The organism is Roseitalea sp. MMSF_3546 (genome assembly GCF_030732865.1).
Classification (GTDB): Bacteria; Pseudomonadota; Alphaproteobacteria; order Rhizobiales; family Rhizobiaceae; genus Roseitalea.
The window spans coordinates 56,475-113,264 of sequence record NZ_JASHKB010000009.1; the positions used below are offsets into that span (position 1 = coordinate 56,475).

The 56,790-nt window shown below is 65.1% G+C and carries 55 protein-coding genes and 1 tRNA gene (2 of these 56 running past the window's edge); 40 read left to right on the top strand and 16 right to left on the bottom strand.

Annotated features, from left to right (window positions below; translation table 11 throughout):
- From RBB34_RS09290 to RBB34_RS09320, 7 genes are all read left to right on the top strand, one after another.
- A protein-coding gene (locus RBB34_RS09290) for a methyltransferase domain-containing protein (protein WP_306118936.1) crosses the window boundary here: on the top strand, positions 1 to 1,356 show its 3' portion. 327 nt of this gene lie to the left of the window's left edge; 1,356 of the gene's 1,683 nt are visible here — the last part of the coding sequence; its start codon lies beyond the left edge, outside the window; it ends in the stop codon at positions 1,354 to 1,356.
- Positions 1,357 to 1,793: 437 nt separating this feature from the next.
- A complete protein-coding gene (locus RBB34_RS09295; RefSeq protein WP_306118937.1) occupies positions 1,794 to 2,270 on the top strand; it encodes a DUF3830 family protein in 477 nt (158 codons plus the stop codon).
- 66 nt (positions 2,271 to 2,336) lie between these two features.
- Positions 2,337 to 3,401: an ABC transporter substrate-binding protein gene (locus RBB34_RS09300; RefSeq protein WP_306118938.1), complete on the top strand. Its 1,065-nt coding sequence runs from the start codon at positions 2,337 to 2,339 to the stop codon at positions 3,399 to 3,401.
- 101 nt (positions 3,402 to 3,502) lie between these two features.
- Positions 3,503 to 4,324 (top strand): ABC transporter permease, encoded by an 822-nt coding sequence (locus RBB34_RS09305; protein WP_306118939.1) that lies wholly within the window; start codon positions 3,503 to 3,505, stop codon positions 4,322 to 4,324.
- Positions 4,317 to 5,120, top strand: coding sequence for an ABC transporter permease (locus RBB34_RS09310; protein ID WP_306118940.1), 804 nt, complete (start codon positions 4,317 to 4,319; stop codon positions 5,118 to 5,120). The genes RBB34_RS09305 and RBB34_RS09310 overlap by 8 nt, the downstream gene beginning before the upstream one ends.
- 2 nt (positions 5,121 to 5,122) lie before the next feature.
- A complete protein-coding gene (locus tag RBB34_RS09315) occupies positions 5,123 to 6,178 on the top strand; it encodes an ABC transporter ATP-binding protein (RefSeq protein ID WP_306118941.1) in 1,056 nt (351 codons plus the stop codon).
- Between the two features lie 67 nt (positions 6,179 to 6,245).
- The gene (locus RBB34_RS09320) at positions 6,246 to 7,166 is read left to right on the top strand and encodes a LysR family transcriptional regulator (protein WP_306118942.1); all 921 of its coding nucleotides are present in this window, start codon (positions 6,246 to 6,248) and stop codon (positions 7,164 to 7,166) included.
- Between the two features lie 86 nt (positions 7,167 to 7,252).
- On the opposite strand, the gene RBB34_RS09325 is transcribed toward RBB34_RS09320, so the two are convergent.
- Positions 7,253 to 8,032 carry an SDR family oxidoreductase gene (locus tag RBB34_RS09325; RefSeq protein ID WP_306118943.1) on the bottom strand — a complete coding sequence of 260 codons (780 nt, stop codon included), beginning with the start codon at positions 8,030 to 8,032 and terminating at the stop codon, positions 7,253 to 7,255.
- The gene (locus RBB34_RS09330; RefSeq protein WP_306118944.1) at positions 8,022 to 9,098 is read right to left on the bottom strand and encodes a mannonate dehydratase; all 1,077 of its coding nucleotides are present in this window, start codon (positions 9,096 to 9,098) and stop codon (positions 8,022 to 8,024) included. Before RBB34_RS09330 ends, RBB34_RS09325 begins: the two co-directional genes overlap by 11 nt.
- A gap of 209 nt (positions 9,099 to 9,307) precedes the next feature.
- On the opposite strand from RBB34_RS09330, the gene RBB34_RS09335 reads away from it, so the two are divergent.
- From RBB34_RS09335 to RBB34_RS09350, 4 genes are all read left to right on the top strand, one after another.
- A complete protein-coding gene (locus RBB34_RS09335) occupies positions 9,308 to 10,126 on the top strand; it encodes an FCD domain-containing protein (protein WP_306118945.1) in 819 nt (272 codons plus the stop codon).
- Entirely contained in the window at positions 10,123 to 11,091 is a 969-nt protein-coding gene (locus RBB34_RS09340; protein ID WP_306118946.1) for a substrate-binding domain-containing protein, read from the top strand. Before RBB34_RS09335 ends, RBB34_RS09340 begins: the two co-directional genes overlap by 4 nt.
- Positions 11,092 to 11,175: 84 nt before the next feature.
- A complete protein-coding gene (locus RBB34_RS09345; protein ID WP_306118947.1) occupies positions 11,176 to 12,678 on the top strand; it encodes a sugar ABC transporter ATP-binding protein in 1,503 nt (500 codons plus the stop codon).
- Complete coding sequence (locus RBB34_RS09350) at positions 12,678 to 13,637, top strand: ABC transporter permease (protein WP_306118948.1); 960 nt, start codon at positions 12,678 to 12,680, stop codon at positions 13,635 to 13,637. The genes RBB34_RS09345 and RBB34_RS09350 overlap by 1 nt, the downstream gene beginning before the upstream one ends.
- A gap of 199 nt (positions 13,638 to 13,836) precedes the next feature.
- Here the strand turns inward: RBB34_RS09350 and glpD are convergent, their stop codons facing one another.
- Positions 13,837 to 15,441, bottom strand: a complete 1,605-nt coding sequence (gene glpD, locus RBB34_RS09355) for a glycerol-3-phosphate dehydrogenase (RefSeq protein WP_306118949.1) — start codon at positions 15,439 to 15,441, stop codon at positions 13,837 to 13,839.
- On the opposite strand from glpD, the gene RBB34_RS09360 reads away from it, so the two are divergent.
- Together RBB34_RS09360 and RBB34_RS09365 are read left to right on the top strand one after the other, a co-directional pair.
- Positions 15,442 to 15,642, top strand: a complete 201-nt coding sequence (locus RBB34_RS09360) for a hypothetical protein (RefSeq protein ID WP_306118950.1) — start codon at positions 15,442 to 15,444, stop codon at positions 15,640 to 15,642.
- Positions 15,639 to 16,433 carry a DeoR/GlpR family DNA-binding transcription regulator gene (locus RBB34_RS09365; protein ID WP_306118951.1) on the top strand — a complete coding sequence of 265 codons (795 nt, stop codon included), beginning with the start codon at positions 15,639 to 15,641 and terminating at the stop codon, positions 16,431 to 16,433. Before RBB34_RS09360 ends, RBB34_RS09365 begins: the two co-directional genes overlap by 4 nt.
- A 281-nt stretch (positions 16,434 to 16,714) precedes the next feature.
- Here RBB34_RS09365 and RBB34_RS09370 read toward each other — a convergent pair whose 3' ends face one another.
- Positions 16,715 to 17,779, bottom strand: a complete 1,065-nt coding sequence (locus tag RBB34_RS09370) for a malate/lactate/ureidoglycolate dehydrogenase (RefSeq protein ID WP_306118952.1) — start codon at positions 17,777 to 17,779, stop codon at positions 16,715 to 16,717.
- 122 nt (positions 17,780 to 17,901) lie between these two features.
- Here RBB34_RS09370 and RBB34_RS09375 point away from each other — a divergent pair, with 122 nt between their 5' ends.
- Positions 17,902 to 19,398, top strand: a complete 1,497-nt coding sequence (locus RBB34_RS09375; RefSeq protein WP_306118953.1) for a M81 family metallopeptidase — start codon at positions 17,902 to 17,904, stop codon at positions 19,396 to 19,398.
- Positions 19,399 to 19,478: 80 nt separating this feature from the next.
- The gene (locus RBB34_RS09380) at positions 19,479 to 21,749 is read left to right on the top strand and encodes an MFS transporter (protein WP_306118954.1); all 2,271 of its coding nucleotides are present in this window, start codon (positions 19,479 to 19,481) and stop codon (positions 21,747 to 21,749) included.
- A 23-nt stretch (positions 21,750 to 21,772) separates the two neighbouring features.
- Here RBB34_RS09380 and RBB34_RS09385 read toward each other — a convergent pair whose 3' ends face one another.
- The 3 genes from RBB34_RS09385 to RBB34_RS09395 are packed head-to-tail and all read right to left on the bottom strand — an operon-like array spanning position 21,773 to position 23,867.
- Positions 21,773 to 22,261 carry a hypothetical protein gene (locus RBB34_RS09385; protein ID WP_306118955.1) on the bottom strand — a complete coding sequence of 163 codons (489 nt, stop codon included), beginning with the start codon at positions 22,259 to 22,261 and terminating at the stop codon, positions 21,773 to 21,775.
- Positions 22,258 to 22,719 (bottom strand): hypothetical protein, encoded by a 462-nt coding sequence (locus tag RBB34_RS09390; protein ID WP_306118956.1) that lies wholly within the window; start codon positions 22,717 to 22,719, stop codon positions 22,258 to 22,260. Before RBB34_RS09390 ends, RBB34_RS09385 begins: the two co-directional genes overlap by 4 nt.
- Positions 22,716 to 23,867 carry an amidohydrolase family protein gene (locus RBB34_RS09395; protein WP_306118957.1) on the bottom strand — a complete coding sequence of 384 codons (1,152 nt, stop codon included), beginning with the start codon at positions 23,865 to 23,867 and terminating at the stop codon, positions 22,716 to 22,718. The genes RBB34_RS09390 and RBB34_RS09395 overlap by 4 nt, the downstream gene beginning before the upstream one ends.
- Positions 23,868 to 23,892: 25 nt before the next feature.
- On the opposite strand from RBB34_RS09395, the gene RBB34_RS09400 reads away from it, so the two are divergent.
- From RBB34_RS09400 to RBB34_RS09410, 3 genes are all read left to right on the top strand, one after another.
- A complete protein-coding gene (locus tag RBB34_RS09400; protein ID WP_306118958.1) occupies positions 23,893 to 24,720 on the top strand; it encodes a glucose 1-dehydrogenase in 828 nt (275 codons plus the stop codon).
- Positions 24,717 to 25,709 (top strand): hypothetical protein, encoded by a 993-nt coding sequence (locus tag RBB34_RS09405; protein WP_306118959.1) that lies wholly within the window; start codon positions 24,717 to 24,719, stop codon positions 25,707 to 25,709. The genes RBB34_RS09400 and RBB34_RS09405 overlap by 4 nt, the downstream gene beginning before the upstream one ends.
- Before the next feature lie 69 nt (positions 25,710 to 25,778).
- Complete coding sequence (locus RBB34_RS09410) at positions 25,779 to 26,177, top strand: RidA family protein (RefSeq protein ID WP_306118960.1); 399 nt, start codon at positions 25,779 to 25,781, stop codon at positions 26,175 to 26,177.
- Positions 26,178 to 26,328: 151 nt separating this feature from the next.
- Here the strand turns inward: RBB34_RS09410 and RBB34_RS09415 are convergent, their stop codons facing one another.
- Genes RBB34_RS09415 through RBB34_RS09440 form a run of 6 tightly spaced genes read right to left on the bottom strand, consistent with a single transcriptional unit; the run spans position 26,329 to position 31,988 of the window.
- Positions 26,329 to 27,612: an amino acid deaminase gene (locus RBB34_RS09415; protein WP_306118961.1), complete on the bottom strand. Its 1,284-nt coding sequence runs from the start codon at positions 27,610 to 27,612 to the stop codon at positions 26,329 to 26,331.
- 1 nt (position 27,613) lies between these two features.
- Positions 27,614 to 28,423: an aldolase/citrate lyase family protein gene (locus tag RBB34_RS09420; protein ID WP_306118962.1), complete on the bottom strand. Its 810-nt coding sequence runs from the start codon at positions 28,421 to 28,423 to the stop codon at positions 27,614 to 27,616.
- 17 nt (positions 28,424 to 28,440) lie between these two features.
- Positions 28,441 to 29,241, bottom strand: a complete 801-nt coding sequence (locus RBB34_RS09425; protein ID WP_306118963.1) for an SDR family oxidoreductase — start codon at positions 29,239 to 29,241, stop codon at positions 28,441 to 28,443.
- Positions 29,226 to 30,191, bottom strand: coding sequence for a Gfo/Idh/MocA family oxidoreductase (locus tag RBB34_RS09430; protein WP_306118964.1), 966 nt, complete (start codon positions 30,189 to 30,191; stop codon positions 29,226 to 29,228). The genes RBB34_RS09425 and RBB34_RS09430 overlap by 16 nt, the downstream gene beginning before the upstream one ends.
- 10 nt (positions 30,192 to 30,201) lie before the next feature.
- On the bottom strand, positions 30,202 to 30,975 hold the full coding sequence (locus RBB34_RS09435; RefSeq protein ID WP_306118965.1) for an SDR family oxidoreductase: 774 nt from the start codon (positions 30,973 to 30,975) through the stop codon (positions 30,202 to 30,204).
- Entirely contained in the window at positions 30,972 to 31,988 is a 1,017-nt protein-coding gene (locus RBB34_RS09440; RefSeq protein ID WP_306118966.1) for a Gfo/Idh/MocA family oxidoreductase, read from the bottom strand. Before RBB34_RS09440 ends, RBB34_RS09435 begins: the two co-directional genes overlap by 4 nt.
- A gap of 387 nt (positions 31,989 to 32,375) precedes the next feature.
- Between RBB34_RS09440 and RBB34_RS09445 the strand changes: the two genes are divergently transcribed.
- From RBB34_RS09445 to RBB34_RS09480, 8 genes are all read left to right on the top strand, one after another.
- The gene (locus tag RBB34_RS09445; RefSeq protein ID WP_306118967.1) at positions 32,376 to 33,995 is read left to right on the top strand and encodes an ABC transporter substrate-binding protein; all 1,620 of its coding nucleotides are present in this window, start codon (positions 32,376 to 32,378) and stop codon (positions 33,993 to 33,995) included.
- Between the two features lie 105 nt (positions 33,996 to 34,100).
- A complete protein-coding gene (locus RBB34_RS09450) occupies positions 34,101 to 35,063 on the top strand; it encodes an ABC transporter permease (protein ID WP_306118968.1) in 963 nt (320 codons plus the stop codon).
- Positions 35,064 to 35,067: 4 nt separating this feature from the next.
- Positions 35,068 to 36,024, top strand: coding sequence for an ABC transporter permease (locus RBB34_RS09455; RefSeq protein ID WP_306118969.1), 957 nt, complete (start codon positions 35,068 to 35,070; stop codon positions 36,022 to 36,024).
- A complete protein-coding gene (locus RBB34_RS09460) occupies positions 36,021 to 37,052 on the top strand; it encodes an ABC transporter ATP-binding protein (protein WP_306118970.1) in 1,032 nt (343 codons plus the stop codon). Before RBB34_RS09455 ends, RBB34_RS09460 begins: the two co-directional genes overlap by 4 nt.
- Positions 37,039 to 38,121 carry an ABC transporter ATP-binding protein gene (locus tag RBB34_RS09465; RefSeq protein ID WP_306118971.1) on the top strand — a complete coding sequence of 361 codons (1,083 nt, stop codon included), beginning with the start codon at positions 37,039 to 37,041 and terminating at the stop codon, positions 38,119 to 38,121. The genes RBB34_RS09460 and RBB34_RS09465 overlap by 14 nt, the downstream gene beginning before the upstream one ends.
- A gap of 27 nt (positions 38,122 to 38,148) precedes the next feature.
- Positions 38,149 to 39,078 (top strand): dihydrodipicolinate synthase family protein, encoded by a 930-nt coding sequence (locus RBB34_RS09470; RefSeq protein WP_306118972.1) that lies wholly within the window; start codon positions 38,149 to 38,151, stop codon positions 39,076 to 39,078.
- An 11-nt stretch (positions 39,079 to 39,089) separates the two neighbouring features.
- Positions 39,090 to 39,863, top strand: coding sequence for a phytanoyl-CoA dioxygenase family protein (locus tag RBB34_RS09475; protein ID WP_306118973.1), 774 nt, complete (start codon positions 39,090 to 39,092; stop codon positions 39,861 to 39,863).
- On the top strand, positions 39,863 to 40,792 hold the full coding sequence (locus RBB34_RS09480; RefSeq protein WP_306118974.1) for a dihydrodipicolinate synthase family protein: 930 nt from the start codon (positions 39,863 to 39,865) through the stop codon (positions 40,790 to 40,792). Before RBB34_RS09475 ends, RBB34_RS09480 begins: the two co-directional genes overlap by 1 nt.
- A gap of 7 nt (positions 40,793 to 40,799) precedes the next feature.
- Here RBB34_RS09480 and RBB34_RS09485 read toward each other — a convergent pair whose 3' ends face one another.
- Positions 40,800 to 42,329 carry a M81 family metallopeptidase gene (locus RBB34_RS09485; protein WP_306118975.1) on the bottom strand — a complete coding sequence of 510 codons (1,530 nt, stop codon included), beginning with the start codon at positions 42,327 to 42,329 and terminating at the stop codon, positions 40,800 to 40,802.
- 302 nt (positions 42,330 to 42,631) lie between these two features.
- Here RBB34_RS09485 and RBB34_RS09490 point away from each other — a divergent pair, with 302 nt between their 5' ends.
- The 8 genes from RBB34_RS09490 (at position 42,632) to RBB34_RS09525 (ending at position 50,861) form a co-directional block, all read left to right on the top strand.
- Positions 42,632 to 43,432, top strand: a complete 801-nt coding sequence (locus tag RBB34_RS09490) for an IclR family transcriptional regulator (RefSeq protein ID WP_306118976.1) — start codon at positions 42,632 to 42,634, stop codon at positions 43,430 to 43,432.
- Positions 43,433 to 43,479: 47 nt separating this feature from the next.
- Positions 43,480 to 44,829: an aspartate aminotransferase family protein gene (locus RBB34_RS09495; protein ID WP_306118977.1), complete on the top strand. Its 1,350-nt coding sequence runs from the start codon at positions 43,480 to 43,482 to the stop codon at positions 44,827 to 44,829.
- A gap of 44 nt (positions 44,830 to 44,873) precedes the next feature.
- On the top strand, positions 44,874 to 46,424 hold the full coding sequence (locus RBB34_RS09500; RefSeq protein WP_306118978.1) for an ABC transporter substrate-binding protein: 1,551 nt from the start codon (positions 44,874 to 44,876) through the stop codon (positions 46,422 to 46,424).
- A gap of 90 nt (positions 46,425 to 46,514) precedes the next feature.
- Entirely contained in the window at positions 46,515 to 47,465 is a 951-nt protein-coding gene (locus RBB34_RS09505) for an ABC transporter permease (RefSeq protein WP_306118979.1), read from the top strand.
- Between the two features lie 109 nt (positions 47,466 to 47,574).
- Positions 47,575 to 48,372 (top strand): ABC transporter permease, encoded by a 798-nt coding sequence (locus RBB34_RS09510; RefSeq protein WP_306119025.1) that lies wholly within the window; start codon positions 47,575 to 47,577, stop codon positions 48,370 to 48,372.
- Positions 48,369 to 49,358 carry an ABC transporter ATP-binding protein gene (locus tag RBB34_RS09515; protein ID WP_306118980.1) on the top strand — a complete coding sequence of 330 codons (990 nt, stop codon included), beginning with the start codon at positions 48,369 to 48,371 and terminating at the stop codon, positions 49,356 to 49,358. The genes RBB34_RS09510 and RBB34_RS09515 overlap by 4 nt, the downstream gene beginning before the upstream one ends.
- Positions 49,355 to 50,191, top strand: a complete 837-nt coding sequence (locus RBB34_RS09520) for a dipeptide/oligopeptide/nickel ABC transporter ATP-binding protein (protein WP_306118981.1) — start codon at positions 49,355 to 49,357, stop codon at positions 50,189 to 50,191. Before RBB34_RS09515 ends, RBB34_RS09520 begins: the two co-directional genes overlap by 4 nt.
- Positions 50,192 to 50,411: 220 nt before the next feature.
- Complete coding sequence (locus tag RBB34_RS09525; protein WP_306118982.1) at positions 50,412 to 50,861, top strand: hypothetical protein; 450 nt, start codon at positions 50,412 to 50,414, stop codon at positions 50,859 to 50,861.
- 120 nt (positions 50,862 to 50,981) lie between these two features.
- On the opposite strand, the gene RBB34_RS09530 is transcribed toward RBB34_RS09525, so the two are convergent.
- A tRNA-Gly gene (locus RBB34_RS09530) sits at positions 50,982 to 51,056 on the bottom strand.
- Positions 51,057 to 51,323: 267 nt separating this feature from the next.
- Between RBB34_RS09530 and RBB34_RS09535 the strand changes: the two genes are divergently transcribed.
- The 5 genes from RBB34_RS09535 (at position 51,324) to RBB34_RS09555 (ending at position 54,650) form a co-directional block, all read left to right on the top strand.
- Positions 51,324 to 51,875, top strand: a complete 552-nt coding sequence (locus RBB34_RS09535; protein ID WP_306118983.1) for a prolyl-tRNA synthetase associated domain-containing protein — start codon at positions 51,324 to 51,326, stop codon at positions 51,873 to 51,875.
- 54 nt (positions 51,876 to 51,929) lie between these two features.
- Entirely contained in the window at positions 51,930 to 52,940 is a 1,011-nt protein-coding gene (trxA, locus tag RBB34_RS09540) for a thioredoxin (RefSeq protein WP_306118984.1), read from the top strand.
- A gap of 107 nt (positions 52,941 to 53,047) precedes the next feature.
- Positions 53,048 to 53,719, top strand: a complete 672-nt coding sequence (locus tag RBB34_RS09545; RefSeq protein ID WP_306118985.1) for an LON peptidase substrate-binding domain-containing protein — start codon at positions 53,048 to 53,050, stop codon at positions 53,717 to 53,719.
- Positions 53,720 to 53,865: 146 nt separating this feature from the next.
- Positions 53,866 to 54,042, top strand: a complete 177-nt coding sequence (locus RBB34_RS09550) for a Trm112 family protein (protein WP_306119026.1) — start codon at positions 53,866 to 53,868, stop codon at positions 54,040 to 54,042.
- Positions 54,039 to 54,650, top strand: coding sequence for a TetR/AcrR family transcriptional regulator (locus RBB34_RS09555; protein WP_306118986.1), 612 nt, complete (start codon positions 54,039 to 54,041; stop codon positions 54,648 to 54,650). The genes RBB34_RS09550 and RBB34_RS09555 overlap by 4 nt, the downstream gene beginning before the upstream one ends.
- Before the next feature lie 203 nt (positions 54,651 to 54,853).
- Here RBB34_RS09555 and RBB34_RS09560 read toward each other — a convergent pair whose 3' ends face one another.
- Positions 54,854 to 56,086 carry a ubiquinone biosynthesis hydroxylase gene (locus RBB34_RS09560; protein WP_306119027.1) on the bottom strand — a complete coding sequence of 411 codons (1,233 nt, stop codon included), beginning with the start codon at positions 56,084 to 56,086 and terminating at the stop codon, positions 54,854 to 54,856.
- A gap of 186 nt (positions 56,087 to 56,272) precedes the next feature.
- Here RBB34_RS09560 and RBB34_RS09565 point away from each other — a divergent pair, with 186 nt between their 5' ends.
- Positions 56,273 to 56,790: the 5' portion of an acyl-CoA thioesterase II gene (locus tag RBB34_RS09565; RefSeq protein WP_306118987.1), read on the top strand. Its footprint extends 343 nt past the window's final position; the window shows 518 of its 861 coding nt (coding positions 1-518); its start codon is at positions 56,273 to 56,275; its stop codon lies beyond the right edge, outside the window.

The window sequence follows — 56,790 nt, forward strand, 5'->3', positions numbered from 1 at the left end:
CAGAAGCGCGGGCTGATCCTGAAGACCGCGCAGGCCGACTGGCGCTGGCTCAACCGCGACATCGCCGGCAAGTATGACGCGATCATCTGCCTGGGCAACTCCTTCACCCACCTTTACGAAGAGTCCGACCGCCGCCGCGCGCTTGCCGAATTCTACGCCGCGCTCAAGCATGACGGCCTGCTGATCCTCGATCAGCGCAATTACGATACCATGCTCGACCACGGCTTTTCGACCAAGCACAAATACTACTATTGCGGCGAGCAGGTCACCGCCGAACCCGACCACATCGACGACGGGCTGGTGCGCATGCGCTACAGCTTCCCCGACGGCTCGGAATACACGCTCAACATGTGCCCGATCCGCAAGAACTACACCCGCCGCCTGCTCAAGGAGGCCGGTTTCGAGCGCGTGCGCACCTATGGCGACTTCCAGGAGACCTATGGCGAGGACGAGCCTGACTTCTTCATCCACGTGGCCGAGAAATCGGCGGTGCACCTGGTGCGCTGGGGCGGGGTCAGCGAGACCGGCGGCGAGGACATTCGCGACATCACCGAGGATTACTACGACAGCGACGACGCCGACACGTTCTACTCGACGATATGGGGCGGCGAGGACCTGCATGTGGGTCGCTACGCCGAAACCGACGATATCCGCACCGCCAGCGACCGGTCCATCGAGGCCATGCTGGCACGGCTGGGCACGCTCGGCGCCGAAACCCGGGTGCTCGACATGGGCGCGGGCTATGGCGGCGCCATGCGCACGCTCGTCAGGAAGACCGGCTGCCAGGCGGTGTGCCTGAACATCTCCGAGACGCAGAACGAGTACAATCTGGGCAAGGTCCGCGCCGCGCGCCTGGCCGACCGCATCGCCATCCGCCATGGCGTGTTCGAGGACGTGCCCGAGCGGGACGAGAGCTTCGACGTGGTGTGGAGCCAGGATTCGTTCCTGCATTCGGACCAGCGCCAGAAGGTCCTGGCCGAGGCCTGGCGGGTGCTCAAGCCTGGTGGCCATTTCATCTTCACCGACCCGATGCAGGCCGACGACGTGCCCGAAGGGGTTCTGCAGCCCGTCTATGACCGGCTGCAGCTGACCTCGCTGGGCTGCCCGCGCTTTTACCGCGAGGCGGCCGAGGCGCTCGGTTTCGAAACGCTCGAGCAGGAAGACGCCCTGTCCGACCTGCGCACGCATTATGCCCGCGTGCGCGAGGAACTGCTGACGCACTATGACAGGCTGGTCGAGAACGGCGCGTCGCGCGACTATCTCGACAAGATGGCCGTGGGCCTCGAGAACTGGGTCAAGGCCGCCGATGCGGGCCACCTGGCCTTCGGCATCCAGCATTTCCGCAAGCCCGGCTGATCGCGATCGGTCCGTCGTGACCGGCCGGGGACGGCCCCGCCGGTCCTTTCGGCCCGTCCGGCCGGGCCGATGAACATGCGTTTCGTCCCGACCCGGCGCGTTCCGCCGCCTGGGCGAAGCGGCTACCGATCTTCCCCTGGCAAGCGCCATTGTGCCGGCCAAGGCCCGCTCGAAACGGCCCTGTCAGGGACCGGTCGCCCCATGGAGCGCAATATCGCTGCGGGCACACCGTGGCAGCGTCCGCGCTGCGCCGATCGGTTGCGGCGGCGCAGATCGCGCTGGCCCTTGCACAACTCCATCGGCCGATGGCTGCCCCGACGACGGCCGTTGGCCAGGTCCGATCGAAAAATTCGATCGGACAAATCGGGCCTTTGAATTGGACAGGCTCGCCCCGCACCCGCCATCATCGCGGTTCAACCACAACCATGGTGAGGGCGATGTCTGACGGCCAGCTATATCTCAAATTCGTTCAATCCGGCGTTCAGGGCACGATCACGCCCTATTGGGACACCGCGCCGAAGACCTGCGCCGCGCTGTGGGACGCTCTGGCCACGCCCATCACCGTCGATGCCAGCCACGCCATCTTCTCGGGCCCCGAGATCATGATGGGTCTGCCCGAGAGCGCCCGCAGTTTCGACCCGACCGCCCTGCCCCCGGAAAACCAGACCATCCTGCCCGAGCCCGGCGACCTTCTGTGGTTCTACCAGCCGAAGAACTTCTTCAAGATCGACCCCGACGAGTTCTGGGAGATCGGCATGTTCTATGGCGTGGGCGGGCGCACTTTCGGCCCCACGGGCTGGATTCCGTGCACCTACTGGGCGCGGATGACCGACGGGCTCGAAGCGGTCGCCGAGCAGTGCCGGCTGATCCGCAAGGAGGGCATCAAGAGTGTCGAACTGGGCCGGCTGGCCTGAGCCGCCGGCGCCCCGCCGCGCGGCGGGTTATGCAGGTCCCCATGCGACAAAAGAGGAGGTAGATCCATGACCATCAAGACGAGCCTGACCAAGACAAGCCTGACCAAGACAAGCCTTGCACTGGCCGGCACCGCCGCGCTGCTGGCGACCACCGCCGCCGCCAATGCCCAGTCCATCACCATCAATTCGTTCGGCGGTTCCTATGAGGAAGCCCACCGCGAATGCATCATCGATCCGTTCGAGCAGGAGACCGGTGCGACGGTCCAGATCGTCACCGCCTATTCGGCCGACGCCTTCGCCCAGTTGCGCGCCCAGAAGGATGCGCCGCAGTTCGACGTCATCCATTTCTCCGGCGGCCAGGAGATCGTCGGTGCCCAGGAGGGGCTGCTCTCGCCGATCGACGAAAGCCAGCTTTCCAACGCCGCCGATCTCTACGACTTCGCCAAGACCAACCTCGAAGCCGGCGAGGGCCCGGCCTATTCCATTGCCGCGCTGGGTCTGGTCTACAACAGCGAGACCGCGCCCAAGGCCCCCACGAAATGGGCCGATCTGCTCGACGAGGCCTATGAGGATCACATCGTCGTCACCGACATCTCCAATGGCTATGGCATGCTGAGCTTCTTGATGCTCAACCGGGTCATGGGCGGCGATCTCGACAACATCCAGCCGGGCCTGGACGCGGTGACGCAGCTGCTCGACAATGGCGCCGTGGTCGTCAACACCTCGCCCGAGATCCAGCAGGAATTCGCCCAGAACGATGCGTGGATCGCGTCTTACGCGTCCGACTACGCGTTCACTCTGCGCAAGGCCGGCCTGCCGGCGGTGTTCGTGCAGGGCGAGGAGGGCACGCCGGCCAGCTTCATCACCGCCAACCTGGTCGCAGGCCGCGACAATCAGGAGCTGGCTCTGAAGTTCATCGACATGTCGATTTCCAAATCGGCCCAGGAGTGCTTTGCCAACGCGTTGCGCTACACCCCGACCAATTCGACCGTCGAATTGTCCGAGGAGGTCGCCGCCGACGTCATCTACGGTCCCGAGGCCGTGGCCGGCCTTCTGCGCTTCGATCCGATCACCATCGAGGAGAAGCGGTCCGAATGGGTCGACCAGTGGAACCGCACCATCGCACGCTGACCCTTGCGCGATCGAACAGATCCCGGTGGCCGCCTCGCGCGGCCACTGTTTTTGGACCATAGTCGGATCCGAAGCCTTTCGCGCCCGTCCTCGAGCCGGTCATGACCGATCGCACGGAAAACCTGGTCTTGGTGCTGCCCGGCCTGTTGCTGCTGGCGCTGGCCTTCTTCGTGCCCATCGCCCGGATGCTGGTGCTGTCGGTCGAAGGCGAGGCGGGGCTGACGCTCACCCATTTCGAGCGCTTCCTGTCCGATCCGTTCTACCTTTCGGTGCTGTGGCGCACCGTCCGGCTGTCGTTGATCATCACCCTGATCTGCGCCGCGATCGGCTTTCCCATGGCCTATATCATGGCCCATGTTGGCCCGCGCCTGCGCCTTTGGCTCATCGTGCTCGTCATCCTGCCGCTGATGACCTCGGTCGTCATCCGAACCTTCGGCTGGATGGTGCTGCTCGGCCGCTCCGGGCTGATCCCGGAGATCTTGCGCGATCTCGGCCTGGCCGAACGCAATTTCGCGATCATGCGCACCGAGGCGGCGATCGTCATCGGCATGGTGCAGGTGCTGCTGCCCTTCATGACGCTGTCGATCCTGGGCGTGATCACCCGCATCGACCGGCGGCTCGAAGAGGCCGCCCGCACCATGGGCTGCAGCTTCCTGGGCACGCTGCGCACCGTGGTGCTGCCGCTGGCCATGCCCGGCATCGTCGCCGGCTCGCTGCTTGTCTTCACGCTCTCGGCCAGTTCGTTCGTCACGCCCAACCTGCTTGGCGGATCGCGCATCCAGGTGCTGGCGGCCTCGATATACCGCTCGGTGACGCAGACGCTCGACTGGCCCTTCGCCGCCGCCCAGGCGGTGATCCTGTTCGCCGGAGTGCTGCTGATCCTGATCCCCTACGCGCAACTGACGAGGCGCGCCGATGGTTAGGGCGGTTCCGGCCTGGCTGCGCGTCGGCGCCTGGGTGTTCGTGGCGCTGACCGCGCTGTTCCTGCTGGCCCCGCTTGTCGTCGTCGTCGGCGTCTCGGTGTCCGAAAGCCAGTTTATCGCCTTTCCGCCCGACGGGCTGTCGCTGCGCTGGTACCGGGAGGTGCTGCAGTCGGACCGCTATCTCGCCTCGGCCTGGATCAGCCTGCGCGTGGCGCTCGCCGTCACCGTTACCGCCTGTCTGATCGGCGGCGCGGCGGCGATCGCCATCCACCGCCGCACCCTGCCCTTTTCCGAGGCCATGGCCACGTTCTTCCTGTCGCCACTGGTGCTGCCCACCATCATCTACGCCATCGGCATGCTGATGTTGTGGAGCGCGCTGTTCGGCCCGGTCTCGATCCTGACGCTGTGGCTCGGCCACACCGCGATCACGCTGCCCTTCGTCGTTCGCACCACGCTGGCCGTGCTCAGCGAATCCGATCCGTTCCTGGAAGAGGCCGCCAAGACCATGGGCGCCAACCGCCTGCAAAGGCTGTGGCTGGTCGTGCTTCCGCAATGCCTGCCGGGGCTTTTGGCCGGCGGGTTTTTCGCCTTCAACATCTCCTTTGACGAGGCGGTGCTGTCGCTGTTCCTGCGCCGGCCGGACATGACGACGCTGCCGGTGCAGATCTACGGCCAGCTCGAATTCAGCCCCGACCCTTCGGTGGCGGCGGTGTCGTCCATCATGATCGCGCTGACCGTCTTCCTGATCATCGTCATCGACCGGATGCTCGGCATCCAGAAGTTCGCGAGTAACTGACAGTGGCCGACGTTCACCTTTCCGGCATCACCAAGTCCTTCGGCAATGTCGAAGTGCTGCATGGTATCTCGCTTGCGGTCGCCTCTGGCGAGTTCGTCAGCCTGCTGGGCGCCTCCGGCTGCGGCAAGACCACCTTGCTGCGTATCGTCGCCGGACTTGAAACGGTGACCTCCGGCTCGGTCGCCATCGCCGACCGCGACGTCACCGCGCTGCCGCCGGAGCGCCGCGACATCGCGATGATGTTTCAGTCCTACGCGCTCTTGCCGCATCTGAGCGTTTTCGAGAACGTCCGCTTTCCGCTGCGCATGCGCGGGATCGGCACGCGCGCCGAGCAGCATGAACGCGCCCGCGACGCGCTGGAGACGGTGCAACTGGCCCATCTGGGCGACCGCCGTCCGCGCCAGCTCTCCGGCGGCCAGCAACAGCGCGTGGCGCTGGCCCGCGCCGTCGTCTCCCGGCCGAAGGTGCTGCTGCTCGACGAACCGCTATCCAATCTCGATGCGCGCCTGCGCGAGGACATGCAGGTCGAGCTGATCGAGATCCACAACCGGCTCGGTCTGACCACGCTGTTCGTCACCCACGATCAGGACGAGGCGCTCAGCCTGTCCGACCGCATCGTGCTGATCAATCAGGGCCGGATCGAGCAGATGGGCGCGCCGGCCGAGATCTACGACCGGCCGGCGACCGCCTATGCGTCCAACTTCATCGGCGCGGCCAATCTCGTGCCGGCGTCGATCGAGGACGGCGCGGGCGGACCGCTGGCCCGGCTCGAAGATGGCCAGCACATCGCCCTTGGCGATCAGGTCGATGAGCGCGGACCGGTCACGCTCGCCCTGCGCCAGGAGGATCTTGCGCTTGCCCCGGCCGATGCGGACGCCGGCGACGGCCTGAAGGCCCAGGTGCGCACGCGCGTATTTCTGGGCGCCCGCTCGCGCTATGTTATCGCGCTCGGCGACACCGTCGTCCGCGTTATCGACACCGGCCGCGCCACCTTCCGGAGCGGCGACCGGGTGCGGCTGACGATCGATCCCGAGCGCATCCGCGTCCTGCCCCGATAAGGACGCGATGGAGCGCCAGGCCGCAATCGCACTGGCGAGCGGCGCGCAATCTGCTAAAGGCGGGCCTATGCGCGTTCTCGACATGAAGACGATCGTGGCGCTCGCGCGAAACAGGCATTTCGGGCGCACCGCCACCGAGCTCAACATCACCCAGTCGGCGATCTCGAGCCGGCTTGCGGCTGTCGAGGCCGAACTGGGCTGCCGGCTGATCAATCGCGGCGAGGGCCAGTTCGAGCTGACGCCGGAGGGGCACAGGGCGCTCGCCAGCTTCGAGCGCATTTTGGGCGAGCTCGACGATCTGGGCGGCGCGCTGGCCGGCGCCGCCAGCCCCATGGCCGACCCCTTGCGCATCGGTGCGATCGACACCGTCTCCTCGACCTGGATGCCGCAACTGGTCGACGCGCTGCATCTGCGCTATCCCAGTCTGAAGATCGAGCTGACCGTGGACGGCACCAAGCGCCTCGTCCAGGGCATGAAGGACAACGAATTCGACCTGATCTTCTGCCTGCACCCGGCGCTCGACGACGGCTTTCGCAGCTACACCGCCTGCATCATGCAGATGGTCTGGACCGGCTCGCCCAAGCTCGTCGATCCCGACCGCGTCTATTCGGTGGCCGAACTGGCCGAACTGCCGATCATCACCTTTCCGCCGCACTCGCCGCCCTACGAGATGATCGCGCCCTATTTCCACGACGACCAGGCGCTCGCCTCGAAGCTGACGAGCTGCAACTCGCTTTATGCGATCATCAACCTTCTGATCGACGGCTTCGGCGTCGGCGCCATCCCGACCGTGACCGTGAAACGCGAGTTGCGCTCGGGCCTTCTGCACAAGATCCGCGTTGAAAAGCGCTTTGCGCCCATGCCGATCATCGCAACCTATCAGGCGAACACGCGCCAGGATCTGATGCGCGAACTGATCGCCCAGGCCAGAGCGACGGTCGGCGAATACTGCGCCAGCGTCGACCCGGACACCGCCTGGGTCGCCTGACCGCCGCCCGGCCCGCCAACTTGCCGGCCCTTCACGCGCGCCCGGCCCCGGCCGTCCGGCCGCGCAAGGACGTTGCCGACATCCCTTCACACGCCGATATGGGCCAGAAGGCCGCCATCGACGAGATAGTCGCCGCCGGTGCAGAAGCCGGCGCGGTCGCCGGCAAGAAAGGCGATCAATTCGGCGGTCTCCTCGATCGTGCCGACGCGACCGATCGGATGGGCCTTGCCGAACTGGGCGATCATCTCCTCGACGCCCTGGCCCTCGCCGGCAAGCTGCTCGGCGCCGTATTCGAGCAGCGGCGTGCGGATCGAGCCGGGGCTGACCGAATTGACACGGATGTTGTCGCGGGCGCAGTCGACGGCCATGGCGCGGGTCAGCGCATGCACGGCGCCCTTGGCGGTGGCATAGGCGAGCACGCCATACTGGTTGGCATGGCCCTGCACCGACGAGACATGGACGATGGCGCCGCCCCCGCGCGGCTTCATGTGCCAATAGGCATGGTGCGCGGTCAGATAGCAGGCGCGCAGATTGATCGCCATCACCCGTTCCCAGTGGTCGAGGTCGGTGTCCTCTATGGTGCCATAGGTCTGGATGCCGGCGGCGTTGACGACGATGTCGATCCCGCCCGGATCGGCCGCCGCCGTCTCGACAAACATCCCGATCTGCTCGGGCACGGCAAGATCGACCCTGTGCACGGTCAGCGCCAGGCCTTCGGCCTGTTCCCTTGCGGCGCGGTTGAGCGCCTCGTCGATGCCGCACAGATGCACGCTGGCGCCTTCGCGCGCGAATTTGAGCGCGGCACCGAGCCCGATGCCGCTCGAACCGGTGACCAGCGCGACCTTGCCGTCGAATTCACCCGCCATGGCCATCCCCCTGCCGTTTCGCGCCCGCGATCAGCGCCTTCATGTAGCCGATGGCATAGGCCTTGCCCGCATGCCAGGGCGCGCCGCATTCCAGTTCCGGCGTGTGATCGGGAATCAGCACGCCGTCATAGCCGTTCTCGGCCAGGATATCGACGATGCGCGCCATGTCGATGTCGCCCTCGTCGATGAACACCTCATGATAGTTCGGCACCTTACCGCGCACATTGCGGAAATGGATGTAGCCGATGCGGTCCTGCCGGGCGAATTCGGCCACCGTCCGGTAGATGTCGCCGTCCGCCATCTCCTGCAGGCAGCCAAGGCACAGCTCGGCCTTGTTGGCCGGCGAGGGCGCGAGCGCGAAGGCGCGCCGATAGGCGTCGTGCGAGTTGATCAGCTTGGCGCTCAGGCGCAGCGCCTCGACCGGCGGGTCGTCGGGATGGGCGGCGAGCGTGATGCCGGCCTCCTCGGCGACCGGGATCATCTCGGCGAGGAAGCGGCGGTAGCGGTCCCAGATCTGCGCGGCCGAGATCGGGGCGACCGTGCCCGGCCCGAGCGTGTCGCGATAGGCCATGTTCCAGGCCATCCCCTCGGGCATGGGCTCTTGCGGATCGATCCTGTCGATGTCGAAGCCGACCGACATCGCCCCGCCGCGCGCATAGGGGCCGCGCGTCCAGCCCCACACGCCGACGGCGGAGAAATTGTAGCCGATGCAGGGCACGCCGGCGGCGGCGGCGGCGCGCACGATGGATTTCAGCGTGGCCATCTGTTCGTCGCGCCGGGGACCGTCGAGCAGCACGTCGTGCCAGTGGCGCACGGCGAAGTTCTCGACCGCTGCCAGTTGCAGATCGTGGCGGCCCAGATCGTCGATCAGCGTGCGGAAGGTCTCGTAGGTCCAGTCCCCGGTCTGGCTGGTGCCCCAGCTCATGTCGCGATCGTTGGCGAGCTGCGGATTGTCGGAGAAATAGTCCTCCAGATGGGCGACCACATGGCTGACGCCGAGCTGGCGCGCGAAGCGGTAGTGGCTCTCATTGAGCATCTTGCGATAAAGGCCAAGGCCGATCTTCACCTGTTCACCCCCCTGTGCACGCAGGAGCCCCCGGCGCCGTTCTTCTTGTTGGTCCAGATAGCGCTTCTTGCTGGCACGAAGCTTCCTTGCCACGCCCGATGTGATATCAATTTCATTGATTTTGCAAGGAAAATTTCTTTGCTTTTGCTCTTGAAATCGGCTCGCATCGCTGGGAAACTCGAACTGGACCAACAAGAAGGCCGGAGGCCATGGCGGAGCCGCAGCTCAGGGAGCAGCCCGGGGAGAATGCCCCGACGCCGGCGCGCGAGGAAAGCGCGGTGGACACGCTCGTGCACGCCATCAAGGGCTTCATCCAGGAAAACAACCTGCAGATCGGCGATGCGCTGCCTTCCGAGCGCGAACTGGGCGAGCGTTTCGATGCGGCCCGCAACACGGTGCGCGAGGCGGTGCGCACGCTCAAGGCCTATGGCGTCGTCGATGTGCGTCCCAAGGTCGGCGCGGTCATCGTCAACCGCCACATGGACGCGGTGCTGGACCTGTTCTCGTTCCAGTTGACCATGAACCGGAAGACCTTCATCGACATTCAGGGGTTCCGGCGGCTGATCGAGGTCGGCAGCGTCGATGCGATCGTCGAGGCGGCCGGCGAGGCCGACATCGCCGCGCTGACGCGGATCAACGCGGCGATTCCGGCGGCGCCCAGCGTGCATGCGGCCGCGCGCAGCGATTTCGAGTTTCACCGCACGCTGCTGGCGCTGATCGGCAACAAGACCGTGCTGGATGTCTACACCACCATGGCGCCGATCATGATCCGGCTGATGGAGACCGGCAAGGAGACCGACGGGCTGCAGGGCACCTTCGACACCCATGCCCGGATCATCGATGCGCTGCGCCGGCGCGACCGGCTCGCCTACCAGTACCTGATGTCCGCCCATCTCGACCACGGACTGCGCTATATCGACCGCTCGGTGGCCAATGGCGGGCCCGGGCGCAACGCGGCCGGCACGGCCGGTGAACCAGGTGTTGCCGGCGGCGCCGGCGGCCAAAACGAGGAGGAGACCCAACCATGAGACCATTTTCGACACTCAAGCGGACGCTGATCGCGGCCGGGGCGCTGGCGGTCATCGCAGCGCCGTCGGCGGCCGAGGATCTGACCGTGGCCGGCATCGTGTTCCAGCAGGACCAGTTCTTCCGCACGATCCAGATGGGCATGAACGCGGCGGCCGAGGCGGCGGGCGCGACCATGCTGGAGGGCAATTCGGGCTCGCAGCCCGAAAAGGAGATCAGCCTGATCGACACGTACATTGCACGCGGGGTCGATGCAATCGTCATCTCGCCGGTCTCGGCGGTGGCCTCCATCCCCGCGCTCAAGCGCGCCAAGGACAACGGCATCCACGTCGTCACCTACAATTCGACCATCGAGGACGAGTCCATTCCGGTCTCCTATCTCAATTCGAGCCAGCGCGATCTTGGCAACACGACCGGGCAGATGGCGGCCGCCTTCATCGAGAACGAGCTGGGCGGATCGGCGAAGATCGCAACGCTCGGCTTCAAGGCGCTTCTTCCGGAAATTTCCGCCGATCGCGTCGACGGCTTCATCGAGGAGGCCGAAAAGGGCGGCGAAATCGAGATCGTCTCGCAGCAGGATGCCTGGCTCGCCGAGGATGCGGTGCGCGTGGCCGGCGACGTGATCACCGCCAATCCGGACATCGACATCATCTATGCAGCCAATGAGGGCGGCACGGTCGGCGCGGTGCAGGCGGTGCGCAATGCCGGCAAGCAGGGCGAGATCTTCGTCTTCGGCGTCGACGGCACCGAACAGCTCGTCTCCTTCCTGCTCGACGGCGACAACGTCCTGCAGGGCGTCACCGCCCAGCAGCCCTTCGTGATGGGCGAGATGGCGGTCAACAACGCCATTGCCGCAGCGCGCGGCGAGGAGGTCGAAAAGACCGTCATCGTGCCGGTTCTGGGGCTGTCGCGCACCGACGAGGCGGGCGTCAGGGACTTCCAGGAATATCTGAAGTCGCTGAACTGAGCCTCGATCGCCTTTCGCGCAAAGGGCGGCGCCGCGCCGCCCTTTGACGTGCCGATCACCAATGCGCATCCTTGCGGGGCGGCCATGACGGCGGTTGTCGAGACCAGCGCGCTGACCAAGCACTACGGCAATGTCGTCGCGCTGGACGATTTCACACACCTGTTCGAAAAATCGCGCATTCACGCGCTGATGGGCAAGAACGGCTCGGGCAAGTCGACGCTGGTCAAGATGCTTTCGGGCGTCGTCCAGCCGACCGCCGGGCAGATCGCGCTCGGCGGCATGCCGGTCCGGTTCAAGTCGCCCAGCGACGCGTTCGCGGCCAATGTGGTCACCGTGCACCAGGAACTGAGCCTTGTTCCCGAACTGTCGGTCGCCGAGAACATCTTTCTTGGGCGCCTGCCGCAGCGAACCGTGCTGGGCGTCAGCGGGATCGACTGGCCCGGCGCGATGCGGCGGACGGAGCAATTGCTCACCGCGATGGGGCTCGACATCGATCCGCATGCCCAGGTCAGGCGGCTCAGCGTCGGCCAGCAGCAGACCGTCGAGATCGCCAAGGCGATGAGCTTTTCGCCGGCGCTGCTGCTGCTCGACGAGCCGACCTCGGCACTGGCGAGCAGGGAAGTCGAGATGCTGTTCGAGCTTCTGCGCCGGCTGCGCGAGAGCGGCGTGACGATGATGTACATCACCCATCGCATGTCGGAACTGGCCGAGATCGCCGACACCGTCACGGTTCTGCGCGACGGCCGCCACGCCGGCTCGGTCGAGATGGCCCGATCGAGCAGCGAGGAGATCATCGACATGATGTTCGGCGACGTCGCCCGGGCCACCCATCCGGGCCGGCGCCTGCACGATCCGGCCGCCGAACCGGTGCTTTCGGTGCGCGGGCTGACGCGCCAGGGCGCCTTCGAAGATGTCAGCTTCGATCTTTTTCCCGGCGAGGTGCTGGGCATTGCCGGCATGCTGGGCGCCGGACGCACCGAGCTTCTGCGCGCCATCTTCGGCGCCGATCCCTTCGATGCGGGACAGATCGTCATCGACGGCAAGCCGGTCGAGAAGCCCGATCCGCGCGCCATGACCCGCATCGGGCTGGGCTACACGCCCGAGAACCGCAAGGAGGTCGGGCTCGTCCAGGCCCATTCCATCCATGCCAATCTGTCCATGGCCAGCCTGCGCAGGAACGCGGTCAAAGGCATCGTGACGCGCGCCGCGGAGCGGCCCGGCGTCGAACGCCAGGTCGAGCAACTGCACATCAAGATCGGCAGTGCCGACGATGCCGTCTCCTCGCTCAGCGGCGGCAACCAGCAGAAGGTGGTGATCGGCAACTGGCTGAACACCGACCCCAAGGTGATGTTCTTCGACGAGCCGAGCCGGGGCGTCGACGTGCACGCCAAGCAGCAGATCTTCCAGATCATCTGGGAGCAGGCAAGGAAGGGCGTCAGCGCCGTGTTCGTGTCGACCGAACTGGAGGAGCTTCTCGATGTGTGCGATCGCGTGCTGGTGATGAAGCAGGGCCGCATGCTCGGCGAACTCGACCCGGCCGAAACAACCCTGTCGCAGCTCTACATCGCCTGCATGGAGGGCCTTTGATGCCGCTGTTCTCCGTCTTCCAGCGCTATCCGCTGGAGATCATCCTCGTCCTCATCTACATCTTCCTGATTTTCGCCGCGCCGGGCTTTGCAACGCTCGACAACCAGCTCAACGTGCTGCGCAACGTCACCATGATGGGCATCATCGCCTTCGGCATGACGATGGTGATCATTTCGGGCGAGATCGATCTTTCGGTCGGCTCGGGCGTTGCGTTTTCGGGCTGCCTGACCGCCTGGGTAACGCGCGAGCTGACCCCGTTCGTGGGTGCGTTCACCGCCATAACGCTGGGCGCGATCGCCGCCATGGTCGCGCTGTTCTGCGTGGGCGTTTTCACCGGCAAGCTGCGCCAGCATTTCAACATGCCGACCTTCATCACCACGCTGGGCCTTCTGACGGTGCTGTCGGGCGCGGCGAACCTGATCACCGGCGGCTTTCCGATCACCGCCTTTCCCTATCAGTTCAACTTTCTGGGCGCGGGCGTGCTGTTCGGCATTCCGTTCCCGGTCTACATCTTCGTTGCGGTGTTCTTGTTCGTCTCCTTCCTGATGAACTACACCAGCTTCGGGCGCGCCGTTTACGCCGTCGGCGGCAATCTCGAGGCGGCACGGCTGTCGGGCATCGATGTGTGGCGCACCAAGACGCTGGCGCTGGGGCTGACCGGCGTGTTCACCGCCATCGCCGGCATCCTGATCGCCTCGCAGATCCTGTCGGGCTCGGCGAGCGCGGCGCGCGGCTGGGAGCTCGACGTGATCTCGGCCGTGATCATCGGCGGCACCAGCCTTTTCGGCGGCAAGGGCACGGTGCGCGGCACGCTGATCGGGGTCCTGTTTCTGGGCGTGATCGTCAACGGGATGACCCTGCTCAATGTCAGCGAGTACTGGCAATTCGTCGTGCGCGGCATGCTGATCATCGGCGCCGTGCTGATGAACCATATTCTGGATACGCGCGTCAGGGGGTGAGCCATCGCCGAACGCACCGCCAATGCGCCGTGCCGGCCGGCGACCGGATCGGCATCTGCCCCGGCCCGCCGCCGCGCGATGCGGCAACCGTACTGCCCGCGCATTGCCGGCGAGCAACCGCATCGTGGCGAAACCGGCGCGGACGGATCGGCAGGGGACCCTTGCGGGCGGGCGCAGAAAGGCTCGCCCTGCCCTTCGGCTATTCGGCGGCCGCGCTCGAACCTTGCGCGCCCGCCTGCCGCCGCATCCAGGCATCGATCGCCGCCACCTGCTCGCCGGTCAGGCGCAGGCCGAGCTTGGTGCGCCGCCAGACGACATCCTCGGCGGTGCGCGCATATTCGTTGCGCATGAGCCAGGCGAGTTCGGCCTCGGTCAGGCTCGCGCCGAAATCGACACCCAGATCCGCGCGGTCCCTGGCGTCACCGAGCACCGCCTCGGCCTCGGTACCATAGGCGCGCGCCAGCCGCCGTGCCCAGCGACGGTCCAGGAACCGGTAGCGCGCCTGCAGGTCGTCGACCAGCCGGTCGAAGCCGTCGACCTCGAAGGCGCCGCCGGGCAGCGCTGCGCCGGCCGTCCAGGCCGCGCCCATGGCCGGCAGGTGCGGCGCAAGCCTGGACAGCACATTTTCGGCCAGCCGCCGATAGGTCGTGATCTTGCCGCCAAACACGTTGAGCAGCGCCGGGCCGTTGGCGTCGAGCGAGAGCACGTAGTCGCGCGTTGCCGCCGTCGCCGAACTGGCGCCATCGTCATAGAGCGGGCGCACGCCCGAATAGGTCCACGCGATGTCGTCCTCGGTCACCGGCGTTTCGAAATAGCGCGATGCGAAGTCGCGGAGATAGGCCCGCTCCCGGGGCGTGCACTCGGCCTCCTCCGGCGCCCCGTCATGCTCCTGATCGGTCGTTCCGATCAGGGTGAAATCGGTCTCGTAGGGAATGGCGAAGATGATCCGGCCATCCTCGCCCTGGAAGAAGTAGCACTTGTCATGCGCGTAAAGGCGCCTGGTGACGATGTGGCTGCCGCGCACCAGGCGAACCCCTTCGGCGCTGTTCATGCGCACCGTGTTGCGCACGATATCGCCAACCCAGGGGCCGCCGGCATTGACCAGCGCGCGCGCGTGAAACGTCTGGCTTTCGCCGCTGTCGGCATGCTGCACGGTCACGGCCCAGACCGCGCCCCGCCGCTCGGCCGCGGTCACCCGGCACCGGGGCATGATGCGCGCGCCCAGCCGTTCGGCGTCGCGCGCATTGAGCACGACCAGCCGTGAATCCTCGACCCAGCAGTCGGAATACTCGAAGGCGGTCGCGTACTTGTCCTGCAGCGGCGCGCCGGCCGGATCGTGCTTGAGGTCGACGGTCGCCGTGCCCGGCAGGATCTGCCGGCCGCCCAGGTGATCGTAAAGAAACAGCCCCAGCCGGATCAGCCAGGCCGGGCGGCGCCCCTTCATCCATGGCATGATGATCGACAGCAGCCTCGAGGTCGGCGTGTCGCTGACAAAGCGCATGTCGGCGTGAAGCGGCAGCACGAAGCGCATCGGCCAGGCAATGTGCGGCATGGCACGCAGCAGCGTCTCGCGCTCGATCAGCGATTCGCGCACCAGCCGGAACTCGAAATACTCCAGATAGCGAAGGCCGCCATGGAACAGCTTGGTCGAGGCCGAGGAGGTGGCCGAGGCAAGGTCGTGCATCTCCGCCAGGGCGACGCTCAGGCCACGCCCGGCCGCATCGCGGGCGATGCCGCAGCCATTGATGCCGCCGCCGATGACGAAGATGTCGAACGGGGCGGGGTCGTGCGTGGGGGCGGACACGTGCTCGAGACCCTTCTTCGGCCGTTGGGCGATGGCGGCTGTACGGTCGCCGCTGTTCGCTTTTTTGCGTTTGGTGTCCTATTGTGGAGAAAACTTTTCGTTTATCAACAGGACGCAACGAAAACAGTGAAAATGATGACGGTACTGCCCTTCCAGGCGTATGGATGTGGCGAGCCCGACGCGGTGGAGGCGGGTGCGTGAGCGCGAGCCTGCGCCGCAGGGCGATCCTCGAACACATGCGCAATCACGGCAGCGCCTCGGTCGAGGCCCTTGCCGAACGCTTCGGCGTGACGGGGCAGACGATCCGGCGCGATCTGACCGAACTGGCCGGTGCGGGCAAGATCGATCGCGTGCATGGCGGCGCGATGATGCGCGCCGGCGTCAGCAACATCGTCTATGAGGAACGCCGTCGGCTGAACGCGCCGGCCAAGGAAGCGATCGCCCGGGTGGTGGCGGCGCAGGTGCCGGACAACGTGTCGCTGTTCATCAATATCGGCACGACCACCGAGGCCGTGGCGCGGGCGCTGCGCGACCACCGCAACATCACGGTCGTCACCAACAACGTCAACGTCGCCAACATGCTTGCGGTCAATGAGAGCTGCGAGATCATCGTGTCGGGCGGCACGTTGCGGCGATCCGATGGCGGTCTTGTCGGCGATCTGGCGACGCAGACGATCGAGCAGTTCAAGGTGGACATCGCGGTCATCGGCGCTTCGGCGCTCGACGCCGAAGGCGACATGCTCGACTACGATCTGCGCGAAGTGCGGGTCTCAAGGGCCATCATCGGGCACGCGCGGCGGGTGTTCGTCGTTGCCGACCGGTCGAAGCTCGACCGCACGGCGCCCGTCCGCATCGCCTCGCTCGCCGAGATGGATGCGCTGTTCACCGATGCGCCGGTGCCCGAGGCGCTTGCATCCAGATGCGAGGATTGGGGCACCGATGTGTTCGTCTGCCCGCCGGGCAAGAACGCCGGCGACGAAACGGGCATTTGAGCCCCGGGCCAAGGCGACCTCGTCGTCCAATGGCAGACCGTCTCCGCGCAGATCGTCCGCGTTGTGCACGGGGCCCAATCGCGGTTTGTCTGCGACACAGCGCTCGGCCGCCACGCACATGCGCGCCAGCGTCGCGAAAAAGAACTCAACTGCGTTACGCCGTCAGTCACCGGCATGCGTCTCGCGTCGCCGCCGCCCGACGGTGGACGTGAGAGAAGGATGAGCGCTCCGCGATGCCCCGTGGCAAATAGGGTGGCGGAACAGCCAGTGGACGCAGCGCCTTAAACCTGCAAGAGGTTATCGATCCCGGCTTTGCGTGCGGTTTCCTCGACGGCCGCAAGCGTCGCCGGGTCGATCGGTATACCGCGGGCAAGCCGTTCGGCGCGGATACGCCGCTCGGGTTCGCCCGGCAGCATGATGTCGACCCCGCCTTCCGCGTTCTGCGAGCAAATCCAGTCGTGTACCGCCGTTTGCGCGGCCAGATAAGCGGCCCGGCCGCCCACGGCCTGGGGATCAACGATCAGCGACAGCATCGAATTGACGATTGCGGTGTCCGGCGGCGGCCCCGCCTGGACCGGCGCGCCGGCCAGCGCCGCTGCCATGAGTTCGCAGGTCAGCGCCAACGCGGCCCCCTTGTGTTCGCCGAATGGCAAGAGTGCGCCGGGTGGTTCGGCGAACATGACAGAAGGATCCTGCGTCGGCCGGCCGGCCGCGTCCATGAGCGTGCCGGGCGGAACGGCGACGCCCTTGTTGCGGGCGACACGCACTTTGCCCAAGGCGAACCGACTAGTGGCGAAATCGACAATGACCGGTGGCCGCCCGTCGGCGGCCGGAAAGCCCGCTGCGAACGGGTTTGTGCTCAATCGCGGGCGTGTGCCGCCGAAGGGGGCGACCAGCGGCTTCGAAACAACATTGACGAAATGCACCGACACAAGTCCTGCAGCCGCGCACTGCTCGGCCCAGTGGCCGATGCGGCCGACATGGTAGCTGTTGCGCAGCGCCACCAGTGCAATGCCGTCGCGTTGCGCCCGGCCGATGCCGACCTGCATGGCGCGATGCGCCATCACCTGTCCGAATCCGCGATCGGCATCACAGACTAGTATGGCCCGACCCCCGTCGTCGATGCGCAACGGTCGACCGAGACGAAGATCACCGGCCGATATGGCCCGGCCATATTCGGGCACCATGCCGACACCATGCGAGTCGTGACCGCACAGGTTGGCCTCGACGAGGTGGTCGGCGACAAGACCTGCCTCTTCCTCATTCGTGCCCATCGCAAGAAGGAGCCTGCGCATCGCAGCGCCAAGCCTTGCCACATCCAGATGACGCATCGCGTCATGCACCATGTCTTGCCTCCACACCCCTTCGCCGGAACCACTCGATGCGATTGACCCAAATTCATTGATCATATTATACGAATAACCATATAACTCTAGCCTTCCTGTCGATTCCAACGAAGGTCTTTGCCATGTCCAGGACCGTTCTGGTCGCCGGCCTCTATCACGAAACGCACAGCTTTCTCGCCGAACCGACGACGATGGCCGATTTCGACCGCGACATCGTTCGCCATGGCCAAGAGGTCGTCGACAAGGGCCTGGGGAGCGGTTCGCCGATGGACGGCTTTCTGTCGGCGGCCAGCGAACTGGGCTGGAGCGTCATCCCGTCCGTCCACATGAGCGCATCGCCGGCCGGCACGGTCGACGATGCCGTCGTCGACGCGTTCGAGGACAGGTTCTTCGCCGACGTCGAACGTCATCTGCCGGCAATCGATGCCATCTTTCTGGTGCTGCACGGGGCGATGGTCAGCCGCTCACGACACGACGTCGAAGGCGAGATGCTGACGAGGCTGCGCCGGCGGCTTGGCCCGCGGTCCGACGCTGTGCCCGTTGTCGGGGTGCTCGACCTGCATGCTAACGTGTCGCGGGCGATGGTCGACAACTCCACCTTGCTCGTCGCCTATCGGGAAAACCCACACAGCGATGCCCGCCAAACGGCGGTGCGCGCCACACACCTACTGGCCCATTTGCTCGAGCGGCCAGGGACAACGCAGCTTCACTGGCCGACACCCTATGTGCTGCCACCCGTCGGCGTCGGCTCGGCCGGCGAGCCGATGAAGAGCGTGCTGGCCCGGGCTCGCGCCATCGAGGCGGAGGATCCCGACATGGTCTGCATCAATGTCATGGCCGGCTATGCCTATGCCGACATCGGGGACTGCGGCTTCAGCCTCAATTGCACGACGCGAGGTCCGGTCGAGCGAGCCGTCGAACACATGCAGTCCTTGCAGGCGATACTGGAGAGCAATCTCGAAGCGGCCTATCCGCGTGACCACACGCTCGAAGAGGCGCTGGCGCTCGCCGATGCCTTGCCGGACGGTCAGGGGCCGGTACTGCTGATCGAGCCGGCCGACAACATTGGCGGCGGCGCGCCCGGCGACGCGACCGGTCTGCTCGAACCGCTCTTGGCGACCGGTCGCTGCGGCATCGTGGCTGCAATTAAGGATCCTGAAGCCGTGGCTGCCTGCCGCAAGGCCGGAACCGGCGGCATTCTGACGGTTCCGATCGGCGGCAAGACCGATGGGCATCACGGCCGGCCGATCGCCTTTGCCGGCAGGGTGCGTCATCTGTCAGATGGCGTTTTCGAGTTGGAAAACCCCAACTCGCACATGGCATCGATGGGCGGCACCCTTATCCGCATGGGCGATTGTGCCGTCATAGAGAACGACCAGGCGACGATCCTCCTGACGAGCAAGAAGACCGCGCCGATGGATCTGGGTCATCTGCATTCACAGTGCATACGGCCCGAGGACGCGGCCTATGTCATCGTCAAGGCGGCTGTTTCTCACAAGGACGCCTACGATCCGATCGCCCGCGCCAGTTTCTATGTCGACAGCCCCGGACTGTGCACCAGCAATCTAGCGCGACTGCCGTACCGCAACCTACGCGACAAGCGCATAGCGCCGGGTTGAGGGCCCCATGGCGGTTGCAGCTTGACGCTGGCGAACGAGCGCCGTAGCGCGGAGCATTCCGTCACCTTGAAAGGGCATCCATGATCGCCCCGCAGGAATTCAGCGAGCCGCCGCGCTGCGCCCAGCTGAGCGACTACCAGAAGCTGCGGCGATTGCCTTTTCTTTACGGTTTCACGGTTCTGACCGGCGCCGCCGTGCTTTGTACCGTACAGGCGCCACTGGCTCTTTTCGCGGCCGAACTCGGGCTTGGCGAAGACCAGATCGGCCTGCTGGCAGGAATGGCACCGTTGTTTCAGGTGGTCGGCATTGCCGCCCTTCCGATCATGACCCGTTTCGGCAGCCGTCGCCTTGCCGGATCAGCCCTGATCGCGCGCTACATCTTCCTGTTGGCTCTGCTGGTGGCGCCCACTTTCGCCGATCGGCCCGGACTGGTATTCGCCATTCTTCTGTTCGGCATGGCGGGATTTTCGGTGATGCGAGCCGTCGCCGAAGCGGCGATCGTTCCGTGGTCGCAGGAGTTCCTGCCGCGTGCCGTGCGCGGACGTGTCAACGGGATGATGGCCGTCGCCTTCGTACCCGTGGCGCTGATTGTTTCGTGGCTCATTCAGCTCTGGCTCGATGGCAATAGCGGCATCGAGCGGTTCTATGTCGTGTTCACGGTCGGCATCGTGGTCGGCGTGATCGGTGCGGCGATGCTGTTCGGGCTGGCGGGTGGCGCCGCGCGCGAGCGAAGCCAGGCTGGACTTGCGAGCTGGCGCCGGCTGGCCGAACCGCTGAGCGATCGCAACTTCCTGACCTTCCTTTATTCTTCGGGGACGCAGTACCTTGTTTTCGTAGCGCTGAACGTCTTCATGCTGTTGTTTTTCCGCGAGCGGCTGGCGATGAGTTCGGGACAACTGGTGCTGATGGCGGCATTCATGCCGGTCGGTGCTGCGATCGGCGCGCTCGGCGCGGGGTGGTTCGTCGACCGCTACGGAACGCGCGCGATGCGCCTTGCACTGCAAACCGGGCAGATCGCACTTCTTCTGTCGCTGCCTTTCGTCACGCCAGCGCTGCCGGGACTGGATATGATCGTGGCCCTGGCCTTCCTGTTGTTCGGCCTATTGTTCCAAGGCTCGATCGCCGTCAGCAATGTCTATTTGCTCAACAATGTGCCGGCCTCGGCCAAGGAGAGCTACATGGCGCTGCACTACTCCATCGACGGACTGATCGGCGGAGGCATTACTTTTGCCGCGGGCTGGTTGTTGACCTGGCTGGCCACCAATCCTGTCACTTTGAGTGGTCACGCACTTGGCAATTACGAAACGCTATTCGCAATTGGCGCCGCCGTTATCGCCAGTTCGGCGGTGGCCTTCTTTGCACTGCGCGAAGATGACGCGATCTCCGTGCGCGATTTCGTGGGGCACATTTCCTCGGGCGGAACGTTGCGGGCCCTTTGGGCAATCCAGGTCTACTCCACCGAAACGTCCGAAGACCGGCGGCGTTCGCTGGCATACGGATTCGGCAGTATCGGCAACCCGCTGGCCAAGGGCGAATTGCTCGATGCGCTGCGCGATCCCAGTTTCGATGTCAGGCACGAGGCAATCCTGTCGCTGGGCCATATGTCGGCCGATCCGCAGATCGTCGCTGCTCTAGAGGCCATGCTCGACTATCAGGGGCTGACGGAGCTGCAATACGCAGCACTGACCTCGCTGGGCCGGCTGCGGGCCATTTCGGCAGCCAGCCGCGTTGCCGCCCTGCTGGATGATCCCAATCCGCTCTTGCGCGCCCGCGCAATCCGGACCCTGGGCGAAATGCGCAGCATCGCCCATATCGATGCGATAAGGGACCGGCTGACGAACGATATCGAGCGCGACTGCCGGCTCGCTGCCGTCTCGGCGCTCGGCAAACTGGGTGACCGCGACAGTTTCGATGCGTTGATCGAGACTTATCGCCAGCAGATCGACGATGGCGACAACCCGATGGCCGAACCGCGTAGCAAAGTGGTGTTGCTGGCGCTGGCCAAGGTCATTTCCTGCGAGGAATCGTTTTCCCAGGTATGGCGGCGCGAGCAGGCCAGCCCCGGAACGGCTATCCCGGTGGTGCTTGAGCGTATCGCGGCCGGCCTGCGGCGCCGGGGCTTGCGCGATCAGGCACGGCGGATGCGGATGCTGGCCGCCAGCTTCGAGCCCGACGCCTTGGCCCATACCCGGGATGAACTATGCGCGCTGCGGTCTGTGATCGCCAGGCGCCGCCATGGCGATGTGCCCCTCGTGCTCAAGCTGATCGACGGCACGGCCGCGCTTCCGTCGCCGCATCCGGCCCTGGTGGTGCTGTTGGCCGTCGCGATCCGGCGCGTGGTCCGCTGGTAGCGGCAGACGCGCCGGGCGCCCATTCACCGCTTGCATTTGCCAGGCCAACTCATCGGCAGTTGCGCCCTGGCCTCGACCTCGGCCGCCGTTTCGGCATCGGTGAAGACGCGCATCACGCATTGCGGCTGCTTGCGGTCGATCACATCATAGACGAGATGATAGCCCAGCTTGTCCATGATCGGGCCGATCCAGCCGGCGCAGTGGTCACAGTAGCGGCCCATAGGCTCGGCGTCATTGTCCAGCACCTTGGAAAGGCTGGGGCACTTTTTCATGCGCAGTTCGAGCCATTCGTCGCCGCGCTCGATGTCGAGATCGCAGTTCTCCTCCTCACGGATGTGCAGCCAGTACTGCTCCATGCCGGCAAGCCCCTGTTGGCGAAACAGATCCAGCGTGTGCCGTTCCTGATTGGCCGAGATGGCGAGCCAGTAGTCCTGAAGGTCCGCCTCTGACCGCGCTTCCAGGAACTTGAAGACCTCGTTGTAAAAGCGGGTGAAGTGATCGCTGGGTATCATCGCCTACGCCTCCTGACGATCTGCCGGCAGCTGCCTTCGCCTGTGATCTCGGTCGTGATCGAGAACGGCGTGCCATCGGCCATCGCATTGTTGGTGACCGTGGTCTGGTCGCAGAAATGCGGCGAGACTGCACCGGCCAATTGCCGCGCATGCTCATAGGCGGGGCAGCGACGTACGGTCAGCACGATCGTCCCGTCCGCCTCGACGGTGATTTCGAAATCGGCGTTCTCGCGGCCAAAATAGTGATGCCAATGGCGGACCAGTTCATCGGCGTCGCCGTCCAGCAGGTGCCGGCGCAGGTCGGCATACACGTCTTTGCCTACACGTTCGAATATGGCGTGCAGCGCCTCAACGCCGAAACGCTCGACGATGAACTCGATCGTCGTGTTGGTAGCGCCGTGGAAGTCGAGGTGAACGTTGCCCTCGTCTTCATAGCGCAGCGGCCTGCGATCGCTCATGCCGTCCTCCGATAGCGTTCGACGCCGCCGATCACCGTTACTTCGACAGCCAGAGTGTCGGCATCAAGGAGCACGAAGTCGGCCAGCTTGCCCGGCGCGATGGAGCCCATGTCATCTTCCATGCCAAGGACGCGCGCCGGGACGAGACTGGTCGCATGGCTGGCCTGGACAAGATCGGCACCGCCCATTTTCATATAGTTGCGCATTGCCTCGTCGGGCGTCAGGGAGGAGCCGCAAAGACCGCCGTTTCTATCCCGAACCGCCTTGCCGGGCGCGCTGCGTACCCAGTAGCCGGGATAGAATTCGAACTCCATTCCGGGCGTGCCGGCGAACTTCATGGCATCAGTTTCCAGGAACACCCGGTCGGCCGGCAATTGCGCCAGGATCGCCAGCAGCCTGGGGTGGGTGTGAATGCCGTCTGCGACGACACCCAGGGCCAGCCCGCGCTCGGCCATCACGGCGTCGATCAGCGATAGCTTATGCACGCCCGATCCATCCGGTTCCGGGTCGGGCAAGACATTGTAGACATGCGTGACCGCATTGATGCCCCAATCGAGATAACGCGGAACCTCCTCCGGCGGTGCCTTGGAATGCCCAAGATGGACCGATACGCCATCGCGAGCCAGCCGGCGCGCGAACTTCTCCGCCTCGGGAAGCTCCGGTGCGAGCGTGACAGCCCGCAACAGCCCGTCGGACGCCTCGATCAGGTGCTCGGCCAGTCCGACCGATGGTCGGGCAACATTCTCCGGATTGTGAGCGCCGGGCATGCCGAAGCATGGTCCCTCGCTGTGCAGGCCGATTGCGCGCGCGCCGTCGGCGAGCCGGCATTGCCGGGCCAGTTCGGTCAGTGTCGGGCCTGTCGCATCGGGGGATAGGCAGCCGATCGAGGGCAGAAAGCCGGTCGTGCCATGGGCCAGCAGCTTCTCCGAGGCCGCCTGCACCGCGCCCTGCTCTGCATCGCCGTAAAGATGCTCGCCCATGCCGTGCTGCAGCAGGTCAATCATGCCGGGGTACAGGTAACGGCCCTGACCGTCGATCCGCTGCCAGCCGTCGCTGTCGGGCGCGCCACGTTCCGCGAATCCGGCGATGCGATCGCCCTCCACAAGGACATCACACGGCATTAGGCCGTCGGTTGCGACGACGGTCACGTTTACCCATCTATGCTTGACTTGCATGCCTCGTCCCTTATTAGCATGTTATCATAGTAACAGGGTAATTGAACCCTGCAATGGAATTGTCATGACAAAACAATGCGTGTGCGTGACGGGGTCGACGCAAGGGATCGGTTACGGTGTCGCCGAGGCCTTCGCACGTGCCGGGGCGCGGCTGGTCATCAATTCGCACCTGCCCGATGACGGGGCCGTCAGGAGGCTGGCGGCGCTGACCGAGACGCATTTCGTGCAAGCCGATCTGAGCACGGTCGAAGGTGCGCGGACGCTGATCGATGCGTCTTGGGAAAGGCTCGGTCGACTGGACACGCTGGTGTGCAATGCCGGAACCTTCCGCGACACGGACTTCACCGATCTGTCCGAGGATGCGGTCGACGCCACCTTCGATCTCAATGTGAAGGGGCCGATGTTCTGTGCGCAGCGGTTTGCGAGCCGCCTGCCGCAGGATCACCGGGGCGCAAGCATTGTCCTGACCGGATCGACCAATTCGATGGCCGCCGAAATGAGTTCGGTCGCCTATGACGCCTCCAAGGGCGCCGTGCTCATGCTCGTTCGCTCGCTGGCCGTCAATCTGGCGGCACGCGGCATTCGCGTGAACGGCATCGGCCCGGGCATCGTCGACACGCCGTTGACGCGGCCCGGACTTGATCGCGGCAACGCGCGGCAGGTGGTGAACAGGCAGATCCCGCTTGGACGAATCGGTTTGCCCGATGATATTGGCGGCGCCGCGGTTTTCCTGGCTTCAGATGCGGCGCGCTACATTACCGGTCAGATGCTTTATATCGACGGTGGTATTCTGGCGCTCCAAATGAACAGGGATGTGTCTGAATGAGCACCGATCTGGCACCGCGCCATCTGCAGTTGCGGGACTTTCTGTTCCGGCGCTGGAAGACCAATGGCGTCAAGGTCGGCGATCGGATCGAGTCGCAAAATGAGATCACGCATCTGTGCGACTTCTCCCTGATCACCGTGACAAAGACGCTCAAGGACCTGGAAGCGGAGGGCATAATTCGTCGGCAGGTCGGCAAGGGCTCGTATCTGCTCCGCGCTCCATGGGCTGCGCAGCATCATCGGGTCGGATTGTTCTACAATCGCGATGTGGTCGGCGGCGGCATCTTCGACAACAGCTTCTATACGAAGCTGGTCATCGCCTTTGAGCGTATGGTGGTGTCGGAAGGGCATGAGTTCATTCTAGGCAGCTTCACCAATGACAAGATGCCCGAGGCGATCTGGGACGCACTCGACGTGATCGTGCTGACGTCCGTGACGGCGGAAACCGATCTGTCGTTTCTGGACCGATCGACAAGTCAGATCAGCGTAATCGACGAGACGCTGGTGCACGACAAGGTACACAGCTATCGCATCGACTATGGAGAGGCATTCCGCCGGATGGTCGCGCACTATGCCGACCGGCCGCGCCGGTACCTTTACATCGACACCGTCATCCCGTCCATCGAACAGCCGATGCGCCGTGCCGCGGCCGAAGCCGCGGTGAACGCGGTTGCCGGCAACAGCCTCGCCGCTCTGCGTGCCGACCAGGAGACGGGCCAGGTTGATGCCGAGGCGTTTGAAGCCGCCTTGGCCGAGTATCGGCCCGACATCGTGTTCGGCCATAGCCACGATGCCTGGCGTCCCATCGTGGAAAGGCACCTGGCACCCGGCGGGAAGTTCTATAGCTACGCCCTCGACAGCGACGCCCCCGGCTTCGTTGTCCAAGCCCGGGACTGGATGAACGCGGTCTTGCCGTCGATCTACGCCAGTCTCGAGAATCGACGCGCCAAGGGCGCTGTGCACGAGTTCCGGGCGCACTTTCAGCCCTGAACGACAACCGTCTCGGCACTCCGGTCACCACGAAACACGGCCCCGGTGCCCGCCAGCAAAGGAACCGCCATGCTCAAGCTCATCAACCAGGGTGCGCGCTCAAACCTGCCGTTCAGTCCCGGCATCATCGCCGGCGATGTGATGTTCGTCTCCGGTCAGGCTTCGGTTGACCGACAGGACGGCCACATCATCACGGACACGTTCGAAGGCGAGGTGCGCCGGTCGATCGAGAACATGTCTGCCATCCTCGACGCAGCCGGGCTGAGCCTCGACCACGTTGTCAACTGTCGCTGCTATGTGCAGCGCGAGGAGGATGTAGCCGAGCACAACCGCATCTATGCGGAATATTTCCCCGATCCACGCCCGACCCGATCGACGCTGGTCGGCGTGCTCGGCTCACGCCTGAAGTACGAAATCGACTGCTTCGCCTACATCCACGCCACGCGCCAGCAGGCCGAAGGCGGATAGAGGAATTCAATAGCGACATCCGATCAAGAACGCCTTCGCCAGGCGCAAGGCGTTGGCAGGCATCGCCATGCGCGGAAAAAGACTTCAACCCATCATCCATGAACGCGCTCGGGACAGCCGGTTTGCGAACCCCTCCAGGCCCCAAAAAGCCTCAGAAATAGGTCAGCACACCGTCTATGACATTGTATTCATCATCGACCACCGGCAGAAATCTCCACTTGTCGAACGCCGTGCAGGGGTGGGAAATGCCGCTTGCCACCATGTCGCCGACCTGCCAGTCAGCGCCCTCGCCGAGCCTCACATAGGTGTGCTGATCGTTCGTGGCGAAAACTTCACACTCGCCCACGCCGATGAAGCCGGTCCCGGGCCGGTAGAGCCGGAACGGTATCGGCAGGCCAGCGTCATAGGGCACATCGCGCTTGCCCATGGTCACGAAGGCCAGGTCCGGCTCCGGCCGCGACTGCACATAGGCCCAGGCTTCCAGCGCCGGCCTTAGTTCGCCGCTCCAGCTTCGTTTGGGGTCCGCCGCCGCCGCTCTCTGCGCGGCGCGATAGCTGCCCGAATCATTGGTCACATAGCAGCCACTGCGCAGCACGATGCGCACGGGTACGCCCAAACCGTGGAGCTTGAACGCGTCCGCCACGAGGTCAAAGAAGGACGACCCGCCGCCCGTCAGCACGAATTCGTCGAGACCGGCGGTCAGCGCGGGCGGCAGGGCGCGAGCGACGTCGACAACCGATTGTGCATAGTGCGCAACTGCCGAAGGGTTGTCCGCAGCGTCCGGCACAACTCCCTCGAAGGCGGCCACCCCGGCGAATCGGAAGCGGGCCGGGTCCGCCATTGAAAGCGCATCGGCTACCGCCAGCGCCTGGCCGATACCACGCAAACCCGTGCGCCCACCCGCAACGCCAACCTCTATCAGCAACTTGAGCGGCCGATCGGTGCCCAGCATGGACAGGTGGTGATCGAGATGGGACAATTGATCGATCGAATCCACATAGGTGTAGAAGTCAAAATCCGGATCGGTATTGAGCAGCTTGGCTATGGCGGCGATGTTGGCGCGACCGATGAGTTGGTTGGCCAGGATGACCCGCCTGACACCGTAGTGATGCATCACCTGCACCTGACCGGCGGTGGCTGCGGTAATGCCCCAGGCGCCATGGTCAAGCTGTTCTTCGAAGATCTGCGGCGCCATGGTGGTCTTGCCATGGGGGGCAAGTGAAAGATTGTGCGTCTCCAGGTAGTCCCCGAACACCGCGATGTTGTTGTCGAGCGCCGTCCGGCGGATCACCATCAGCGGCAGGGGCAAATCCTCGCGCAAAACGTTCCAGCCCTGCCGGGCGACATCGCGCAGCCTGAACGGGGTGGCGGTCGCGGGAATGCCCTTTGTGCGTCCGTCAAGAACGGTGTCGAGCACGGGATCGAGCCGAAGCATCTCACAGATCTCCGAATGTAGCGAGTGTGCGTTCCGCGTATTGGCCAAGCGCGATCACGTCGGCGCCGACGCTGAGGAAGTTGTAACCCATGTCGACCATTTCGCCGATCCGGTCGGGCGCGCAGACCGTGGCGGCGATCTTCCCATGCCGCCGAGCGGTCGCGGCAAGGTTGCGACGCGCGGCCTCGATGGCCGGATCGTTTATCGCGCCAGGAATGCCCATCGCCACGGACAGGTCACCAGGGCCGAAGAACAGGCCATCGACGCCATCGATGTCGGCGATCGCCTCCATATGGTCGAGCGCCTCGGGGTCCTCGATCTGGCAAAAGACGAAGCGCTCGCGATTGGCCTGGTCGAGATAGTCGGTCAGGCCGAGCTGCGCATATAGAGCATCGGCATTGCCGCCATCGACGGCGCGGCGGCCGAGCGGTGCGAACTTGGTCATGTCCCGCACCGCGCGCGCATCGTCAGCGTCCATGACATGCGGCACCATCAAACCGGCAGCGTCGATCTCCAGCCCGCGCACATAGTCCGAATAGCTGCCGCGCGCCACGCGCAAGATCGTATCGGTTCCGTAGAGCTTGGCTGCACGGACCTGGTTCTCGGCCTGCTCCCAAGTTGTGGCGACGTGTTCCATGCACAGCCACAGTGCGTCGGCGCCCGCTTGCGCGAAGATCTCGGTCACACGGGGGTCTGTCGTGTTGAGTTTGAGGCAGCGGGCGACGCGCCCGTCGCGGATGCGGCGCAGCACCCGGCTCGGGCGCATGGCAACTGGCGCCTTGGAGGAGGCGGAGTAGGGCTGATCGGTCACGGCAGGGTCTCTTGGGTTCATTTCGCTGTATAGCCGCCATCGACGGGGATGTTGGCGCCGGTGATGTAGCTCGACGCATCGGACGCCAGGAACACTACGGCACCCTTGAGGTCGGTAGCGTTCGCCATACGTCCGAGCTGCGTGCGGGCACTGTAAGCCTCGACGAAGGCCTCGGGCTGATGGTTGAAGAAGCCGCCGGGCGAGATGCAGTTGACCCGCACATTGTCGACGCCGACGATGCTCGCAGCCCAACGCGTGAAGTTCACCATGCCGCCCTTCTCGTAGAAGTAGACGGGTGACGGCCTGGCATGCATCTGGGTACCGGCATAGTTGGCCAGTTCGACGCCGACCATACCCATCATTGAGCCGATATTGATGATCGAGCCGGCCCGGCGCGCGCGCATGTCGCGTGAGAACAACTCGGTCACGTAGAACAACGCCGAGGCGTTGATGCGCAGGCTTCGGTCATAGGCGATCATGTCACCACCCCAGACCGCGTCGGGATCGCGTGTGACAGCGTTGTTCACGAGCACGTCGCAGCGCCCAGCCTGCTCCATGACGGCACAGTGCATGGCGTCAATCGAGGCCTGGTCGTCAAGATCGAGCGCCAGCGCTCTTACGTCGTAGCCGCGGCCCCGCTCCTCGGCGGCGACCGCTTCGAGCTTGGCGAGTCCGCGCGCGGCGATGAAGGTCGTCGCGCCGGCCTCGGCCAGCGCGGCGACGATCTGGCGACCGTACTGGCCCGCGCCGCCGGTGACCAACGCCACCTTGCCCTTCAGCGAGAGGCTCTCCATGACGTCCATCACCTCGCCTTCCATTCATCCAGCCGCACGAGTCGTCCGTCCTGCTGGCGGCTTTCGATCCCGGCGATCAGCAACTGCATGAGTTCGCGCGTCTCGGCGAACGGAACGCGTGCCCGGCCGTCGCGCAGAAATCCCACATAGGCGGCCAGTTGGTCGCGAAAGGCGCGATAGGTGTCGTTGGTTCGCAGCTGGATGCCACCCTTCGTGCCGGCGAGTGTAATCAGCCCGGCGCCGCCGACCATGTCCCCGGTCACCGTCAGCACCACATCGATGCCGTCACGGTGCGTCAGATGAACAACGTTGCGCGCGTCATCGCCGACGTTGCGGACCGACACGAACCCCGGCCCGAGGATCGGGAAGATCGCTTCGAGCGCATGAATGCCATAGGTCTCCCATTTCTTGGCCATCGTCATGCCGACATGGCGCAGCGCGCCGAACTCGAACGTCGCGCCGTGGTAGGGGACGAGTTCCTTGGCATACCGCATGGCCGATGACGAGGTGATCGGTCGGCCATCTTCGACCCAACGCGTGAACGTTTCGAGATCCGCCCTGTTATCGCACAGCGGCTTGTCGACGAACACTGGCACGCCCGCTTCCACGAACGGGCGGGCGCGTTCGACATGCTCGAACCCCTTGTCTGTGGCGATCAGCACCGCATCGACTTGGCCAATGACGTCCTCAGGGCGAGCGACCACGTGCTGGACATGGGCGACCTGCGCAACCCGTTCGGCATCGGCCGGATCGTCGGTCCAAACATGGGTGACCTCGGCGCCGTCTATGCCGAGCGTTCCGGTCGGCTGCTTGGCAATGTAGTCTTGGATCACCGCATATGGACAGCGCGCGAGCGCGTCGGCGTCGTAGCGGCCGTTGATGATGATCGACCAGGAATAGGGATGGCCATTGCCTTCGACCATGCCCAGCATGGCGAGCTTGAGTGGTTTGTCGCCGAGGGGAAGTCCGCTCATCGCCCGCGCCCTACCAAGCCGTCCAGCCACCATCGACCGCAAGAACCTGGCCGGTGACATAGCTCGCCGCATCCGACAGCAAGAAGGCAACCGGACCGGCTGTCTCGTCCTGATGGCCGATGCGCCCCAGCATGGTTGACCGTTCCAGATTGGCGATGAAGTCGGGGTGGTCGTCGACGATCGGCCCGTGCGGGAAAGGGCCGGGCGCGATGGCGTTGACACGGATACCGCGCGCGCCGAAGTGGCCGGCCATGTAGCGCACCATCTGGTTGAGCCCCGCCTTGGCCGCGCCGTATTCGATCGGGTTGGGCGCAATGGCGACTGGATAGTTGTCGGGCACCGGCGCGACAGTGCCATACATGGACGAATAGAGAACCATTGCGCCGCCCCGGCCAAAATGCCCAGCGGCGGCGCGTGCGATCAGGAAGGTTCCGGTCAGGTTGATACGGCTCGACCGCTCGAAGTCGGATGCATCCAGGGCATCGAAGCTCTTGCCCGACCCATATGCCGTGGCGACCACAAGCCCGTCGAGACCGCCAAGGACGTCGGCTGCCCGCTCGACGCAGGCGCGTATGGAGTCCTCGGCTTCCATGTCGAGTGGCACGGTTGCCAGTGTTCCGCCCGCCGTTGCGCCCAGTTCGGCTCGAATTTCTTCCATGCGCTCCGCATCGCGGTCGGCGATGCACACGGACGCGCCCATTCGGTGGATCAGTCGGCACACCGGGGCTGCCAGATAGCCGGCGCCGCCGGCAACCAGCACCTTGCGTCCCTCGAGCGTCATCATGATTCGCCTCCGTCGAGCGAAATAAAGCGCCGCTCGTGCCAGGAACGCTTTGCCGAAAGGGCCAGCGCCAGATTGAGGCGCGCCTCTTCCAGCGTTGCCAACTCGTCCGGTTTGCCTTCGAGCGCGTCGAGCATGGCATTGGCCTGCATGGCGAACCGCGCCTGATGGGCATCCATCGGCGCCAGCCCGTCCATGAAATCGCGCTGCTCCACCCACGCACCGCTGTCGTTGTCGGTGAATTTCAGTGTCGAATGTTCGAGCATGAGATTGCCGCGCGTGCCCATCACCTCGAATGTCGACGCAAAGCGCTTCTGAAACTGGTTGATCGTCAGATTCGCCATGGCCCCGCCGGCGAAACGGATGTTGACCAGACAGGTGTCCTCGGTGCGGCTGCCCTCGAGCGCCATCCTGTCGTGCATGGCGCCGACCGTGACCGGCCGCCCCAGGATCCAGATCAGCGCGTCGAAGCTGTGACTGGCCGCATCCAGGATCGCGCCGCCGCCCATCTCCGGGCTCGAATAGTAGGTCTCGCGATAGTCGGGCCGGTATCGGGCAAAGTCCTGCGACGCGTTGATATAGGCCAGCTTGACTGCGCCGATCTTGCCGTCGAGCACCTGAGCGCGCAGTGCTTTGAGTTCGGGCGCGTTGCGGCGCGTATAGCCGACGCGCGCGACCAGGCCGGCCTGGTCGACGTGCGCTATGACCTCTTCCACCCCGTCCAGGGAAACTGCGAGCGGTTTTTCGACCAGGAATGGCAGGCCGGCACGGGCGCAGGTCAGCATGATCTGTGTGTGCTGGTTGGCCGGCGCGCAGATCACGGCCAGATCATGCGCGGCAAGGTTGGCCTGTTCAAGGCTTTCATGACTGGCGGTCGGAGCATGCTGGCGCTCGGCCTCGGCACGTCGGGCCGGATCCGGTTCGACATAGCTCAGCAAGGCACGGCCGGTTTCGGTGAAACCGCGAATGTGCCGCCGCCCGATCCCCCCGGTGCCCACGATCAGCACATTGTACATGGTCTCCTCCCCACAGGCCGGGCACACAAAACGCGCTTGACAGGGTAAAATACTATGTTGTTATGTTAAGCTTATATCTTGGCCAGTCAACGGGGTTGGCGAAAAAGGTCAGATAGAACAGTCCGTTGCGCGACATGCTACGGGCGGGGAGGCACAGAGCTGGGTTTGCATAGCGCATACATTGCGGGTGTTTCCACGGGCCGCTACGCCTGGCCGGTTACGTATCGGCGCCGCTTCGGCGGCACCGCTCTGCCGGTTCGATGGTCGTGCGAAAGGGCCCAATAATGCGAAGCGGTGTCAAGCCGCCGGTCTGCGGGGATTCCAGGGCCGACGCGGGTTGGCTGCCAGGTGTCCTCTGCCAAGGTGCAACACAGCAAAGGGAACGCCATGAAGAAACTTCTCGCGACGACCGCCGGGCTCTTGATGTCGACAGCCGTGGTCGGAACAGCCACAGCGCAAGCTGTCAACGACAATCAGCTTTCCGATCCACGCGTACGCCAGGCAATCGCCTATGCGCTCGACATGGAGACGATTGTCGACACGATCTTTGAGGGCAATGCGATCCTGGCGAACGGTCTTCAGCCGCACGGACCGAACAAGCCCGATGGACTGAACTACTACAAGTACGACCCGGACAAGGCGCGCGCTCTGCTTGCCGAAGCAGGCTGGGACGAGAGCCGCGAGCTTGACGTCGTCTATTATTATGCCGACCAGATCACGGCCGACTTCATGGCCGCCATGCAGGCATACCTCGCCGATGTCGGTGTGCAAATGAACTACCGCCTGTTGGAGGGCGATGTCGGCGCGCAATTGACCGTAATGCCCGACGACCCGGTCGAAGGGCCTTCGGGCCTGTCATGGGACATTGCCTATGGCGCGCGCGCAGCACTGGCCCCGCACGAATACTTCAACCGTTTCGCCTACGGCCAGATGCCGATGATCCCGAACGTTCCGGAGATGAACGACCTGGTGGCCAAGGCCAATGGCACCGCCGACGTCGCCGTTCAGCGCGAGGCATTCCACGAGATGGAGCGCATCGTCAACGAGAACGTCTACATCCTCCCGCTCTACTATCAGCAGCTCTTCATCTTCCAAAGCGACCGGATCGACCGCAACGGCAATCCGTATGGCAACGAGCAATACAACTACAATTGGGGCATCACCGAATGGACCGTCGAGCCCAATGAGGATGGCGAACGCGTCGCCTACACCAATACCGGCCCGCAACAATTCTTTGAATTGCCTTGGCGCAATCTTGGCATATGGATCACCTCCAAGGCCGTCTTCGACACGGTTCTGCTGGCCGACGGCGCGCTGACCCCGATCGGCGGCGAACTGGCCGACAGCTACGAGATGAGCGATGACGGCCTCACGCTAACCGTCACCATGCGTGACGACGCGCTGTGGCACGATGGCGATCCGGTCACGGCCGAAGACGTCGCCTGGAGCATTCAGGCTGCCGCCATCAATCCCACGACGCAGCCGACCGTCAGCGCATCCTTCCGCGCCATCAAAGGCGCGGAAGCCTATGTCGCCGGCGAGGCGGACGAGATTTCCGGCATCTCGGTCGACGACAATGTGCTTACGCTCGAATTCGAGACCGTGGCGCCCAACATTCTGCTGTCGCTCACCCAGTTCCACCCGTTGCCCCGCAAGTATTTCGATGGCGTTGATCCGATCCAGCTTCAGCAGTCGGACTTCTGGCAGAAGCCGGTCGGTTCGGGACCGTTCATGATCGACGAAGTGCGAATGAACGATTTCATGACACTGGTGCCATTCGAGGACTATCATGGCGGCGTGGCGAAAATCGAACAGATCATCGTGACACCGTCCGGTGACGGCGACGGCAACCTCGTGCGCAACGCCGCTGCCGGCCGCGCCGACTTCGGCTACACCAAGAACACCGCCGACGTTCCTGCGCTCGAGGAGATGGAGAACATCACGGTGGTCCCGATCGACTTTCCCTACACGCGCATGTTCTGGATCAACCAGTTCGTCCGCAAATAGGCCTGATGGCGCCGCAGTTCCATAGCCCGCCGTGAACGCGGTTTCGCGGCGGGCCGGCGCTGCCATTGTCATGTCTGAACCGCTGACCCGGACCGGAAACGCCCGATGCTGACCTACATCATTCGGCGCCTGCTGACGCTCATTCCGATGGCCCTCGTGATCAGCTTCCTGGTCTATGGCGGCCTCGAATTGACGCCTGGTGACGCGGTTTCGCACATGATCCCGCCTGAAATGGCCGGAACCCTGCCGCCGGAGCGGCTCGATGCGCTGCGCGACTCCCTTGGGCTGAACGACCCTTTCATCGTCCGCTACGGTATCTGGCTGAGCGGCCTGTTACAGGGCAATTTCGGCTATTCCCTCACCGCCGGGGTGCCAATTCGCCAGATCGTCCTGGACCGATTGCCGGCTACGCTGGAGATGGCAGCGGCGGCGCTCGTCTTCTCCACGCTGTTCGGTCTGATCCTGGGCACGATCAGCGCGCTGACGCGGGGCACGACGGCTGATCACACCCTGACGGTGGTCGGCATGATCGGCGTGTCGATACCGGAATTCTTCTTCGGGCTGGTCGCCATACTGGTATTCGCTCTCAATCTGGGCTGGCTGCCGGTCGGCGGGCGCATGCTGCCCGGTTACGAGACCTTTTTCGACAGGCTGCCGCACCTGGTGATGCCAGCGCTTGTGCTGTCGATCATGATGACGGCCGGCGTGATGCGCTACACGCGCTCGTCCATGCTCGATGCGCTATCCAAGGAGTTCGTGAAAACTGCGCGCTCCAAGGGAATGCCGGAATGGCGAGTGAACCTGCTGCACGGGTTGCGCGTCGCGCTGACCCCAGTGATTGTGCTGATCAGTTTTCGCCTTCCTATCCTGATCGGCGGTTCGGTGATCATCGAGGAGGTGTTCCAGTGGCCCGGAATCGGCTCGGAATTCATCGCCGCGGTCCGCTCCCAGGATTACCCGCTTGTGATGATGATCGCGCTGCTGTCAGTCATCGCCGTGCTGCTTGCCAGTCTGATCGTCGACATACTCACCGCCCTGATCGACCCGCGCGTCCGGCTGGGAGAATAGCAATATGACCGCCACGCTGCCCGGCCCCGGCACACGCACCACCGCTCGGCCTCGGACGCGCCACGACAGGCAGTTCGACCGAATCCGCGCGCGCGAAGAGGCCGGCACCTTCAAGGCGCCGGTTCAGGGCCGGTTCTTCTCCAAGTTCCGCAGCAACAAGCTGGCCATGATCGGACTGGTCGTGTTCTCGGTCATCGTGCTCGCCTCGATATGCGCGCCGCTGCTGACGACGCACGATCCGCAACAGATCAATCTGCGGGCCATGCTTCAACCGCCCTCCGCCGACCATTGGTTCGGCACCGATCGCACCGGCCGCGACGTGTTCGCGCGCGTCCTGTATGGCGGGCAGGTGTCGATCTTGGTCGGTCTCGGCAGCGCGCTCATGGCGACCATCATCGGTGTCCTGATCGGCATCTACACGGCCTATGTCGGCGGCTGGGTGGACGCACTGGCCATGCGCATCTCCGAGATCCTCATGGCCTTCCCTCAGATCATCCTCGTACTGATGCTGGTGGCTATCCTTGGCCAGTCCCTGTCCAACCTGGTCCTGATCTTCACACTGACCGGCTGGGGCGGCATCTACCGTATGGCTCGCGCGCGCATGCTGTCCTTGCGCGAAGAGGACTATGTACAGGCGCTGCGCGCCTTCGGTTTGGCGCCGGCGCTGATCGCCTACAAGCACATCCTTCCAAACGCGCTTGGCCCGATCATGGTCAACACGACGTTGTCGACAGCCGCCTTCATACTTCAGGAGGCCGGGCTAAGCTTCCTGGGCCTGGGCGTACCGCTCTCGACGCCAACTTGGGGGAATATTCTGAATGTCGCGCAGGACCTGCGTGTGCTGGAAAACAACTGGTGGCTTTGGCTGCCGGTCGGCATCGTGATCTCGCTGTTCGTGCTCAGCGTCAACCTCATCGGCGACGGACTGCGCGACGCGACAGACCCGTCCCAGCAGGGATGACCATCATGGCTCCAGCGAGCGACGTCGCCCTGACGGTGAAGGACCTCAAGACCTTTATCTACACCAACAACCGCTGCAACAAGGCGGTCAACGGGGTGTCCTTTTCAATCAGGCGCGGGCGGACGCTGTGCGTCGTCGGCGAGAGCGGCTGCGGCAAATCTGTGACAGCAGCCTCGATCATGCAACTTCTGCCGACACTGTCACGCATCGAGGCCGGCGAGATCACCTATCACAGCGATCGCGGCGACATCCGCATTGACCTGTTGCCGCGCAACGGGCGCAAGATGCGAGCGATTCGCGGCCAGGACATCGCCATGATCTTCCAGGATCCGATGACCGCGCTCAATCCGGTCTACACGATCGGCTTCCAGATCATGGAGATGCTGCGCTATCACACCCGTCTGGGATGGCGCGCCCGGTACCGCAAGGCGGTCGAACTTTTGCGTTCGATGGGCATTCCGCTACCCGAACAGCGCGTCGACGAATACCCACACATGTATTCGGGCGGCATGCGCCAGCGGGCTATGATCGCCATGGCCATGTCCTGCAATCCGAAGCTTCTGATTGCCGATGAGCCGACCACGGCGCTGGACGTGACGATTCAGGCACAGATTTTCGATCTTATGGAGACGCTCAAGCGTGAACACGGCACTGCCGTCATGCTGATCACGCACGACATGGGCGTGGTTGCCGAGCTCGCCGATGAGGTCGCCGTGATGTATATGGGCAGTATTGTCGAGGCCGGCACGGTTGACGAGGTGCTGCGCACGCCGCGTCATCCATATACCAGGGCGCTGCTGGAATCGATTCCCATACTCGGTCGCGGCAAGGCTCAGGAAATCCATGCAATTCCGGGCCAGACGCCAAATCCTTACAAGCGCCCGCCGGGCTGCCAGTTCGCTGATCGCTGCCGCTACCGCATCGCCCGGTGCGAGACCATGCCTGAAGAGACGCAGCTAAGCGGGACCCATCGCGTCATGTGCTGGCGCCACGCGGACGAGGAGGTCCATCTCGATGCCGCAGAATGATCTCGTGGACGATCAGGAAGGCAGGGTGACCGCACTGGCAGCAGCGCGGCAGGCCGTGCCGGCCCCGGAAGAGCCGATCCTCGAGCTCAAGGATGTCAAGATACACTTTGCCGTCACTGCCGGCGTGTTCAAGCGCGTGGTAGGCCATGTCCGTGCGGTCGACGGGATCGACCTGCAGGTGCGGCGCGGCGAAGTGCTCGGCCTCGTCGGCGAGAGCGGCTGCGGCAAGACCACGCTGGGCAAGGGCATCCTCCAGCTTGTCAACATAACCAATGGCAGCGTGACCTATCGCGGCAATGGCGAGACGGTCGACTTGGCCGAACTCGATTCCAAGGCGCTGACACCATTCCGCAAACGGCTTCAGATCGTCTTCCAGGATCCTTACTCCTCGCTCAATCCGGCCTTCACGATCTTTGGTTCGCTAGAGGATCCGCTGAAGAAATATGGCGTCACCACCCGCGCCGAACGGCGACGTGTCATTGGCGACCTGCTCGAAGCGGTCAATATGAGCCGCGATGCGATGGACCGATATCCGCACGAATTCTCCGGCGGCCAGCGTCAGCGCATCGGAATTGCAAGAGCGCTGTGTGTCGAGCCCGAACTGATTGTCTGCGATGAGGCGGTCAGCGCGCTCGACGTCTCCATCCAGGCACAGGTGCTGCAGCTTCTGATGGAGCTCAAGCGCGACAAGAACCTGACATATATCTTCATAACGCACGATCTGAGCGTCACCGAATATCTGTGTGACCGGATCGCGGTGATGTATCTTGGCAAGATAGTCGAGCTATGCGACGCCGAAGACCTCTACGCCAACGCCCTGCATCCCTATACCGAGGCGCTCCTGTCGGCCATTCCCGTGGCGGATCTGGACAAGCAGACCGAACGCATCGTGCTCGAAGGTGATGTGCCGAGCCCGGTCGATCCGCCGTCCGGCTGCCGCTTTCACCCGCGCTGCCGCCACGCCCGGGACATTTGCAGACAGGCCGAACCGCCGCTCAAGCGCTACGAAATTGATGGCCGCGACCACTATGCCGCCTGCCATCTGATCGAGCGCGAAGCCGCGGACTGACGGACAAGTTCAGGGAGACCGCCGACCATGGCGCGCCACGACATTGCTCAACTCGACGGAGTCGTTCCGGCCCTGATCACGCCGTTCGATCGTAATGGCCTGTTCGATCCCGACCGCATGCGCACCTGCACGCGGCATCTTCTGGGACGCGGCGTCACCGGCCTTTACCTGACCGGCTCGACCGGCGAGGGCTTCATGATGTCGCCAGACGAGCGCCGCCTCGTCGTCGAGACGGTACTCGAAGAGGTGGCCGGCGCGGTACCGGTCATCGTCCATGTCGGCGCGATCAGCACGTTTCACTCGGTAGCGCTGGCCAGGCACGCCGCCCAGGCCGGCGCCGATGCGGTCTCCTCGGTACCACCGATCTACTGGCCGTTCACGGTCGAGCAGATCGTGCGGTATTATGAGGATCTGACCGCGGCGACGGATCTGCCGATGTTGGTCTATAACATCCCCCTCGCCGGCCATCTCGGCTTTGACACCATCGCGCGGCTGGCCGCGATCGACGGCGTGGCAGGCATCAAGTACACCGGCTCTACCCAGTTCGACTACACGCGCATGCGTGCCCAGTTTGGTCCCCGGTTCCGGATCTTTTCGGGCGCCGACGAAATGGCCCTGTCGGGCCTGGTCTATGGGGCGCCGGGGTTGATTGGCTCGTTCTACAACGTGATGCCGGAGGTCTTCATCGCTATGGTCGCGGCAGTGCGCGAGGGCCGGCTGGCCGAGGCCCAGGCACTGCAGGACAAGGCCAATGCAGTCATCTTCTTCATGCTGCGACAGCGCACGCTGGCCGCACTGAAGCGCATCATGGCCTGGCAGGGCGCCGACGCCGGTTACTGCCGCGCCCCGCTCGACGACGATTTCGGCCCGGATGACGAGGCAGCACTGCGCGAAGCTCTCAAGGACATGCGCGAGGCGCGCGGATTGACCGGCATAGATTTCTTGGACGCACTTTGAGGGAGGATGCCATGGCCCAGGCCCCGATCGACCTTGCACGTTTCAGCGCCGACTTCGCGCGCGACGGCTATGTCGCCATCACGCCGCTGTTTGACGCCGACACGATGGCCGCGATCAACCGCGAGTTGGATCGCTTCATCGCGGAAGTCGTGCCAAGCATGCCGCGCGAGGAGGTCTACTACGAAGCGCGCGGCGAGGCGGGCACGCTCAAGCAACTCCAAAAGCTGAACGTTTATGACGACTACTTCCGCGCCATGTGCGAGAGCGATGTCATTTGCGACCTGGCCGAGGCCGCGCTCGGCGAGGAGGCGGTCGTCCAGAACCTGCAATACTTCAACAAGCCGGCCGGCATCGGCCAGCCGACCCCGCCCCATCAGGATGGCTATTACTTCCATTTGTCTCCGTGCAAGGCGGTGACGGGTTGGCTGGCGCTCGAGCCGGTCGATCATGAAAACGGCTGCATCCACTATGTACGCGGCTCGCACAAGGCCGACGACTTCCGTCCGCACGGCCGGTCTGATGTGCTGGGCTTTTCACAAGGCATCACCGATTTCGGAACCGACGACGACAAGGCGAATACGGTCGCCTGCCCGGGCGATGCTGGCACGTTCCTTCTTCATGATGCCCGGATTGTGCACTGGGCGGGCGCCAACACCTCGCCGACCCGTTCGCGCCGCGCGCTCGGCTTTGTCTATTTCGGCAGGAGCGCCCGCGTCGATGAGGCCGCCAAGACGGCCTACAAGACAAGACTGGAGGCCGACCTCAAGGCGGCCGAAAAGATTTGATGCGTGCCACAAGTTGGCGTCCGGATGGCATCTGGGGCACGGTGCTGCTACCCGTCAAACGCGGCGCGGTCGATCACGGCGCGCTGACCGAGACCGTAGACATACTGTGCGCCAGCCCGCTTGCCGGGCTCTACACCAACGGCACGGCCTGTGAGTTTCACAATCAGACCGAAGCCGAGTTCGACGCGCTGGCAGAACTGGTCGCTTCACGGGCGCGCGCGGCCGGCAAGCCGTTCCAGATCGGTGTCAGCGACACCAATGCGCGCCGGTCTCGCGAGCGGCTGGCCCGGATCGGCGCGCTGTCCCCGGACGGGGTGCAGTTCATCGTCCCGGACTGGTGGCCGCCCGCGCCCGACGAACAGAAACGCTTTGTCGCTGGCATGCAGGCGGCGGCCGGAGATCTGCCGCTTGTTCTCTACCAGCCGCCTCACGCCAAGACGCAGCTTTCGCTGGCCGAGATTGCAGCGCTGCGGGCCGAGGCGCCGGGCCTTGTCGGCATCAAATGCCTTGGCGGCGACGCGGCCTGGTATGCCGAGCGACGGCGCCTGCTGCCCAGCTTCTCCGTCTTCGTTGGGGGCGGTTCTGTCGCCTTCGGCCGGCCCTTGGGGGCCGACGGCTCGTATTCGAACCTGGCCTGCCTGACACCGCATGGTGCGGTGCGCCATTGGCACATGATCGAGTCGAACCCCGACATGGCAAATGAGATTGAAGCCCGCTTCATGGCTTTTTTGAAGACCTACCTGCTGCCACTTGGGCAGGGCCGGCGCACGCTCTCCAATTCGGCGCTCGACAAGCTGATGGCGGCTGCCGGGGGCTGGGGGCCGGTTGGCCCGGATCTGCTTTGGCCTTATAGCGGCGCCAATGCCGAGGACGTCACCGCGGTCGCGCAGGCGGCTCGCGCGGCACTGCCCGAGCTGTTTGAGGCGTGAGCCACGGTCAAGCCGGGTTACTGCCCTCGGCCTCCAGCCCGCGAACGCGCGCGTCGAATGCCCGCCAGTCGTCGACCGGATCGAGCGGGTAGACCGGACGCGGAATCCGCCGCCATGGCAGGGTATGCACGTCCGATTGACCCGGGCCGGGCGTGTCGGCGCGGATCACCTGGGCGGTCAGCGGCGCAAAGAACTGAAAATTGGAGGCGGTCTTGAGCACGGCGATCTTGTAGTCCTCCGGCGTGATGCCGAAGGCCCGATAGACATCGGGCAGATTGCCGGCTACGCCGCGCTTTTCACTGATCAGCAGCGTCACCGGCCCAACATCGAAGACCGCAACGCGACCCATGTCGATATGACTCTGATGATTGAACGCGACCGGAACGTGGTGGCCATCGGCGAGAAGGCGCACGCGGCCGGCAACCTCGAGCGGGGTGAAGAATTCCGGCGCGGAATCGCCGCCTAGCGCCAGCGTGACCCAGGCGCCCTCACCCGCCTGGGCCAACGTGGCGACGGCTTGGGCGGAGATCAGCGGGATCAGGGCGCGGCTGTTAATGCCGAGCCGAAGCATCGATTCCAAGATCACATTGCTGTCGCCGGCGGCGCCGCCGAACACCGTATCGCCGGTATCGCTGATCACGACCATGCCCTTTTGGGCCGCATCAGCCCTGCGCACCGCATCGTCGACGGAAATCGCCTCGCGCCGCTGAAAGGCGTCGCGCATCGACCAGGCCAGATCGGCCAGTTCTTCGGCGAGCGCATCGGCCAGCGCCGCATCGCCGTCGGTGACGACCACGGTCGACCAGCCGCCCTCGTCGACGTCCAGCCAGGGCTGCATGGGATAATTGGAAGCCTGGATGACGCGAGGATCGGTTTCCATCTGCCGCGCCCGGTCGAACCAGGTCTTCATCGGTCCTTGCGAGGTCAGGAACTGTTCCTGATGCGACAATAGCGGGATCTTGCGCCAGGTCATGACCGGCTTCACCTCGCCAGCGGCGATGCGCAACAGCACCTGGGCGCCGATGCGTCCCGTATCATGTACGTCATGCGGCTGGGTGCGGTGGCCGACGATCGCATCGCAGTGAGCGATGAGCTGATTGGTGACATTGGCATGGTGGTCGATAGCGGCCACGATGGGCACGTGCGGACCGAGGATCGACCGGCACAACTTGGCCTGCGCGCCCTCGACGTCGTCGAGATGCTCGGCGGCGCAGGCGCCATGCAGCTGCAGCGCCAATCCGTCGACCGGTCCGGCCGTCTGCAAACCGGCACGTATGCTCTCGGCAAAGAAATCGAAGGCCTGCTGCGTGACGCGTCCGCCGGCGACGGCGAAGGCGCGGATGATCGGCACGGTCTCAACATCGCGGCCTGAGTCGCGCACTGCGTCCAGATAGCCGGCGACTGCGCTCTCGGCGGCGGCGTTGCTCAGCATTTCGTCGCCCTTCTCGATGCCGAAGGCGCGGTAGTCCTCCAGCGTCGTCGGCACCGGATTAAAGTCGTTGGTTTCCTGGGCAATGTGGATCAGCGCGATGCGCATGACGGCAGCTCCTTGGACGGTTGGCGCTTTCGGTCTCGGTTTGCGCGATCCTTGGGCATCAGGCCGAAACGATCGCCCACCAATTGGTCAATAACGGCAGAATTCGCTGAAAAGCTGCCCATAAGTCAACTTCATTCAATTATGTTGAATACTGCTGTGCCTCTTGTTGGAGCAGAAACCGATGAAAAGTGCCTTGTCAAGCGGCCCGACAGATGCATTAATGCGCTCGTATCGGAGAAGCCATCCACAATGGATGCCGATATGAGGATTGTATTCAACAATATTGAACATTCGGTATCGCCTTGGAAGCCCGCATTCAGTCTATCGGCCGAGCCGCCGCCCTGCTCGATGTCATGGGAGCGGGCGAATGGGTTGCATTGCGCGATCTTGCCGACAGGCTGGGCGTGGCCAAGACGACGACCAGCAACCTGGTTGGGGCACTGGTCGACGTCGGACTCGTCGAGCATGACGCAACGCGCGGTGCCTACCGTCTCGGATTGGCCCTGCTCGCCTATGGCAAGGCGGTCGAACGCAGGCTCGACATCGCGGCTGCACTTCGTCCCCATCTGATTGCGCTGAGCGCCGCAACCCGGGAGACCGTCAATCTGGCGCTGCCATGCCCGACCGATGCCATCATCGTCGAAAGCCTGGAGGGCAGCCGCTCGCTGCGCGTATCGTCCTATTCAGGCACCCGCGCCAGCTATCACTCGACCGCATGCGGACGCGCCCTTCTGGCGTGGCACAGCGAGGCATTCCGCCGCGCAATCTTTGCGCTCGGGCCATTGCCGGCCCTGACGCCGCGGACAGTGACGGATCCGGCCGAAATCGAGGCGCAGCTGGACGAAGGGCGGCGGCGCGGCTGGTTTACGGAGTTCGAGCAGAACGAGACCGGCAGCGCCTGCGTGGCCGCTCCGGTCTTCGGACCCGATGGCGGCGTTCTCGCCGCGGTCAGCATCGCCGGCCCCGTGGCGCGTTTCGATCGACAAGTCACGCAACGTCATGCCGCGCTTCTGGTCGAGCGGCTTCGCGGCATCGATCCGTTCGTTCAATCGTCCGTGACTGCCACGGCACCCAGCCGACCGGCGATGCCGGTCGTTGCATGACGGCCGGCCGCCTTCACCGAATCAACAGGACAGGGGACACAAATTCGATGGATGCCCAGGAGCAACCCGCCCAGCGCACGGCCGACGGCGACAACGGTCACAGCTTCGATCGGTCTTCGCAGGAAATCGAGAACAACAAGGCGGTTATGCCCGGCGGTGTCAGCAGCAACTTCCGGCTCGGCATGGCGCCGACGCCTCTGGTCATCGAGCGCGGCGACGGTCCGTTCCTCTACGACATCGACGGCAACAGGCTGATCGACTTCTATCTCGGCATGGGGCCGATGATCCTCGGCCACCGCCCGTCGCCGGTTATCGAGGCGGTGAATGCGCAACTTGAACGCGGCATCCTTTTCGCCGGCCAGACGTCGATCGAGGCCGAAGCGGCGCGCCTTGTGTGCAAGCTCGTCCCCTGCGCCGAGCGGATGCGCTTCAACACTTCGGGCTCCGAGGCGATCCAGGGCGCCCTGCGACTGGCGCGTGCGGCGACCGGCCGCCAGACCGTGCTCAAGTTCGAGGGCCACTACCACGGTTGGTTCGACAACGTCCTATGGTCGGTCGCCCCGCCCGCCGACCACGCAGGCCCCGCCAATGCGCCGCAGTTGGTTGCAGGCAGCAAAGGCCAACTCGACAGCGGTGCACAGGGGCTTGCGGTTCTGCCCTGGAACGATCTCGAAGCGGTCCGGGCCCGCCTGGCTGATGAGGATGTCGCCGCCGTCATCATGGAGCCGGCAATGTGCAATGCCGGTGCCATTCACCCGCGCGATGGCTATCTTGAAGGCGTCCGCCAGGCCTGCACCGACACAGGCACGATCCTGATCTTCGACGAGGTGATCACGGGTTTCCGCCTGGCGCCCGGCGGAGCCCAGGAACGGCTCGGCGTCACCCCGGACCTTGCCACCTTCGGCAAGGCCATTGCCAACGGCTTTCCGGTGGCGGCGATCGCCGGTCGCGCCGACCTGATGGAGCTTTGCACGCAAGGCGTCCTGCATGGCGGCACGTACAATTCCCAGCCCGTTTCAATGGCCGCCACGGCCGCCACGCTCAAAGCGCTAACCCCCGAACTGTTCGCCACAATCGAAGAGCGGGGAACGGCGCTTATGGAAGGCTTGCGCGCGCTATTTGCGGCCGAGGGTGTCACCGCCAGCGTCAAGGGTTTTCCGCAGATCTTCCACGTCGCATTCGGACTTAACGCGCCGGCGCGTGACTACCGCGAACTGGCCCGCATGGACAAGGCCGCTTATCGCGCCTTCTGTACCGCCATGCTCCACCGCGGCGTGCGACTTCTGGAGCGTGGCGCCTGGTTCATGTCGAGCACGCACGATGCCGATGTCGTCGAACAGACGCTTGCCGCCGCGGCCGCCTCGGTGCGCGCGCTCAAGCGCGATGGCGTCCTGTGAAGCCTGACTCTTGCAAACACATCCCGATAAGGAGGAGTTGAACCATGTATCATCGGATCCAATTGCGACGCCGACGCAAGTCGACAGCACTCGCCGCAGCGGCCATGGCCATTGCCGTCGCGTTGCCAGCCACTCCAGCCCTGGCCGAAGTGGCCGACTCGCCGCGCGCTGACGATGCTGCGATTGTCCTCGCCGCGCGCCAGGATCCCGGCACGCTCGACTACGTCAAGAGCAATCTGACCGCTTTGCGCCTGTGGGTGCCGGGCAATGTCATGGAGCCGCTCGTCTATTTCAATGCCGACGGCACGGTCTCTCCGGGCGTCGCCGAATCCTGGGAAATCAGCGACGATCGACAGACCTACACTTTCACCATTCGCCAAGCCAATTTCTCTGACGGTTCGCCGATCACGGCAGAGGACGTGATCTACTCGCTCGAGGCGATGAGCCAGAGCCCAGTCGTTTCGAACGCCGCCGCCCATCACGCAGTGGAAGACATCGAAAAGCTCGACGATCGGACGGTCAGGGTGACCCTGTCGCGTCCCAGCCAGAACTTCTGGCGGGGAATGGGCGACGTTGCCGGCTTGATCCAGCCACAGGCCGCCGCCGACCAAATCGCAACCAAGCCGATTGGTTCGGGACCATACCGGATCACGGAATATGTCTCCAACAGCCACATCGCGTTCGAGGCCAACCCCGAATATTGGGGTGAGCAGCCGGAGATCACCAGCGTCACGGTCAGGATCATCACCGATGGCACGGCCGGCCTCAACGCCATCGAGGCCGGCGAGATCGACGCTTCGCCGGTCAACACCGTCGATCTGTGGGAGCAGATCGTCAATCGCGGACTCGACGAAGCCTATCGGCTGGTGACGTTTCCACAGGCTGGAGAGCCGACCTATGCGGTGGTCAACTCCAATGTCGACCACGAGATACGCAAGACGATTGCGATGACGCTCGACCGTCAGGCATTCAACGATGCGTTCGGCGCGCCGTGGGGTGTGGAAAACACGTGCACCTTCGGGCTGCCGCACTATCCCTGGTACGAGCCGGCAAGCGAGGAATCCTGTCCGTATCCGTATGACATGGAACAAGCCATGACCCGCATCGCCGAGAACGGCTGGGGCGACATACCACTTGAATACGCTTCGCTCAGCGACGTTCCGGATCTGTCGCTGCCCGCCGATCTGATGATCCCGCTGATGCAGGCTGCTGGCTTCACGGTCGAGCGCAATGCCATGGATCTGGCCCGCTATTCGCAGCTCATCTTCCAGGGCCGTCCGCCGCAGTTCGACGTCACGATCATGGCTGGTCCGGGTGAGCCGACCCAATGGGCATGCTCGGATCCCCAGAACGGCGGCTGGAGCACCTATTGCAGCGCCGAGTATACCGAGGCGCTAGCCGCGGCTGACCAAGCTCTGTCGCAGGAGGAATATGTCAAGCATATGAAGGAAGCCTCCGCGATCTTGCGCGAGGATGCAGTGATCATCCCGATCATCGCCAAGGCGGGCGTCGGACTGTATCACCCCGATCTCGTCGGCTTCATCGAGCCGCGCGTCGGCGTAGCGATCGAATTCGCTCCGATGTCCTGGCAATAGCAGGCGCGAGCGACGTAGACGCGGCCGCCGGCATCGATGCCGGCGGCCATAAGCCATGGCCGGCATTGCCGAACAGGGGAACTCCGACACATGCTTTTGCACTATGTGCTGCGAAGGCTGGCATTCTTCATTGGTGCGATGTTCATCGCCTCGGTTCTGATCTTCGTCCTGATCAGGGCCGCTGGCGGCAATGTCGCCGCCGTCGTGCTCGGCCGCGATGCCAGCCCCGAGGCGATCAACGCACTGGCAACCGAATACGGTCTCGACCGGCCATGGGCCGTGCAGTATCTCGACTGGATTACCGGCATGATGGGCGGCGATCTCGGCCAATCATTCCGCACCGGCGAGAGCGTCGCCGACCTTGTCGTCTCGCGACTGCCGATTTCGGTGCCGTTGGCCGGCGCCGGTCTTGTGCTCGCCATCCTGATCGCAATTCCGGCCGGCACCTACGCGGCGCGCAATGCCGGCCGATCCTCGGGCACCCTGATCGCCCTGATCAGCCAGATCGGCATTGCCGTACCGGTATTCTGGGCCGGCGTCCTGCTGTCGCTGCTGTTCGGTGTGCAGCTCGGCTGGCTGCCGACCGGCGGCTGGACGCCATGGAATGTCTCGGTGCTCGGCGCCATTCAGTCGCTCGTGCTGCCGGTGCTGGCGCTCGGGCTCGTCATGGCGGCGTCTTTGAGCCGGTATGTCCGCACGGCCGTGCTTGACGTCATGAACCAGGACTATGTGCGCACTGCGCGGGCCACCGGCATGAGTCAGACGCGCGCGCTGCTGACGGTCGGCCTGCCTAACGCCGCACTGCCGATCGTGACATTTCTGGGGCTTCTCATCGCCGAACTCATCGGCGGCACGGTGATCATCGAGACCGTGTTTTCCTTGCCTGGGCTGAGCCGCATGATCCTGTCTAATGTCGCCGCGCGCGAGGTCATCGTCGTTCAGTCGACGGTCATGCTGATCATCGTCTTCGTCATGTTCGTCAACCTGGTCGTGGACCTGCTCTACGGTCTGCTCGATCCCCGCATACGCGTCGCCGGATAGAGCCAATTCAGCCATGCCTCAAGCCGACACCTCCAACCAGAACGCAACAGTGCCCGAAGCATCTCCGCATCGGCGTCGACGGCGGCGCATCAGCAATGCCTCGCTACTCGTGGGGTTGGCCCTGACCAGTGTCTTCTTCATTATTGCGCTCGTCTCGTTCTTCTACGTGCCGCACGATCCGAACATGCCCGATGTGCGCAATCGGCTTCTGCCCTTCGGTTCGCCGGGACATTTGTTCGGCACCGACGTACTCGGTCGCGACATCGCCTCGCAATTGATGGTCGGCGCGCAGACTTCGCTACTGGTCGGCGTTGGCGGCGCGGCCATCGCTCTGGTGTTGGGCACGATCGCCGGCCTGGCCGCCGCCTCGTCGGGCAAGCTGGTGGACGAGACGATCATGCGTGGCGCCGACGTCCTGCTGTCGATACCTGGCATCGTAACCGCGCTCGTATTGGCGGCGACGATCGGCTCCGGAGCCGGAACCACGATCCTGGCGCTGACTGCTTTCTTCACGCCCTCGTTCACGCGCGTTATCCGATCGGCCGCCCTTACGGTGCTGGAGGAGAACTACATCACCGCCGCGCGCCTTTACGGCCGCGATCGCATCTTCATCCTGGCTCGACACGTCGTGCCCAACATTGCCGGCGTGATGATCGTGCAGTTCACCCTTTACTTCGCGGTCGGCATTCTGGTCGAATCGAGTCTTTCCTACCTCGGCGTCGGCGTCAGCCGGCCGTCCATGTCCTGGGGGCTGATACTCAACGAGGCACAGCAGCAGGTCGGCGTTTCATCGCCGCTCGCCATGTGGCCCGGATTGGCCATCGTCCTGGTGGTGCTGGGTCTCAACCTGCTGGGCGACGGGCTGCGCGACGTGCTCGATCCCAAGCTGAACGGGCGGCGCTCATGAGCGCGGTGCCAGCGGTTCAGGTGCGCGACCTCCATGTGCGGGCCGGCGGACTCACAGCCGTGCGCGGAGTCTCGTTCACCATTCCGGCCGGCGGCCGGATGGGACTTGTCGGAGAATCGGGTTCGGGCAAGACGCTGACTGCCCTGTCGCTGATGGGATTGCTGCCGGTCGGACTGCGCGCACAGGGCGAGATTCTGCACGATGGTGTCGACGTCACCAAGCTGTCGGACGCCCAGTTGTCGCGCCGGCGCGGGCGGACACTGTCGATGGTCTTTCAGGACCCGCTTTCGGCGCTCAATCCGGTGCGCCGTGTCGGCCACCAGATCGCCTCGGTGATCCGGCGCCACAAGGGTGTCGGTTCGAACGAGGCCGGGCAGCAGGCATTGTCGCTGGTCCAGCAGATGAGACTGCCGCGCCCCGAGCGCATCATGCACGCCTATCCGCATGAACTGTCCGGTGGCCAGCGCCAGCGCGTCATGATCGCGATGGCGCTCGCCTGTTATCCGCAGTTGATCATCGCCGACGAACCCACGACAGCGCTCGACGTGACCGTCCAGAAACAGGTGCTTCGCCTGCTCAATGAGGCGGTCTCAGAGCGCGGGTGCGGATTGCTGATGATCACGCACGACCTGCCGATCGTCGCTGCCATGTGCGAGACAGTGGCGGTGATGTATGCCGGACGGATTGTCGAGATGGGACCGGTTTCCGAGGTATTCACGGCGCCGCGCCATCCCTATACGCGCGGCCTGCTGGACTCCCAGCCAACCATGGACAACATCGCCATTGACGGGTCGTCTCGCTTGCCGTCGATTCCGGGCATGGTTCCGCCGCTCGACGGCCTGCCTGCTGGTTGCGCGTTTCATCCGCGCTGCCCGCGTGCCGACGACCGTTGCCGGCGCGAAGCGCCGATGCTGGACGGTGGCGGCCGCCGGGCGGCGTGCTGGCATCCGCTTGAAGGCACGCTTACCGGGACCAATGCGGCATGAGTGCGGACGTCGTGACAAGATCGAGTGAACCGGTCCTTGCCGCCTGCGGGGTAACGCAGACTTACAGGCTCAACCGCGCGCGACTGTTCGAAAAACGTCCGGTCCTGACGGCGCTCGACAAGGTCGACTTTGACGTCCGACCGGGCGAGGCGGTCGGCCTCGTCGGCGAATCCGGTTCGGGCAAGTCGACGCTCACCCGCCTGCTGATCGGCATCGAAGCGCCGGTTTCCGGCGTCGTGACGTTCGAGGGCGAAGACGTTGGAAGGATGACCGCCGACCGTCGACATCGGTTCCGCCGCTCTGTTCAGATGGTGCTTCAGGATCCGCGCAGTTCGCTCGATCCGCGCATGCGTGTGGGCACCGCTTTGATGGAGCCGCTGCGCAGCCTGCGGATCGAGGGCGATCATCGTGCGCGCGTGCGAACGGTCCTCGGACAGGTCGGGCTTGACGAACAGGCGCTCGAAAAGTACCCGCACCAGTTCTCGGGCGGTCAGCTCCAACGTATCGCCATAGCCCGCGCTCTGATGCCGGAGCCGCGCGTTCTGGTCGCGGACGAACCGGTTTCGGCGCTCGACGTGTCGATCCAGGCGCAGGTCCTCAACCTGCTGCGCGATCTGGTCGACGAGCTCGGTCTGAGTCTCATCCTGATCGCCCACGACCTGTCGGTCGTCGCCTATACGACGAGCCGCGTCTCGGTGATGGCGTCGGGTCGTATCGTCGAAACCGGCCGGCCGGCCGACCTGTTCTCGCGGCCCGGTGCCGAGGCGACGCGTAATCTGGTCGATGCGGTCCTGACCGTGCGGGACGGCATCGCCGGAACGGCCTTGGCGTAGCCGGCGGACCCGGTGACCTTTCCGGCCGCGCTGGGACCAGCAGAGTTGGCACCATGAGCTGCCGGACAGACCGGCCAGCCCTACCGACATGAAAGGGTGCTCCGGCACGCAGGCAGGAGTTCGTGCGCACGACCCGTATTGTCTCCAGGCGCTGACAGCGGATGCCCCACGCCGGCCCTAGCCGAAGGATGGCGGCGTCGGCGACTGCCCGCAGAAGGGCTTGGCAACGCCCAATCGCCTCGGAAACCTCAAGCGCGATCCGGAGGTGCAAGGGCATGACGAGGCCGCCAGCCCCGCCGCGGCCGATCCGGCCTTGCGCACCGCGCATAGACTGCTCGAGCGCTACATGCCGGCCTATGTCATCGTCGATGCCGACTTCGAGATTCTCGAAGCCTGGGCCGGCACCGGCGCCTTCCTCGAGCTGCCGCGCGGCCGGCCGAAGGCGAATCTGGCCGCGATGGCGCGCACCGAACTGGCCGTGGACATCAAGTCGGCCGTCTCGAAGGTGCTGACCTGGGGCGAGCGGCTCGTGCGCGACGACCTGATCGTGGGCCATGATGAAGAGCGCCGCTACCTCACCCTGATCGTCGAGACCCTGAGCGGGAGCGAGGCGAGCCAGGGCCGATGTCTCGTCGTCTTCCAGGCCGACCCCGCCGCAGTCGCGACATAGGTCGGTTCCGGGGGTGAACTCGGCGCGTCGGTCTCGCCGCCAGGCCATCAATCCCGCGCGCATCGAAATGCCCGCAAGCCAAAGACACGCCAGTAACCGTCGCTTTGCAATCTGGGAGACTGGAGCGGGCGATGAGATTCGAACTCACGACCCCAACCTTGGCAAGGTTGTGCTCTACCCCTGAGCTACGCCCGCTCGCGGCCGGACCGGCCGAACCGCCGCTATATGGCGCAAGCGCAAGGTGAATGCAAGCCCGATCTGGGGCGTCGGCCGCAACCGTTTCGGCAGCGCTCGCACGCGCGAACGCGCCGCCGGTCCGGGTCTGGCGCGCCCGGCGCGCCGCGCCCTGGCGATGGACACATGGCACCGGGCAATGGCCGGCAGCGGTGCCGGCACGCGGGTTCGGCCGGCCGCACCTGCCTGCGGTTGACGACAGGGCCGCGCTGTGGAACCAAGGCCGCCATGGTCGACGCCCGAACCGATCCGCCCGCCGCCACGGGCTCGCCCGCCCGCAATAGCGGCGCGTTGCTGGCATACCTCGATTCGCTGGGTATCGATGCCCGGACAGTGGAGCACCGGCCGGTCTTCACCGTCGCCGAATCGCAGCAGGTGCGCGATTCGATGCCCGGCGCGCACACCAAGAACCTGTTCGTCAAGGACCGTAAGGGTCGCCACTTCCTGCTGACCGTGCCCGAGGATGGCCGCGTCGATCTGAAGTCCATCCACCGCCGGATCGGCGCTTCGGGGCGGGTGTCGTTTGCCGGGGCCGACGCGCTGATGGCGCTTCTGGGCGTCGTTCCGGGCGCGGTCACGCCGTTCGGCATCATCAACGACAAGGACAGGGCGGTGACGCTGATCTTCGATGCGGCGCTGATGGACCAGCGGGTGATCCACGCGCACCCCTTGCGCAACGATGCGACAACGGCGATCACCCCGGCGCAGATGCGACGCTTCGTCGAAGCGGTCGGACATGATTTCAACGTCTTGAAACTGGCCGGCGAGGAGGCGACATAAGCGCTTGAGATCGATGCAGGCGATGCATCGGGGGATGCGAAGGCAGGCGACATCATGAACGCGACGAACAATCCATTCGCCCCGGGCGGCAATTCGGGCGGCTACGGCGAAACCACGGTCGGCTTCGAGGCCCCCTCGCCGGCGCCCGGACCGGCGCCGCTGGCCGGCGGTGCGGCCGCATCGGGGCCGCTGATCAAGGACACCACGACCGCCGACTTCCAGGCCGACGTGATCGAGCAGTCGCGCAGCCAGCCGGTGCTGATCGATTTCTGGGCCCCCTGGTGCGGGCCGTGCAAGCAGCTCACGCCGGCACTCGAGGCAGCGGTGACCAAGGCCGGCGGCAAGGTGAAGCTGGTCAAGATGAACATCGACGAGCACCCGGCCATTGCCGGCCAGATGGGCATCCAGTCGATTCCGGCGGTGCTCGCCTTCGTCGACGGCCAGCCCGTCGACGGCTTCATGGGCGCCCTGCCCGAAAGCCAGGTGACCGCCTTCATCGAAAAGCTGATCAAGATGTCGGGCGGCGGCGCGCAGGGCGCGGCGGTCGCCGAGGCGCTCGAACAGGCCGGCCAGGCCGCCGCGCAGGGCGATCTCAACGGCGCCGCGCAGATCTATGCCATGGTGCTGCAGCAGGATCCGGAAAACGCGGCCGCCTATGGCGCCATGGCCGGGCTGATGGCCGATCACGGCCAGGCGGAGCGCGCCCGCGACATGCTCGATCAGGCGCCCGAGTCGATCAGGGGCGCGCCGGAGCTGGCGGCGGTGCGCACCAAGCTCGAACTGGCCGAAAAGGTCGAGAAGATCGGCGATCCGGCGGCGCTGGAGGCGCGGCTCGCCGCCGACCCCGGCGACCACGAGGCGCGCTTCGATCTGGCACAGATTCTCAACGCGCGCGGCGAGCGCGAGGCCGCCGCGGACCAGCTGCTGGCGATCATGAAGGCGGACCGGCAATGGCGCGACGACGGCGCCCGCGCCGAACTGTTGAAGTTCTTCGAGGCCTGGGGCCAGACCGACCCGGCCACGGTCAAGGCACGGCGCAAGCTGTCGAGCCTGTTGTTCCGCTGAACCGTCCGGACGGCGTCGGCGCGCCTGCCGGGCCGCGAATTGCCCTTGCTGGGGCGCGCCAGCGCTCCATCTAGGGCCGAGGGACAACACAATCACCTGGTGACCGCATGAAGGCAGGCAACGCGAACTACAGCGACGTCGACGACATTCCGGCGGTGGTGCCCGTCTTCCCGCTGTCCGGGGCGCTGCTTCTGCCGGGCAGCCAGTTGCCGCTCAACCTGTTCGAGCCGCGCTATCTTTCCATGTTCGACACGGCCCTGAAGTCGAACCGGGTCGTCGGCATGGTGCAGCCGGCCTTCAGCGGCGACCTGGGCCGCCCCGAAAAGCCCAATCTGTGCAAGGTCGGGTGCCTGGGGCGCATCACCGCCTACAGCGAGACCGGCGACGGGCGCTATCTGATCACGCTGGAAGGCATCTGCCGCTACCGCATCATCGAGGAACTGGACGTGACGACCCCGTTCCGCCAGTGCCGCATCGCGCCATTCGCCTCGGATCTGGGCGACGGCGATGAAGGCACCGATGTCGACCGCGAGCAGTTGCTCGCCGCCTTCCGCGCCTATCTCGATGCCAACCAGCTCGAGGCCGACTGGAACAGCGTGCACAAGGCCGACAATGCCTCGCTGGTCAATGCGCTGTCGGTCATGTCGCCCTATGGCGCGGCCGAAAAGCAGGCGCTGCTGGAGGCGCCCAACCTGAAGAGCCGTGCCGAGACGCTGGTCGCGATCACCGAAATGTCGCTGGCGCGTGACAGTGATGATTATGCGCGCACCTTGCAGTAGGCTGAACGGGCATTCGCACTGATTCGGTCCTTTTCATGATGGGCGCCGCCGCCGAACCGCACGAACCCGACGAGCCCGCCGCCGAGGACGCCGATGCGGCGACGGACGCGGACGCCGCCAGGGACCATTTCGATCGGCACGGCGAAATGGACCCCTTGATGCTCGAACTTCTGGTCTGCCCGTTGACCAAGAAGCCGCTCGAATACGATCCCGAAACGAACGAGCTGATTTCCGATCATGCCGGCCTTGCCTATCCGGTACGCGGCGGCGTGCCCATCCTGCTGCCATCGGAGGCAAGGTCGCTGAAGGAGGAGAACCTGTGAGCGCCGCCCAGCCGGCCGAGCAGGCAGGCGACCGCCCGCGCGGGCAGATGCGCGGCCGCGCGCGCCGCGAGGCGCTGGTGCAGGCGGCCGCCGATCTGTTCTGGAAGCGCGGCTACAGCGCTAGTTCCATCGCCCATGTCGCCAGGGCGGCCGGCGTACCCGTCGGCAATGTCTACTACTATTTCAAGACCAAGGCCGATCTCGCAATGGCGGTCGCCGAGATGTTCGTCGGCCAGACCGAGGCGCTCGTCGAGGAGGTCTCGGTCAGCGAGCCCGATCCGCGTCGCCGGCTCAAGACGCTCATCGACCGGCTGCGCACCGGGCAGGGCTCGCGGCTCGCCCATGGCTGTCCGATCGCGGCGGCGGCGCGCGATTTCCGCGCCGACGCGCCCGCCGCCTCGACCCGCGCGGCCGAAAGCTTCACCATCCTGACGGGCTTCATCGCCGGTGAACTGGTGCGCACCGGCATGCGCCCTTCGCTGGCGCTCGGCCGGGCGCGCTCGGTGGTGTGCGAATGGCAGGGCGGCATCGCGCTCGGCCACGCGCTGGACGAGCCGCCCGTGCTGGCCGAAGCCTTCGGCCGCATGGAGCGGCTGGTCGCGGGGTAGCGCGCTCGGTGACGCGATGCAATCAGCCCGACTGTCGGCCCGTGGGACGATCCGCAAGGACAAGTGCGCAATCCCCGTAGCGGGGCGACGGGCAGGCGCGTCGACGCGCCGGGCACCCGCCGTCCGGAAATCCGCCCGCACCGGCCCCGGCACGATGGGTCAACCCCATCAAGGGACGCTGGCAAGAGCCAGCGCGCCGACCGTCAGACCGATTGCCCCCGCAGCAGCCGTGGGGCCGCGCCGGACAGTCCGGCGGCCTGCTTGATGAAGAAGGACTTGAGTTGCGGCATCCGGTCGACCAGGCCGAGCCCGAGATCGCGCGCGGCGCGCACCGGCGCGAGATCGTTCGAGAACAGCCGGTTGAGCACGTCGGTGGTCACGCCCATCTGCAGCGTGTCGAAGCGGCGCCAGCGCTGGTAGCGCTCGAGCACGTCGAGCGCGCCGATGTCCTGGCCGAGCCGGTGCGCGTCGACGAGCGTTTCGGCCAACGCCGCCGCGTCCTTGAAGCCCAGATTGAGCCCCTGGCCGGCGATCGGGTGGATGCCGTGCGCCGCATCGCCGGCAAGCGCGAAACGCTCCTTGACGAAGTCGCGCGCCAGCGTCAGCCCGAGCGGATAGGCGCGCGGGCCGTCCTCGACCCCGATCGCGCCGAGCTTCAGGCCGAAGCGCATTTCGAGCTCGTGCTCGAAGGTCAGCGGATCGGCCGCCAGCAGGCGCTCGGCCTGGCGCGTGGTCTCGGTCCACACGATCGAGGACCGGTTGCCGGTCAGCGGCAGGATGGCGAACGGTCCGGCCGGCAGGAAGTGCTCCTCGGCGCGTCCCCCATGCGCCCGCTCATGGGCGATGGTGGCGACAATGCCCGACTGGCCGTAATCCCAATGCACGGTCCTGATGCCGGCCATGTCGCGCAGCCTGGAGCGCACGCCGTCGCAGGCGACGAGCAGGCGGGACCGTACCACTTGCCCATCGGCCAGATCGACCGTCATGGTGCCACCGGCGCCCGCAAGGCCGGTGACCCCGACGCCCTGCACGATCTGCACGCCCGCCTCGGCGCAGCGCCGCCGCAGCGCCCGCACGAGTTCGACATTCGGCAGCATGTGCGCGAACGGCTCGCCCGGCTCGACCTCGCCGTCGAAGGTCAGGAAGACCGGCCGGACCGGGTCGGCGGCGCGGCTGTCGGTGACGATCATTTCGGTCATGGGCTGGGCGTGCGGCTTCAGATCGTCCCAGCAGCCCAGCGCCTCCAGCATCCGGCAGGCGGCGGCCGCGATGGCCGAGGCGCGCCCGTCCCGCTCCCAAACGCCCTGGGGCGCCGCATCCGCCACGACGACCTTGAGGTCCGGCGCTCCGGCGGCGACGGCAAGCGCGGTCGCCAGCCCGACATAGCCGCCGCCGGCGACGAAAACGTCGCAACTCGGCGGCGCCGCCGCGCGCATTGCCGACGACCGCCCGGGGCTATCGGATTTCGGCTTGGCTGACTTGCTCATTGGTTCGCTGCCCTTGTCTCGTGCCACGCTGCTTGATGAAACCGTCACGCCCCTGTAGCAAGGCGGCAAGCGGTCACACAAACCGATTTCTGCGCCCGTGCCCGGGCATCGCCTTCATCGTCACCGGAATCGCGCATGTCCAAGGCAATGCAAGAACTCTTGTCGATCCTCGATCTGGAGCGCGTCGACGCGAACCACTTCCGCGGCCGCAGCCCGCAGGTCGGCTGGCAGCGCGTGTTCGGCGGCCAGGTGATCGGCCAGGCGCTCGTCGCCGCCCAGCGCACCGTGGGGCGCGAGCGCTTCGTGCACTCGCTGCACTGCTATTTCATGCGCCCGGGCGATCCGTCCGTGCCGATCGACTATACGGTCGATCTGATCCGCGACGGCGGCAGCTTCACAACGCGTCGCGTCGTCGCCGAGCAGAACGGGCGCGCGATCTTCTCGCTGTCGGCCTCGTTCCAGATCGACGAACCGGGCCTTGATCACTTCATGCCCGCCCCGGCGGACGTGCCCGCGCCCGACGCGCTGATCGCCGAAAAGGACCTGATCGCCACCTTCATCGACCAGGTGCCCGAAAACGTGCGCCGCTACTGGGGCCGGGAGCGGCCGATCGAGTTGCGGCCGGTCTCGCTGACCCACTATCTGAGCCGCGA

Coding starts and splice junctions, on each gene's coding strand:
- RBB34_RS09445 (WP_306118967.1), top strand. CDS start 32,376: ATGAAGAAACTTCTCGCGACGACCGCCGGGCTCTTGATGTCGACAGCC.
- RBB34_RS09550 (WP_306119026.1), top strand. CDS start 53,866: ATGGACCCCTTGATGCTCGAACTTCTGGTCTGCCCGTTGACCAAGAAG.
- trxA (WP_306118984.1), top strand. CDS start 51,930: ATGAACGCGACGAACAATCCATTCGCCCCGGGCGGCAATTCGGGCGGC.
- RBB34_RS09305 (WP_306118939.1), top strand. CDS start 3,503: ATGACCGATCGCACGGAAAACCTGGTCTTGGTGCTGCCCGGCCTGTTG.
- RBB34_RS09430 (WP_306118964.1), bottom strand. CDS start 30,191: ATGAGCGGACTTCCCCTCGGCGACAAACCACTCAAGCTCGCCATGCTG.
- RBB34_RS09425 (WP_306118963.1), bottom strand. CDS start 29,241: ATGGAAGGCGAGGTGATGGACGTCATGGAGAGCCTCTCGCTGAAGGGC.
- RBB34_RS09535 (WP_306118983.1), top strand. CDS start 51,324: ATGGTCGACGCCCGAACCGATCCGCCCGCCGCCACGGGCTCGCCCGCC.
- RBB34_RS09415 (WP_306118961.1), bottom strand. CDS start 27,612: ATGCTTCGGCTCGATCCCGTGCTCGACACCGTTCTTGACGGACGCACA.
- RBB34_RS09560 (WP_306119027.1), bottom strand. CDS start 56,086: ATGCGCGCGGCGGCGCCGCCGAGTTGCGACGTTTTCGTCGCCGGCGGC.
- RBB34_RS09495 (WP_306118977.1), top strand. CDS start 43,480: ATGGATGCCCAGGAGCAACCCGCCCAGCGCACGGCCGACGGCGACAAC.
- RBB34_RS09405 (WP_306118959.1), top strand. CDS start 24,717: ATGAGCACCGATCTGGCACCGCGCCATCTGCAGTTGCGGGACTTTCTG.
- RBB34_RS09350 (WP_306118948.1), top strand. CDS start 12,678: ATGCCGCTGTTCTCCGTCTTCCAGCGCTATCCGCTGGAGATCATCCTC.
- RBB34_RS09410 (WP_306118960.1), top strand. CDS start 25,779: ATGCTCAAGCTCATCAACCAGGGTGCGCGCTCAAACCTGCCGTTCAGT.
- RBB34_RS09320 (WP_306118942.1), top strand. CDS start 6,246: ATGCGCGTTCTCGACATGAAGACGATCGTGGCGCTCGCGCGAAACAGG.
- RBB34_RS09505 (WP_306118979.1), top strand. CDS start 46,515: ATGCTTTTGCACTATGTGCTGCGAAGGCTGGCATTCTTCATTGGTGCG.
- RBB34_RS09370 (WP_306118952.1), bottom strand. CDS start 17,779: ATGGTGCATGACGCGATGCGTCATCTGGATGTGGCAAGGCTTGGCGCT.
- RBB34_RS09295 (WP_306118937.1), top strand. CDS start 1,794: ATGTCTGACGGCCAGCTATATCTCAAATTCGTTCAATCCGGCGTTCAG.
- RBB34_RS09460 (WP_306118970.1), top strand. CDS start 36,021: ATGACCATCATGGCTCCAGCGAGCGACGTCGCCCTGACGGTGAAGGAC.
- RBB34_RS09325 (WP_306118943.1), bottom strand. CDS start 8,032: ATGGCGGGTGAATTCGACGGCAAGGTCGCGCTGGTCACCGGTTCGAGC.
- RBB34_RS09475 (WP_306118973.1), top strand. CDS start 39,090: ATGGCCCAGGCCCCGATCGACCTTGCACGTTTCAGCGCCGACTTCGCG.
- RBB34_RS09465 (WP_306118971.1), top strand. CDS start 37,039: ATGCCGCAGAATGATCTCGTGGACGATCAGGAAGGCAGGGTGACCGCA.
- RBB34_RS09470 (WP_306118972.1), top strand. CDS start 38,149: ATGGCGCGCCACGACATTGCTCAACTCGACGGAGTCGTTCCGGCCCTG.
- RBB34_RS09335 (WP_306118945.1), top strand. CDS start 9,308: ATGGCGGAGCCGCAGCTCAGGGAGCAGCCCGGGGAGAATGCCCCGACG.
- RBB34_RS09520 (WP_306118981.1), top strand. CDS start 49,355: ATGAGTGCGGACGTCGTGACAAGATCGAGTGAACCGGTCCTTGCCGCC.
- RBB34_RS09340 (WP_306118946.1), top strand. CDS start 10,123: ATGAGACCATTTTCGACACTCAAGCGGACGCTGATCGCGGCCGGGGCG.
- RBB34_RS09345 (WP_306118947.1), top strand. CDS start 11,176: ATGACGGCGGTTGTCGAGACCAGCGCGCTGACCAAGCACTACGGCAAT.
- RBB34_RS09450 (WP_306118968.1), top strand. CDS start 34,101: ATGCTGACCTACATCATTCGGCGCCTGCTGACGCTCATTCCGATGGCC.
- RBB34_RS09385 (WP_306118955.1), bottom strand. CDS start 22,261: ATGATACCCAGCGATCACTTCACCCGCTTTTACAACGAGGTCTTCAAG.
- RBB34_RS09435 (WP_306118965.1), bottom strand. CDS start 30,975: ATGATGACGCTCGAGGGACGCAAGGTGCTGGTTGCCGGCGGCGCCGGC.
- RBB34_RS09375 (WP_306118953.1), top strand. CDS start 17,902: ATGTCCAGGACCGTTCTGGTCGCCGGCCTCTATCACGAAACGCACAGC.
- RBB34_RS09545 (WP_306118985.1), top strand. CDS start 53,048: ATGAAGGCAGGCAACGCGAACTACAGCGACGTCGACGACATTCCGGCG.
- RBB34_RS09300 (WP_306118938.1), top strand. CDS start 2,337: ATGACCATCAAGACGAGCCTGACCAAGACAAGCCTGACCAAGACAAGC.
- RBB34_RS09455 (WP_306118969.1), top strand. CDS start 35,068: ATGACCGCCACGCTGCCCGGCCCCGGCACACGCACCACCGCTCGGCCT.
- RBB34_RS09380 (WP_306118954.1), top strand. CDS start 19,479: ATGATCGCCCCGCAGGAATTCAGCGAGCCGCCGCGCTGCGCCCAGCTG.
- RBB34_RS09500 (WP_306118978.1), top strand. CDS start 44,874: ATGTATCATCGGATCCAATTGCGACGCCGACGCAAGTCGACAGCACTC.
- RBB34_RS09390 (WP_306118956.1), bottom strand. CDS start 22,719: ATGAGCGATCGCAGGCCGCTGCGCTATGAAGACGAGGGCAACGTTCAC.
- RBB34_RS09485 (WP_306118975.1), bottom strand. CDS start 42,329: ATGCGCATCGCGCTGATCCACATTGCCCAGGAAACCAACGACTTTAAT.
- RBB34_RS09440 (WP_306118966.1), bottom strand. CDS start 31,988: ATGTACAATGTGCTGATCGTGGGCACCGGGGGGATCGGGCGGCGGCAC.
- RBB34_RS09400 (WP_306118958.1), top strand. CDS start 23,893: ATGCCTCGTCCCTTATTAGCATGTTATCATAGTAACAGGGTAATTGAA.
- RBB34_RS09310 (WP_306118940.1), top strand. CDS start 4,317: ATGGTTAGGGCGGTTCCGGCCTGGCTGCGCGTCGGCGCCTGGGTGTTC.
- RBB34_RS09480 (WP_306118974.1), top strand. CDS start 39,863: ATGCGTGCCACAAGTTGGCGTCCGGATGGCATCTGGGGCACGGTGCTG.
- RBB34_RS09515 (WP_306118980.1), top strand. CDS start 48,369: ATGAGCGCGGTGCCAGCGGTTCAGGTGCGCGACCTCCATGTGCGGGCC.